The sequence below is a fragment of the Azospirillum formosense genome, assembly GCF_013340925.1.
Lineage (GTDB): Bacteria > Pseudomonadota > Alphaproteobacteria > Azospirillales > Azospirillaceae > Azospirillum > Azospirillum formosense.
The window spans coordinates 1-42492 of the sequence record NZ_WHOR01000013.1; the positions used below are offsets into that span (position 1 = coordinate 1).

The window sequence follows — 42492 nt, forward strand, 5'->3', positions numbered from 1 at the left end:
CCCACCCCCTGACACGGAGACTGAAATGAACATCTGGGACGCTTTCCCACTCGACGTCGACGGGCTGCGGCTCGCCGTTCAGTTGTCCGGAATGACCGACGAAGAGGCGGACGCCACTATCGACAGGCTTCTTGATCCCGTGGTGGACGAGATGGTGGCCAAGGGCCTCGGCCGGGAGCAGGCCTACGCCTGGGCGGGGGAGATAGCCGCCCATGCCGGTGCGATGCAGGCGGACATCCCGATCCTGGGAAGCGCGACATCGGAAGCGCGGCATTAGCCGGGCGGCAACCGGCCCACCACCGACATTGGAATCCCAATATCGCCCAATTCCGAGGCCCCAAATGACCCCGAACGACATCACCGCCGAACTCGTCCGCCGCTGCATCCCCGCCGACGCCAGCCCCGAGGACAAGGCCGTCCGATACCGCCAGATCCTCGCCGCGGTGAAGTCCGCCGGCCGCTATGCCGAACCGGCCTGGGTGCTGGTGCGGGACCGGGATGGCGACGTGCTGGCCGCCTTCAACGCGCAGGTCGTGGCGTTCCGTGCCACGGCGGCACAGCCCACCACCAGCACCGGGCCGCGTCGCGGCGGCGCCCGCCCGTCCTGGCTCCGCCCCTCCTACCGCTGAGGCCCGAAATGAACCGCACCGATGTTCTGACCATCCTGGCCGCCCCGCTGATCCGTGAACGCCGGCCTGTCCGCCTGTCTCGTCTCAACGCCGCCCTGGCCGCCGCCGGGATGGAGGAGACGACCGCCGAGGAGGTCGGCGCGCTGGTGATCGACGCGCCGGTCCACAGGGGCGAGGTTAGGCGGGCCGTTACGCCCCCGGCGGAAGCGCTGGCGTGACCGCTGGTGCGCGGGAGCGGGGCGGACGCACAACAGGCCCGCGTCGCCTCCCACGCACCAGCCCCCGCCGGACGGGCCGGGCGGGGCATGCACCGAGGCCATAACCCGCGGGTCCTTCCCCGGCCCAGGGAATACGGGTGGCAAAGGCGCGGCACCTCGCTAGGTGCGAACCCTCACAAGGGGTTCCGGTTCCTATCCGATGATGATATATTTCCTACATCGGAGGATTTGATCCCATGGCGACGCAAACCGACATCGCGACACATCTCGACCTGTCCGACCGCAGCGTGCGCGAACTGCTCGACAAGGGCGTGCTGCCCAACGCCCGGCGCGGCGCCCTGAACCTCGACCAGTGCCGCGTCGCCTACATCCGGCACCTCCGCGAGATGGCGGCGGGCCGCGGCACCGGTCCCTCCGCCGATGACCTCACCGCCGAGCGCGCCCGGCTGGCCCGCGAACAGGCCGACCACTACGCCCTGAAGAACGCCGCCCTGCGCCTGGACCTGCTGCCCCGCGCCGACATCACCCGCGCCGTCTCCGCCGCCTTCCAGATCGTCCGCGACCGCCTGACCTCCCTGCCGGCCCGGCTGGCGGGGCCGCTCGCCCGGCTGTCCGAACCCGCCGACGTGCGGGTCCGGCTGGCCGATGCCGTGAACGCTGTGCTGGTGGAGCTGTCGGAGGAGCGGGTTGTCAGCACCGCCGAGGAACACGCCGATGCCGCTTGATCTGCCGGTGTCCGAGCTGGTGGCCGAAACCGCGTCGGGATGGTTCGCCGCGCTGCGCCCGCCGCCGCGCCTCTCCCTGGCGGAATGGGCGGAGCAACACGCCCGGCTCTACGACGGGGCCGTGTTCAGGCCCTACGCCTATCAGCGGGAAATCCTCGACGCGATGACCGATCCGGCGGTCGAGCGGATCACCCTCATGAAGTCCGCCCGCGTCGGCTACACGCAGATGCTGTCCGCCGCGCTGGGCTACTTCATCGCCCAGCGCCCATCCAAGATCATGGTAGTGCAGCCCACGACCGAGGATGCCGAGGACTACAGCAAGGACACCATCGATCCGTTGCACGACTGGCCGGTGCTGGCCGGCCTGCTGTCCGAGGCCGGGGCGAAGAAGAAGGGCGACACCATCAAGCGCAAGGCGTTCCCCGGCGGCTCCCTGAAGATCACCGGGGCGAACTCGCCGCGCGCCTTCCGCCGCATCGACCTTGACGTGCTGCTATTCGATGAGATCGACGGTTACCCCGCGGTGGCCGGCAAGGAGGGCGACCAGATCGCCTTGGGCCTGAAGCGCCTGACGCAATCGCTCCAGCCGTTGGCGGTGCTGGGCAGCACGCCGCTCCTCGACGGGGAGTCCAAGATCGCCGACGCCTTCGCCGCCGGCACCATGGAGCGCTACCACGTCCCCTGTCCCCACTGCGGCGCCATGCAACCGCTCGTCTGGGGCGATGGCAACGGCGCCGGGATGCGCTGGCGGGATGGCGACCCAGGCACGGCGTTCTATGTCTGCGTCAACGGATGCCCGATCGATGAAAGCCACAAGCTGGAGATGTTGGAGGCAGGCCGCTGGGTGGCGGAACAACCCTTCAAGGGGCACCGCAGCTTTCACATTTGGTCCGCCTATTGCCCCTTGCCCGGCGCGGCGTGGCCCAAGCTGGTGGCGGAGTTCCTGGCCGCCAAGAAGGACCGGGAAAAGCTGCAGGTCTGGACGAACACCGTCCTGGGCGAAACCTGGGTGGACCGCGGCGAGGCGCCGGACTGGCGGCGGCTCTACGATCGGCGCGAGGCCTGGGAGCCGGGCACGGTCCCGGCCGGCGGGCTGTTCCTCACCGCCGGCGCGGACGTCCAGCGCGACCGCATCGAGGTGAGCGTGTGGGCCTGGGGCCGCGGCAAGGAATCGTGGCTGATCGAACACCGCGTCATCATGGGCGACCCGTTCACCGATGCGCCGTGGCGCGCCCTGTCGGCGATGCTGGGGGAGACCTGGCGCCACGAACACGGCGCCACCCTGCCGGTCACCATGACCGCCATCGATGCCGGCGACGGTGTGACCATGGAAGCGGTGAAGGCGTGGGTGCGCACCGCCGGTCCGCAGGTCATGGCGATCAAGGGTTCCTCGCTGGCCCTGGCGCCGATCCTGGGCCAGCCGTCCGCCGCCGACATCAGCCACCGCGGCAAGCGCATCAGCAACGGCGTCAAGCTCTGGCCGGTGGGGTCCGCCGCGGCCAAGGGGGAGTTCTACGGCTTCCTGCGCCTCGACCGGCCCACCGCCGAGAGCGGCGAGGCCTTCCCCGCCGGCTATGTCCACCTGCCCATGCACGCCGGGGAGGAGACCTGCAAGCAGCTCGTCGCCGAACACCGGGTGACCCGCGGTGGCAAGGGGCGCGGGCGCGTCACGGCGTGGGAGAAGCTGCGGGACCGGAACGAGGCCCTGGATTGCCGCACCTACGCCCGCGCCGCCGCGGCCCGTCAGGGCCTCGACCGCATGGGGGACGAGGCATGGGCGGACCTTGCGTGCTCCATCGGGGCGGCGCCGGTCATGGCCGAAAGCCCGCCCCCGGCACCAGCCCGGAAGGCGTCGCGATCCTCCTGGGTGTCCGGGTAGTTGCACCCGAGAGCGGAAGTGATCCGCTCTTGCAATATATGGCGATTAATCCTATCGTTAGGGATACTTCCCCTGACATGGGACATGATCCATGCTTTCCGGCCTTCGCCGCAGCCTCGGCGCCCTGTTGACCCGCAGCCTTGACGCTGCCGGTGCGGGCAAGCGCTGGGCCGGCAAGTCCCGCATGGTCAACCTGAACGCCGAGATGCTGGCCGGCGCCTCCATCGCGGCGCAGCGCGCGGCCTACTTCGCCCGCAACAACCCGAACGTCGCCGCCGCGGTCAACGCCATGGTGAGCAACGCCGTGGGCACCGGGATCAAGCCGCGGTCCAAGCACCCCGATCCAGCGGTGCGGGATGCCCTGCACGCCCTGTGGGAGCGCTGGGAGCGGGTGGCCGATGCGTCGGGCCGGGCCGGCGGCTTCTACGCCCAACAGGCGCTGGCCGTGCGCGCCATGATCGAAGGGGGCGAAGCGTTCATCCGTCTCCGCGCCCGGCTGCCCGAAGATGGGCTGCCGGTGCCGTTCCAGGTCGAGATGATTTCCCGCGATCAAGTGCCGGCGACGCAGTGGCAGGAAATCCGCCCCGGCAACCCGGTTCGGGCCGGGATCGAGTTCGACACGCTGGGCCGCCGGGTGGCCTATTGGGTGCTGCCCTTCAACCCGAACGATCCCACCATGCCGGTGTTGGTGCCGACCTGGGAGCCGAAGCGGGTTCCGGCGGAGGACATGCTGCACCTGTTCCGCGAGCTGGTGGAGAACCAGTTGCGCGGCCTGTCCTGGCTGGCGCCGGTCCTCCTCCGGGTGAAGGAGCTGGACGCCTACGAGGACGCCGCCTTGGTCCGTGCCAAGGTGGCCGCGATGCTGGCCGGCTTCATCGTCAACAAGGACGACGCCAACCCGGCCTGGAAGCCGCAGGGCAACGCCGAGACGCCGACGCTGGAGCCGGGAGCCCTGGTGCCGCTGAACCCCGGCGAATCCGTCGAGTTCACGAACCCGCCCGACGACAAGAACTATGACGCCTTCACCAAGAACCACATGCGGGCGATCGCTGTGGGGGTTGGGGCGACGTACTTCCAAGTCTCCGGCGACCTGAAGGACGCCAACTATTCGAGCCTGCGCGGCGGGCTGGTGGAGTTCCGCCGCAGCGTGGAACAGCTTCAGCACCTCACCATCATCCCGCAGCTCTGCGACCCGGTATGGCGCCGCTTCGTCACCCTGGCCGTGCTGTCCGGCGCCATTGACGCGCCCGACTTCTTCCGCGATCCGGAACCGTACCTTGCCGCCGAATGGCTGCCCCCGGCCTTCGATTGGGTGGACCCGCTGAAGGATGTCCGGGCCGAGGTGGAGGCCATCGAGGCGAAGCTCAAGAGCCGGGCGCAGTCCGTCGCGGAACGCGGCTACGACGTCGAAACCCTGGATGCGCAGATCGCCGCCGACGTGCAGCGGGAACAGCGGCTCGGGCTGCCCGCCACGGCGACGAAGGCCGCCACGCCGACCCAACCGGACGAAACCACGGAGACCGCCGCCAATGGCTGAGGCACTGACCCGCGCCATGGGCGCGACCACGCCGACCACGCTCAACCGCGAGGCCCGTACCGTCGAGGTGGTGGCGCTGTCCGGCCCGGCTCCCGCCGTGCGCCCGGCGCCCGCCCCGGACGGCTCCCGCTCCGCCTGGGTGGAGGAGCTGGATGCCGCGGGCGCCGACCTCTCCCGGTTCCGCGGCGGCCCGGCGCTGAAGGATCACCGCAACGTGACCGATGCCGCCGTGGGGACAGTGGCGGATGCCCGAGTCGACGGCGACCGGATCACCGGCACCATCCGCTTCGACGGCAGCGCCACCGCCTCCGACCTCATGGCGAAGGTCGAGGCCGGGTCCGTGCGCGGCGTGTCGCTGGGCTACAGCGTGCAGCGGTGGCAGCGGGCCGGCAAGCGAGACGGGCTGCCCGTCTTCCGCGCCATCGCCTGGGCGCCCCACGAGCTTTCCTTCACCCCCGTGCCGGTGGATGCCGGCGCAACCGTTCGCAGCAAAGAGGGCAACATGACCACCAAGACGACGGGGGCGCCGACCGACGATCCGGCGCAGAATGACCGGAATGAGTTCAAGCCCTGCGCCAACTGCGCCACGCCCGGTGGTTGCCAGAAGCTGGGCGGATGCGTGAAGGAAGCGGACGGCGGTTCCGGCGACAACACCGACAAGGCTGTGAACGATGGCGGCACCCGCGCCGCAGCCAACGGCCAAATCCGCACCATGGTCCGCGCCGCCGGCCTGGACGTTGCCACCGCCGACCGGCTGATTGACGACGGCGCCGATCTGGACCGCGCCCGCGCCGCGGTGTTCGACGCCATGCTGGCCCGCTCCGGCACGCGCCCGCTGGCCGCCGTCCAGGTTCTCCACGATCATGACGATCCGGGGAATGTGGTGGACCGCATGGCAACGGCTTTCGCCGCCCGCGCCACGGCGCACCTGCCGGAAGCGCACCGGGTACAGATGCCGGAACAGGCCCGCTCCTACGCCGGCCGGTCCCTCCTCGATCTGGCCGCCGAGCTGGCCGACCGCCGCGGGAACCCGATCGGTACCCGGCACCTGTCGCCCGCCGACCTCTACCAGCGCGCCATGACCACCGGGGATTTCCCCGTCCTGCTGGCGAACGCGGCCAACAAGACGCTGCTTCCGGCCTATCAGGCGGCGGCCCCGACCTACCGCCGGTTCTTCGCGCGCCGCGACTTCCGCGACTTCAAGCCGGCCTCCTTCGCCCGTGTCGGCGACTTCCCGGTGCCCCTGGCCGTGGGCGAGAACGGCGAGTACAAGCACGGCGCCATCAGCGAGAGCGGCGAATCGGTCACGCTGGGCGAGTACGGCCGCGTCGTCATGTTCAGCCGCAAGGCGCTGATCAACGATGATCTCGGCGCCTTCGCCGACCTGCCGACCAAGGCCGCGCTGCGCTGCGCCGATTGGGAAAACTCGGTGGCCTGGGCGCTGGTGGTGTCCAACCCGGTCCTGTCGGACGGCAAGGCGCTGTTCCACGCCAGCCACGGCAACCTTGCGGCCAGCGGCGCCGCGATCGACCTGGGCACGGTCTCCGCCGGCGAAGCGGCGATGATGAAACAGACCAGTCTCGACGGGCTGAAGCTGAACCTGAAGCCCTCCGTCCTGGCGACCGGCCCGGACCAGTTCACGGCGGCCCGGCAGTTCGTCAGCACCGCCGTGGCACCGACCACCGCCGCCGCGGTCAACCCGCTGGCCGGCAAGCTGGAGCCGGTGGGCGACGCGAACCTGCCGGGGCCGGGCTGGTATCTCATGGCCGAGCCGTCGGCGCTGGAAACCTTCATCTACGGCTATCTGCAGGGCCAGTCCGGGCCGGTCATCACGCCGGAACCCGGCTTCGATGTCGCGGGTGTGAAGGTCAAGCTCACCATCGACTTCGCCGTGGGCGCGGTGGACTACCGCGGTGCCTACTTCAACCCCGGCGCGGCCTGACCATGGCGACGCTGGCCGACCTGATCAAGATGCGGGACGCCCTGGAGGACGCCCGCTTCTCCGGCACCCGCTCCGTCACCTACGGTGACAAGGAAGTCACCTACAAGTCGGATGCCGAGATGAAGGCGGCGCTTCTCGACCTGGAGCGCAAGATCGCCGCGGCGAGCGGCACGACCGGCGCCCCCTTCGTCACCTTCGCGACCTCGAAAGGACTTTGACCCATGCGGAACTTCGTCCAAGCCGGCTGCAACCTCGACCTGACCGCCCCGCGCGCCCTGGCGTCGGGTGAAGGCTTCATCGTCGGCGCCCTGTTCGCCGTCGCCAGCACCACCGCGGCCAGCGGCGCCGTCGTGGTGGGCGTCACCGAGGGTGTCTTCACGCTGCCCAAAAAGACCACCGCCGCGATCGCCGCGGGCGGCCGGGTGAGCTGGGACAACACCAACCACCAGTGCGACGCGCCCGGCACCGGGTTCTATCCGGTGGGCGTGGCGGTGGCCGCTGCGGGCAACGGTGCGGCCACGGTGACGGTGCGGCTCGATGGTGTCAGCACGGCTGCCGCCGCGTAACGATCTTTCGCCGGGGCCGTCCATGGCGGCGCGCGGTCCGTCGTTTAACCCCTTCCGGTGCCCCGGATCGCCTGCCAGCGGGATGCGGCATGCGGTATGAAGAGCCGGAAGGGGGAGGCCGCACCCTATTCCCACAGGTGACCGATGCTCGACTTCGACCGCTTCGCCCTCGCGCCGGGCACTGGTCGAGGCGGTCGCCGGGGCTGTGCAGACCGGATGAGAGCGGAAGGGTGTTCGCATTATGGGAACCCCCGGTAAATTTCTACCGCAGTCGCGATGGGGCTGCTTTCGCTCAGGAATGAGCGGAAGCCCTTCCGTCGCTTCCCGATTTTGGGAAGCGTGGAGGCGGCGGGCATCTGGACCGCGGCAAACGTGAGGGCGGATGTCAGGACCGGGTGACGGTGCAGCTTACGGCGCTTCAGGTCGGTCGGAATTCCGGCTGACCTGCCGTTGAGGGTCACCACCGGCAAAAACGGGAATTCCCGCCATTGAACAAAATCAAGGCTCCCCGATTGGGGAGGGTACCCCCCCGAACGGGGGTTTGCCCCAGGGTGGGGCGCCGGCGGAAGGTATGGTGATTTCCTCCACACCTTCCGCCGGCCTTCACCCAGCCTTCCGCAGCCGGGCGCCTGGTGCGTCACTGTTCAGCAGCTCAACGCCGGCCGCTTCGAGCACCTTCACGACGGCATCGAGCTTGGTATTGATGCCGCGGATCGGCCCGTCTGTGGCTTCCCACTTGCGAATGGCGTCCACTGACACGGGCTCAAGCTGGCTGGCCTTTTCGGCAAGCTCCTTATGTGTCCATCTCAACAGCGCCCGTGCTGCCCGAAGCTGCTCACCCTGCAGCATGTATGCCTCCGTTACAGCTTTCGGTAAACGCATACCACTTCCTAATTGACTGCGATACCGGAAAGAGATACCACTTCCTGTAACGCGTGCCATGTTACAGGAAGCAAGCTGCACGCGGATGCGAACGAAAAGCCGGGGAAGTGCCTGCAACACCCCGCCCGGCCCCTGACCACCACCCCAACACGGAGAACTCGGAATGACCGATTCCGACAACGCCACCCCTTTGCCTGAAACGCCCCGCGCAACTACGCTGTCGGCCCTCTCCGTCCAGCTCGCCGCCGCCCTCAGCGACCCCGACGCATCGGATGCCCGCTGGGACCTCGCCGAGATGATCGCGACCAGCATCCCCACCACGCCCGCCGAGGCCGTCGTCGTCGTCGGCCTCCTGACCAACGCCGACATCGGCCTGGAGGCCGGGCAGACGGAAGTCCACCTCACCGCCGCCCGCAGCCTGGAGGCCGGTTTGCGGGCCATGGCAACCGCACCGGAAGCGGACGCCTTCGGCGCAGCGATCTCCGCATTCGACCAAGCCGCGGAACGGGCGCTTGCCCTGCCGCTGGAGCCGACGCCCGCCATGGTCGACGCGGCGGTTGCGGCGACCGGATGCACCGCCGCGAAGGCCCGCGCCGGGTTCGCCGCGATGGTCGAGGCATTCCGCCGGGAGGCCGCGTAATGGGTGCCATCCACTTCCTCTCTAACGGTCGGGGCGTTCAGCGCCCCGCCGAAGGGCTCGACCTCCAGCGCCTTCCGCTGGGTGCCGCGGCGGACTGGCAAGCGGCTGTCGTCGGCGAATGCCGGCGGCACGGCACCCTGTCGCCCGGACTGTTCGCCTTCCTGGAGCGCACCGGCCTGTTGGACCGCTGCACCTTCCTGGCATCCGACGGCGCCGACGATCCGCTGCGGTTCCGCTACCTGGGCGCCCCGACGCGGGCGTTCTTCGGGCGCGGCTGGGCGCGGCAGATGGTCGGGCGGCCGGATCAAGACGATCCGCACCGGGCGATCGCCGAGGAGCTGGGCGCAGAATACCGGGAGGCGATGGAGGGTGGAGAGCCGATCTTCAACCGAGTCGTCATCACCGGCCTGTCGGCCGCGCCGCTGCGGTACGCCCACATGCTCGTCGGCTGGCGGGACAGCTCGGGCCGGCGCGCGGTGCTGTCGGCGATCGATTTGCTCCCGGCAGAAGGATGAGGCGCATAGGCGCCTCGGCCAGGAAGGGAGGAACCGCGCCTTATCCTGCGGCGCGGTCGGGGTGGAGTTGCACTACATTCGCTGGGGGCGGGTTGACGATCCCCGCCACCTTAGCCGCCCACCGCTCCAGTGCATCCCGCTTCTCGTCGAAGTAGGCGTGCCGGTCATAAACACCCTGCACGCCTCCGATAACGTGCCCAACTACACGCTCCGCGATGTCCGAGTTGACCCGCAACTCGGACAGGCCGGTGCGCAGCGTCCGCCGTAGGTCATGCAAGGTCCAGCTGTCGATATTGGGTAGCCCGGCCTTCGCCCGCTGCGCGGCCACCTTGGCATCGAGTCGCGCCTTGCATTTGCTGTAGCCGCTGAAGTGACTATCCTTCTTGGTGGCGAATACGAAGTCGTCCGACAACCGGTGCAGGCCGGTGATGATCTCTTTCACCGGTTCGGTGAGCGGGACCACCTGGACGATCCCTGTCTTGTAACGATCCGATGGGATGGTCCAAAGACCGTTCTCCAGGTCGAGTTCCGCCCAGCGCATGGCGCCGACCTCCTCCCGGCGCTGTCCGGTCAGGATGAGCGTCTTGACGATGGCGGGGAAGGGGCCGGTAAGTTCCTCGCACCCAACCCACACCGCGGCCAACTCCTCCGCGGTCAGCACCCGCTCCCGCTTCTCCCGCCGAAGGATGCCGCTCCGTTTCCGGCCACGGCTCGGGCTCACCAGGAGGTTCGCTTCCAGGTCGCCGCGGTCCACAGCCCAGTTGACGATCCGGACCACGATCTCACGGACCTTGTGCGCCTTTTGGATTTGGCCGGCGGTGATGAACGGATCGAGGAGGGCGGTCAGGTCGCGGCGGCGCAGGTCCGCCGCAGGGCGGTCCTTCCAAGCCGGCTGGATCTCCCGATCGATAATGCGCTCCAGCTCGGAACCGCGCCGCAAGCCCGGGCACTCTTGCCTTATATATATGGATGCCAGCGAGCCGAAGCTCTCCGGCAGGAAGCCGGTGGCCGCCTTCTGCTCCAACGCCGCATGGGCGCGAGCCTTCGCCGCGTCTTTCTCCGCCGCAGGGTCCTCGCCGAGCTCCACCTTCTCCAGCGCCTTTCCGGCAGCGTCCCGCGCAGCGGAAAGCGGCAGGGCAGGGAAGTGACCGAGGGTGAATCGCTTCTGTTTCCCGCCGAACCGGTAGATCACGAACCATGTCTTCCGCCTTCCGCCGACGCGGAGGCCGAAGGCGGGCAGGGAGGCGTCGAAAAGATCAATCTGGACGCCGGGGGCGGGAGTGGTTGCATTCTCCACCACCTTGGTGGTGAGCTTCACCTTGGGCATCGAGAACCCTCCCGGAACGGTTTTAGGTAACAAATAAGGTAACAAGCGCCATGATAGCCAGCGAGGAACGCTGTTACCTAATGTTGCGTCAGTGGAGAAAAAACGCAAGCATATCAACGCACATAGGTTCTTCGACTTTCTCGTAGGTTACAGGAAGGGGCATCGTTTACACCGAGAGGGTCGGGGGTTCGAAACCCTCATCGCCCACCATCGCGCCCGATCCTTTCGGCACGTCCTTTTCAAATTCGTGATTGACAGGTCGTGCGTCGGGCAGCTAGAAACCGCCCATCGGCGACGGGGCGTGGTCCCGGAAACTGCGCTGCGATCCTATGACACGGACGCTTGCCTTTGCGCATTTCACATCGCCGCGTTGCGCGGGTGTAGCTCAGTTGGTTAGAGCGCCGGCCTGTCACGCCGGAGGCCGCGGGTTCAAGTCCCGTCACTCGCGCCATTCCCTCCCTTTCCGCTCTCTTTTTTGCAAAGAAAACGAAGCCCTCACGGCTTTACCGGAAGGCTCGCGGTCCCCATATCCGATTAGCTCGACCCGCATATCCGATAAGCCGGATAGAGAGAAGGGTCATTTAAAAAGTTTGGTAATACCAAGGACATCCGCTCATTTCCGCAGAGTGGATTCGTTGGCCGAAAGCGATTCAAAGCGCTTTCCTTGATCACGCTCTCGTCATATATTCCGCCCCGTCTGATGGGCTAATCCAAGGCATTCCAGCCACGACACCGCGCGTCGGCCGATTACCGGCCGCACCGGCGATCGTGGCGTGGGCTTATGGGAGGACCGCGGTGACCAACCCGCTGATCATTGAGTACCTTCCGATCCTGGTGTTCCTGTTGATCGGTATCGCGCTGGCCGTGGTGATGGTTGGCGCGTCTTACGTCATCAGCCCGAAGAATCCGGATTCGGAGAAGCTCTCCCCCTACGAGTGCGGCTTCGAGCCGTTCGAGGATGCCCGCACGAAGTTCGACGTGCGGTTCTACCTGGTCTCCATCCTGTTCATCATCTTCGACCTCGAGGTCGCCTTCCTGTTCCCGTGGGCCGTGGCGCTCGGGGACATCGGCCTCTTCGGCTTCTGGTCGATGATCGTGTTCCTTGGGATTCTGACCATCGGCTTCATCTATGAGTGGAAGAAAGGAGCTCTGGAATGGGAGTAGAGGCTGCCAAGCTGGCGCCGATTCCGCCCGGACCGGAACAGGACGCCTATCTCCGCGCGGTCACCGAGGAGATCCAGGAAAAGGGTTTCATCACGGCGAAGTACGAGGACGTGCTCGCCTGGGCCCGCACCGGTTCCCTGTGGCCGATGACCTTCGGTCTGGCCTGCTGCGCGGTGGAGATGATCCACGCCTACATGAGCCGGTACGACCTTGACCGTTTCGGCGTCATTCCGCGCCCCAGCCCGCGCCAGTCCGACTGCATGATCGTGGCCGGCACGCTGACCAACAAGATGGCCCCCGCGCTGCGCAAGGTCTATGACCAGATGCCGGAACCGCGCTGGGTCATCTCGATGGGCTCCTGCGCCAACGGCGGCGGCTACTATCACTATTCCTACTCGGTGGTGCGCGGCTGCGACCGGATCGTTCCGGTCGATATTTACGTGCCGGGCTGTCCTCCGACCGCGGAAGCGCTGGTCTACGGCATTCTGCAACTCCAGAAGAAGATCCGGCGCGGCAACCGCATCGCTCGCTGAATAAGAAAAAGGCAGGTCCTGGCCATGTCCGAACAGGCGTTGAAGGAACTTGGGGACCATATCGCCGCGACGCTCGGCGATGACGTCCTGAAGGTCGAGCTGAAGCTTGGCGAGCTGATGGTGACCGTCCGCCGGCCCTCGCTCATCAAGTCGCTCACCTTCCTGCGTGACGATCCGACCTGCTCGTTCGAGCAGCTGCTCGACGTCACCGCTGTGGATTGGCCGGAGCGGGAGGAACGCTTCGAGGTCGTCTACATCCTTTTGAGCTACAAGCACAATCGGCGCCTCCGCGTGAAGGTCACCACCGACGAGGACACCCCGGTGGCCTCGGCCGTGCCGGTGTACAACGCGGCCGGCTGGTTCGAGCGTGAAACCTGGGACATGTTCGGGATCTTCTTCTCCGACCATCCGGACCTGCGCCGCATCCTGACCGATTACGGTTTCGAAGGTCACCCGTTGCGCAAAGACTTCCCGATGACGGGCTATGTCGAGTGCCGCTACGACGAGGACCAGAAGCGCGTCGTCTACGAACCCGTCCGCCTGACGCAGGATTTCCGCAGCTTCGACTTCCTGTCGCCCTGGGAAGGCATGACGAACGTGATGCTGCCCGGCGACGAGAAGGCCCAGGCCCCTGACACCGGGAGCAAGCCGTGACCATCGCCACGTCCGCACACCCCTCCGCCGGCCAGTCCGGCGGCAAGACCCAGATCAAGCCCTACACCATGAACTTCGGGCCGCAGCATCCTGCGGCCCACGGCGTGTTGCGTCTGGTGATGGAGCTGAACGGCGAGGTCGTCGAGCGCTGCGACCCGCACATCGGCCTGCTGCACCGCGGCACCGAGAAGCTGATCGAGTACAAGACCTACCTGCAGGCCGTTCCGTATTTCGACCGCCTGGACTACGTCAGCCCGATGTGCATGGAGCACGCCTATGTGCTCGGCATCGAGAACCTGCTGCAGATCAAGGCGCCGCTGCGCGCCCAGTACATCCGCGTCCTCTTCTCCGAGATCACGCGCATCCTGAACCACATCCTGTCGATCACTACCGGCGCGCTCGACGTCGGCGCGATCACGCCGGCGCTGTGGGGCTTCGAGGAACGCGAGATCCTCATGGAGTTCTACGAGCGTGTGTGCGGCGCGCGCCTGCATGCGAACTACTTCCGTCCCGGCGGCGTCGCCTGGGACCTGCCGGCCGGCCTGACCGACGACATCTGGGAGTTCACGGAGCGCTTCCCGAGGTTTGTTGACGACATTGACAATCTGCTGACGAACAATCGCATTTTCAAGCAGCGGACCGTCGACATCGGCGTCGTCACCAAGGAAGAGGCGTTCAACTGGGGCTTCACCGGCCCGATGCTGCGCGGTTCGGGCGTCGCCTGGGACCTGCGCAAGTCGCAGCCCTACGAAGTCTACGACCGCATGGACTTCGACGTGCCGGTCGGCCTGACCGGCGACTGCTGGGCGCGCTACCTCGTCCGCATGGAGGAGATGCGCCAGTCGAACCGCATGATCCGCCAGTGCCTGAAGGAGCTTCCCGACGGGCCGGTGCGCGCGGAGGAGCGCAAGGTCTCCCCGCCGCCGCGCGGCGAGATGAAGCGGTCGATGGAAGCGCTGATCCACCACTTCAAGCTCTTCACCGAGGGCTTCCACGTCCCGGCGGGCGAAACCTACACCGCCATCGAGGCGCCGAAGGGCGAGTTCGGCGTGTATCTGGTCTCGGACGGCACGAACAAGCCGTACCGCTGCAAGATCCGCGCGCCGGGCTTCGCCCACCTGCAGGGCCTCGACTTCATGTCGAAGGGCCACATGCTGGCCGACGCGGTGGCCAACATCGCGTCCATGGACATCGTGTTCGGAGAAATTGACCGATGAGCGCCCCGGCTCACGACCCGGCCAAGGAGCCGGCCTCCTTCGCCTTCACTCCGGAAAATCTGGAACGGGCAAAGGCCATCATCGCGAAGTACCCGGCGGGCAAGCAGGCCAGCGCCTGCATGCCGCTGCTCGACCTGGCCCAGCGCCAGAGCGACGGCTGGCTGCCGCGCGTCGCCATGGATGCTGTCGCCGACCTGCTCGGCATGCCGCGCATCCGCGTGTACGAGGTTGCGACCTTCTACACGATGTACAACAAGACCCCGGTCGGTAAGCACGTCATCCAGGTCTGCACGACCACGCCGTGCTGGCTGCGCGGGTCGGACGATATCGTGCACACCTGCGAGCGCAAGCTGGGCATCGGGGTCGGCGAGACCACCGCGGACGGCCAGTTCACGCTGCGCGAGGTCGAGTGCTCGGGCGCCTGCGTCAACGCGCCGGTGGTCCAGATCGGCGACGACTACTATGAAGACGTCAGCCCGGAACACATGGAAAAGATCATCGACGCCCTCAAGGGCGGCGAGATCCCCAAGCACGGCTCGCAGATCGGCCGGCAGTCCTCCGAACCGGTGGGCGGCCCGACGACTCTGAAGGCCTTCACCACCACGGCCGATTGAGGGGGATGCGATGCTTCGCGACGAGGACCGCATTTTCACCAACCTGTACGGCTACCAGAGCTTTGGCCTGGACGCCGCCCGTAAGCGTGGTGACTGGGACAACACCAAGGCCCTGATCGCCCAGGGCAAGGAATGGATCATCGAGCAGGTCAAGGAATCCGGCCTGCGCGGGCGCGGCGGCGCCGGCTTCTCGACGGGCATGAAGTGGTCCTTCATGCCGAAGAACGTCACGGACAAGCCGGTCTACCTCGTCATCAACGCCGACGAGGGCGAGCCGGGCACCTGCAAGGACCGCGACATCCTGCGCCACGATCCGCACAAGCTGATCGAAGGCTGCCTGCTCGCCGGTTTCGCCATCGGCGCGTCGGCCTGCTACATCTACATCCGCGGCGAGTTCTACAACGAGGGCTCCAACGTCCAGCGCGCCATCGACGAGGCGTACGAGGCGGGGCTGATCGGCAAGAACGCCTGCGGCACCGGCTACGACTACGACATCTACATCCACCGCGGCGCGGGTGCGTACATCTGCGGCGAGGAGACCGCGCTCATCGAGTCCATCGAGGGCAAGAAGGGCCAGCCGCGCAACAAGCCGCCGTTCCCCGCCCAGGCCGGTCTGTATTCCTGCCCGACCACGGTGAACAACGTCGAATCCATCGCGGTGGTTCCGACCATCCTGCGCCGGGGCGCCGCCTGGTTCGCCGGTCTCGGCCGTCCGAAGAACACCGGCACCAAGCTCTTCTGCATCTCCGGGCACGTCAACAAGCCGTGCAACGTGGAAGAGGAGATGGGCATCCCGCTGAAGGAGCTGATCGAGAAGCACGCCGGCGGCGTGCGCGGCGGGTGGGACAACCTGCTGGCGATCATCCCCGGCGGCTCGTCGGTGCCGCTGCTGCCGAAGTCGATCTGCGACACGGTCCTGATGGACTTCGACAGCCTGCGCGACGTGCGCTCGGGCCTGGGCACCGCGGCGGTGATCGTGATGGACAAGTCTACCGACGTGGTGAAGGCCATCGCCCGCTTGTCCCAGTTCTACGCCCATGAGAGCTGCGGCCAGTGCACGCCGTGCCGCGAGGGCACCGGCTGGATGAACCGCATCATGCAGCGCATGGTGACCGGCAACGCGCGCGTCGAGGAAATCGACATGCTGCTGGAGGTCACCAAGCAGATCGAGGGGCACACCATCTGCGCGCTCGGCGATGCCGCGGCCTGGCCGATCCAGGGCCTGTTCCGGCATTTCCGGCCGGAGGTCGAGCGCCGCATCCTCGACTACCGCAACGCCGCCAAGTCCTTGGCGGCCGAGTAAGGAGCCCGGTTTCCAATGCCGAAACTCACCATCGACGGGATCGAGATCGAAGTCGAGCCGGGCACCTCGATCCTGCAGGCCTGCGAACAGCTGGGCATCGAGATCCCGCGCTTCTGCTACCACGAGCGTCTGAGCGTGCCGGCGAACTGCCGCATGTGCCTCGTGGAGATGGAGCGCGCACCGAAGCCGGTGGCCGCCTGCGCCATGCCCTGCGGCGACGGGATGGTCGTCAAGACCAACACCGAGCTTGTGCACAAGGCCCGCAAGGGCGTCATGGAGTTCCTGCTGATCAACCACCCGCTGGACTGTCCGATCTGCGACCAGGGCGGCGAGTGCGATCTCCAGGACCAGGCGATGGCCTATGGCTTCGACCGTGGCCGCTACGGCGAGAACAAGCGCGCCGTCCAGGACAAGTACATGGGGCCGCTGATCCGGACCGAGATGACGCGCTGCATCCACTGCACGCGCTGCATCCGCTTCGTGAACGAGATCGCCGGCGTTCCCGACCTCGGCGCGGTGAACCGCGGCGAGCATATGGAGATCACCACCTTCGTCGAGAAGGCCATCGGTTCGGAGCTGTCGGGCAACCTCGCCGACGTCTGTCCGGTGGGCGCTCTGCTCTCCAAGCCCTACGCCTTCACGGCCCGTCCGTGGGAGCTGCGCAAGACCGAGACGGTCGACGTGCTGGACGCGGTCGGCTCGAACATCCGCGTCGACACCCGCGGCCCCGAGGTGATGCGCGTCCTGCCGCGCGTCAACGAGGACGTCAACGAGGAGTGGATCGCCGACAAGACCCGCTTCGCCTATGACGGGCTGAAGCGCCAGCGTCTCGACCGCCCCTATGTCCGCAAGGACGGCAAGCTCCAGCCGGCGACCTGGGCCGAGGCTTTCCAGGCCATTGCCGCCAAGGTCAAAGGCGTCCCAGGCAACCGCATCGCCGCCATCGCGGGCGATCTGGCCGACACCGAGTCCATGCTGGCGCTCAAGGAGCTGATGGCCGGCCTCGGCTCGACCAACATCGATTGCCGCCAGGACGGCGCCCTGTTCGACACGTCGGCCCGCGCGGGCTACCTGTTCAACAGCGGCATCGCCGGGATTGAGCGGGCGGACGTCATCCTGCTGGTCGGCACCAACCCGCGTTGGGAAGCCACCATCGTCAACGCCCGCATCCGCAAGCGCTACCTGATGGGTGGCCTTAAGGTCGCGGTGATCGGCGAGGCCCGCGAGCTGACCTACCCGTACAGCCATCTCGGCACGGGCACCGGCGCCCTGCGGCAGCTCGTCGACGGCACGCACGCCTTCGCCGACGTTCTGCGCGGCGCCAAGAACCCGATGGTCATCCTCGGCGCCGGCGCCTTCCGCCGCAAGGACGGCGCCGCCGTCCAGGCCGCGGTGCGCAAGCTGGCCGAGACCTTCAACGTGGTCCAGGACGGCTGGAACGGCTTCAACGTGCTGCACACGGCGGCGTCCCGCGTCGGCGGTCTCGACATCGGCTTCCTGCCGGGCGAGGGCGGTCGCGGCACCGCCGGCATCGTCGAGGGGGCAGGGAAGGGCGAGATCGACGTTGTGTACCTGCTGGGTGCCGACGAGATCGACACCGCCGCGCTCGGCAACGCCTTCGTGGTCTACCAGGGCCACCACGGCGACAAGGGCGCCCACCGCGCCGACGTCATCCTGCCGGGCGCCGCCTACACCGAGAAGAACGCCCTCTACGTCAACACCGAGGGCCGTCCGCAGCAGGCGCGTCTCGCCACCTTCCCGCCCGGCGAGGCGCGGGAGGACTGGAAGATCCTGCGCGCCCTCTCGGAACAGCTCGGCCACAAGCTGCCCTACGACAGCCTGACGCAGATCCGTCGCCGTCTGGCCGAGGTCAACCCGGTCTTCGCGGCGGTCGGCTCCGTCACGCCGGCTCCCTGGGCGCCGTTCGGCGTGGAAGGGCTGGTCGATGACTCGCCCTTCTTCTCGTCGGTCGCGAACTCCTACATGCCCGACCCGATCAGCCGCGCCTCGGTGACCATGGCTCGTTGCGCCGAGACGTTCGTGAAGCCCGCCGTGAAGCCCGCCGAGAGCGCTCAGGAGAGGACCGGTACCCATGGCTGAGTTCTGGAGCGGCTTCCTGCTGCCGCTGATCATCATCGTCCTCAAGATCCTGGCGATCGTCGTGCCGCTCCTGGTGGCCGTGGCCTTCATGACCTACGCCGAGCGTAAGATCATGGGCGCCATGCAGCTCCGCCAGGGCCCGAACATCGTCGGCCCGTTCGGGCTTCTGCAGCCTTTCGCGGACGGCCTGAAGCTGTTCGCGAAGGAGCAGATCCTGCCGGTCGGCGCGAACCGCTTCGTGTTCTATCTGGCGCCGATGCTGACCTTCTTCCTGGCGCTGGTCGCCTGGGCGGTCATTCCCTTCGACTACGGCATGGTGCTGGCCGACATCAACGTCGGCATCCTGTACCTGTTCGCGATCTCGTCGCTGGGCGTGTACGGCATCGTGATGGCCGGCTGGGCGTCGAACTCGCGCTACGCCTTCCTCGGCGCGCTGCGCTCGGCGGCGCAGATGGTGTCCTACGAGGTCTCGATGGGCCTCGTCATCATCTCCGTCCTGCTCTGCGTCGGCTCGCTGAACCTGACGAAGATCGTCGAGGCGCAGGAGACGATCTGGTTCGCCATCCCGCTGCTGCCGATGTTCGTCATCTTCTTCATCTCGGCGCTGGCGGAAACCAACCGGTCCCCCTTCGACCTGCCGGAAGGCGAGTCGGAGCTGGTCGCCGGCTTCATGGTCGAATACAGCTCGGCTCCCTTCGCGCTCTTCTTCCTTGGCGAATACGCCAACATGATCCTGATGAGCGCGATGACCAGCATCCTGTTCCTGGGAGGCTGGCTGCCGCCGCTGCCGTTCGCGCCCTTCACCTGGATCCCCGGCCCGATCTGGTTCGCCCTGAAGATCGCCTTCTGCCTGTTCGTCTATGTGTGGGTCCGCGCGACCATGCCGCGCTACCGCTACGACCAGCTGATGCGTCTGGGGTGGAAGGTGTTCCTGCCGTTCTCGCTGCTGTGGGTCGTGCTGACGGCCGGCGTGCTGGTGACGTTCGGCTGGCTGCCGAAGTGACCGGCGCCTGAACGGACCATCGGATCGAGTTTCAAAGAGAAAGCGCGGGCGTCACCCGGAACGGGGCGCCCGCTAGGAAGGAGACGAAGAGGCCATGGCGTTCCTCGATCGTGCGGCGCGCAGCCTGTTCCTGACCGAACTGTTGGGCGGCCTCGGGCTCACCCTGCGCTATATGTTCAAGCCCAAGGTGACCCTGAACTACCCGTTCGAAAAGGGCCCCATCAGCCCCCGCTTTCGCGGCGAGCACGTCCTGCGCCGGTATCCCGGCGGCGAGGAGCGCTGCATCGCCTGCAAGCTGTGCGAGGCGGTGTGTCCGGCCCTGGCCATCACCATCGAGGCCGAACCGCGTGAGGACGGCAGCCGCCGCACCACGCGCTACGACATCGACATGACGAAGTGTATCTACTGCGGCTATTGCCAGGAGGCTTGCCCGGTGGACGCCATCGTCATGGGTCCGAACTTCGAGTTCTCCACCGAGAACCGTGAAGAGCTTTTCTACAACAAGCAGAAGCTGCTGGCGAACGGCGACCGCTGGGAAGCGGAAATCGCCCAGAACCTCGCGGCCGAGGCGCCGTACCGGTAAGTCGTTGCAGTGCGGTAAGCGGAAACGGGGATAACGATGATTGTTCAAGGCATCGCCTTCTACGTCTTTGCCGCGCTGCTGGTGGCCTCCGGTGTGATGGTCATCTCGGCGCGGAATCCGGTTCATTCGGTCCTTTATCTGGTCCTGGCCTTTTTCCAGGCCGCTGGCCTGTGCGTGCTGCTCGGGGCCGAGTTCATCGCGATGATCCTGGTGATCGTCTATGTGGGCGCGGTCGCGGTCCTGTTCCTGTTCGTGGTGATGATGCTCGACATCAACTTCCGCGAGCTTCGGGCGGGCGCGCTCCAGTACCTGCCGATCGGCGGGCTGATCGGTCTCATCCTGCTGGCCGAGCTGGCCGCCGTCCTCGGCGGCTGGATCATCGCGCCGGCCGCGGAGAAGGCCGCCTCGGCTCCGGTCGCGGCGATGAGCGGAGCGACCAACACCGAGCAGCTCGGCCAGCTGATCTACACCCACTACGTCTATCTGTTCCAGGCGTCGGGCCTCGTGCTGCTGATCGCCATGATCGGCGCCATCGTCCTGACCCTGCGTCAGCGCGAGGGTGTCCGGAAGCAGAACATCGGCTCCCAGCTCGCCCGTCGGCGCGAGGACGTGGTCGCCATCCGCAAGGTGCCGACCGGGGAGGGCGTGTGATCATGGAAATCGGTCTCGGGCATTATCTGACGGTCTCGGCCATCATCTTCACGCTCGGCGTCCTCGGCATCTTCCTCAACCGGAAGAACGTCATCATCATCCTGATGTCGATCGAGATGATGCTGCTCGCCGTGAACCTGAATCTGGTGTCGTTCTCGGTCTTCCTGAACGATCTGGTCGGGCAGGTCTTCTCCATGATCATCCTGACCGTCGCCGCCGCCGAGGCGGCCATCGGTCTCGCCATCCTGGTGGTGTACTTCCGCAACCGCGGATCCATCCGGGTCGAAGACATCAATCTGATGAGGGGCTAAGGCAGCGCCATGGAAGTCCTTGTCGTATTCCTCCCGCTCCTGGCGTTCCTCGTCGCGGGTTCCATCGCCCTGTTCGGCGGGCCGAAGGCGGAGCCGGCGCACGCCGGCGGCCACGATCACCATGGGCATGACCACGGTCATGGCCATGGCCACGACGCCCATGCGCACGACGCGCACGCTCACGACGAACACCACGACGACGGCCACGACGACGGCCACGACGACCATCACGTCGTCGCCGGGCCGCCCACCGTGGGCGACCGCGCCGCGCAGTTCGTCACCACCGGTGCCGTCCTGCTTTCCGCGATCCTGTCCTGGGTGCTGTTCTTCGACGTCGCCGTCGGCGGGCATCCCCGCACCATCGAGCTGATGAGCTGGATGCGCAGCGGCGGCCTGGACGTGACCTGGGCGCTGCGCGTCGACCAGCTCACCGCGGTCATGCTGGTGGTGGTCAACACCGTGTCGTCGATGGTGCACCTCTATTCCATCGGCTACATGGCCGAGGACCCGCAGAAGCCGCGCTTCATGGGCTATCTGTCGCTGTTCACCTTCGCCATGCTGATGCTGGTGACGGCCGACAACCTCGTGCAGCTCTTCTTCGGCTGGGAAGGCGTGGGTCTCGCCTCCTACCTGCTCATCAACTTCTGGTACGAGAAGCCCTCGGCCAACAACGCGGCGATCAAGGCCTTCCTGGTCAACCGCGTCGGCGACTTCGGCTTCGTGCTCGGCATCTTCGCGATCTTCGTGCTGACGGGCTCCGTCCAGTTCGACGCGATCTTCGCCAAGGCGCCGGAGCTGGCCGGCCAGACGCTGCATTTCCTCAGCTGGAACTTCGATGCGCTGACCGTCACCTGCCTGCTGCTCTTCATCGGCGCCATGGGCAAGTCGGCCCAGCTCGGCCTGCACACCTGGCTGCCGGACGCCATGGAAGGCCCGACCCCGGTGTCGGCGCTCATCCACGCGGCCACCATGGTGACCGCCGGTGTCTTCATGGTCTGCCGCCTGTCCCCGGTCTTCGAATACGCCCCGACGGCGCTGGAGATCGTGGCCGTGGTCGGCGCCCTGACGGCGTTCGTCGCGGCGACCATCGGTTTCACCCAGTTCGACATCAAGCGCGTCATCGCCTATTCGACCATGAGCCAGCTCGGCTACATGTTCTTCGCCGCGGGCGTCTCCGCCTACGGCGCGGCGATGTTCCACCTGTTCACGCACGCCTTCTTCAAGGCCCTGCTGTTCCTCGGCGCCGGCTCGGTGATCCACGCCCTGCATCACGAGCAGGACATGCGCAACATGGGCGGCGTCTGGCGGAAGATCCCCTTCACCTACGCGGTGATGTGGATCGGCAACCTCGCGCTGGCCGGTCTGCCCTTCTTCGCCGGCTACTATTCCAAGGACATGATCCTGGAGGCGGCTTTCGCCTCGGCCAGCCCGGTCGGCAAGTTCGCCTTCGCGCTCGGCATCGCCGCGGCCCTGCTGACCGCCTTCTACTCCTGGCGCCTGCTGTTCATGACCTTCCACGGCAAGCCGCGGATGGAGAAGTCGGTCTTCGACCACGCCCATGAATCGCCGATCGTCATGCTGATCCCGCTGGCCGTCCTGGCGGTGGGCGCGCTGTTCGCCGGCTTCGGCTTCCACGAGCTGTTCATCGGCCACAGCATGGAGCATTTCTGGGGCAAGACCATCCTGGTGCTGGCGGACAACAACAGCATCGAGGCGGCCCACCACCACACCCCGGGCTGGGTCAAGCTGGCTCCGCTGGTCGTCGGCCTGATCGGCATCGCGCTCGCCTACATCATGTACATGGCGATCCCGGGCCTGCCGGAGAAGGTCGCCACCACGTTCCGTGGCGTGCACCAGTTCCTGTACAACAAGTGGTACTTCGACGAGCTGTACGACCGTCTGTTCGTGCGTACGGCCAAGTATCTGGGCTACGGCCTGTGGAAATCCGGCGACGGCGCCGTGATCGACGGTGTCGGTCCGGACGGAATCGCCGCCGTCACCCGCGACGTCGCGGCGCGCGCCAGCCGCCTCCAGTCCGGCTACGTCTATCACTACGCCTTCGCGATGGTGATCGGCGTGGTGCTGCTGGTCGCCTGGCTGTCTGTGTTCGGTTGAGCGGTTTGAAGGGGAACAAGAACAATGGCTAGCTGGCCGCTCCTGTCGTTCACGACCTTCCTGCCGCTGGCCGGTGTGGCGCTGATCCTGCTCTTCTGCAGGGGCAACACGCCGGATGTGGTTCGGAACGTCCGTTACGTCGCGCTTTGGACGACGGTCATCACCTTCGTCCTGTCGCTGTTCATCTGGTTCAACTTCGACCCGCGCAACCCGGGCTACCAGCTCGTGGAGAAGGCGGAGTGGATTCCTGAATTCGGGATCTCCTACCACATGGGTGTGGACGGCATTTCGATGCTGTTCGTCATCCTCTCCACCTTCCTGATGCCGCTCTGCATCCTCTCCTCCTGGGAGGCGGTGCAGACCCGGGTGAAGGAATACATGATCGCCTTCCTCGTGCTGGAAACCCTCATGGTGGGGATGTTCTGCGCGCTGGACTTCGTCCTCTTCTACATGTTCTTCGAGGGCGTGCTGATCCCGATGTTCCTGATCATCGGTGTGTGGGGCGGTGCCCGGCGCGTCTACGCGGCGTTCAAGTTCTTCCTCTACACGCTGCTCGGCTCGGTCCTGATGCTGCTGGCCATCCTGGCCATGTACTTCGCGGCCGGCACGACGGACATTCCGACGATCACGGCGACCCACTTCCCGCGCAACATGCAGCTCTGGCTGTGGCTGGCCTTCTTCGCGTCCTTCGCGGTGAAGGTGCCGATGTGGCCGGTGCACACCTGGCTCCCCGACGCCCACGTCGAGGCGCCGACCGCCGGGTCGGTCATCCTGGCCGGCGTCCTGCTGAAGATGGGCGGCTACGGCTTCCTGCGCTTCAACATCCCGATGCTGCCCGAGGCGACCGAGTATTTCGCCCCGATGGTCTACGCCCTGTCGATCGTCGCGGTGATCTACACCTCCCTCGTCGCCCTGGCGCAGGAGGACATGAAGAAGCTGATCGCCTACTCCTCCGTCGCCCACATGGGCTTCGTCACCATCGGCATGTTCGCGCTGAACCAGCAGGGTATCGAGGGCTCGATCTTCACGATGCTGTCGCACGGCATCGTGTCGGGCGCGCTCTTCCTCTGCGTCGGCGTCGTCTATGACCGGCTGCACACCCGCGAGATCGCCCGCTACGGCGGTCTGGTGAAGAACATGCCGAAATACGCGGTGGTCTTCCTGTTCATGACCATGGCCTCGGTCGGCCTGCCGGGCACCTCCGGTTTCGTCGGCGAGTTCCTGGTTCTGCTCGGCGCCTTCCGCGACAACACCTGGGTCGCCTTCTTGGCCGCCACCGGCCTGATCCTGGGCCCGGCCTACGCGCTGTGGCTGTTCCGCCGCGTCGTGTACGGCAAGCTGGTCAAGGCGGACGTCCGTGCGATGTTCGACCTGAACACCCGCGAGGTTGCCATCTTCCTGCCGCTGATCGTCGTGGTGCTGTGGATGGGCGTCTATCCGAACAGCTTCCTGAACGTCACCTCGGCGTCGGTCGGGCAGCTGATCCAGACCTACCAGACCAAGCTGGCCGCCGCTCAGGGCGGGGCCGACGTCTCCGTCGCCGCGCGCTAGAGGTTCCGACATGACCGCTGTGTTTCCCGACATCTGGCCGGCCCTGCCGGAAATCTTCCTCGCCTGCGCCGGCATGGCCCTGCTGCTGATCGGCGTGTTCCGCGGCGACGGCTTCACGCGCCCCATCGGCTACATGACGATGGTGGCGCTGCTGCTGGCCGCCATATTGACCATGGGCTACGGCACCGGCCGGGTCGTCACCTTCAACGGCCTCTTCGTGATGGACGCCTTCGGCGTCTTCATGAAGGTGCTGATCCTCGTCGCCGCCTCGCTGTCGGTCCTTCTCGCGCTCGGCTTCAACGAGCGCGAGAAGATGGCCCGGTTCGAGTTCCCGGTGCTGATGCTCTTCGCCACGCTCGGCATGCTGATGATGGTGTCGGCCAACGACCTCATCTCGCTCTATGTCGGGCTGGAGACGCAGAGCCTCGCGCTCTACGTCATCGCCGCCTTCCGCCGCGACAGCGCCAAGTCGTCGGAAGCGGGCCTGAAGTACTTCGTGCTCGGCTCGCTCTCCTCGGGCATGCTGCTGTACGGCGCCTCGATGGTCTACGGCTTCGCCGGCACGACCTCCTTCGACAAGATCGCCGCCCTGTTCGCCGGTGGCGCGCATCCGTCGGTGGGCGTCATCATCGGCCTGGTCTTCGTGGCCGCCGGTCTGGCCTTCAAGATCTCCGCCGTGCCGTTCCACATGTGGACGCCGGACGTCTACGAGGGCGCCCCGACCCCGGTCACGGCCTTCTTCGCCGCCGCCCCGAAGGTCGCCGCCATCGCGCTGTTCACCCGTTTGCTGATCGAGCCGTTCGGTCATCTGGCGCACCAGTGGCAGCAGATCATCATCGTCAGCTCAATCCTCTCGATGTCGCTCGGCGCCTTCGCGGCGATCACCCAGAGCAACATCAAGAGGCTGATGGCCTACAGCTCCATCGGCCACGTCGGTTACGCCCTGGTCGGCCTTGCGTCTGGCACCCAGGAAGGCGTGCGCGGCGTGCTGATCTACATGGCGGTCTACATCGTCATGAACATCGGCACCTTCGCGGTCATCCTGTGCATGAAGCAGCAGGGCCGCATGGTCGAGGAGATCAAGGACCTCGCCGGCCTGTCGCGCACCAACCCGCTGCTGGCGGGCGCGATGGCGGTGTTCATGTTCTCCATGGCGGGCATCCCGCCGATGGCTGGCTTCTTCAGCAAGCTCTACGTCTTCCTCGCCGCCATCGAGGCGCAGCTCTACACGCTGGCGGTGATCGGCGTGCTGACCAGCGTCGTGGGCGCCTTCTACTATCTGCGCATCATCAAGATCATGTACTTCGATGAGCCGGTGGAGGCGTTCGACAAGATCGGCGACGACGGGATGACCGGCATCCTGATCGCCACCGGCCTGTTCACGCTGCTGTTCTTCGTGGTTCCGGCCCCGATCCTGAACTACGCGGCGGCGGCGGCGGCCTCGCTGTTCGCCGGATGACGGCAGGCAACGAAGCGGAGGCGGCGCGCTTGCGCCTGCCTCCGGGCTTCCGGGTGATGGCCTTCGACTCCGTCGGCAGCACGAACGACGAGGCGAAGGCCTTCGCGCGTTCGGGGGCTGCCGAAGGCACCATCGTCTGGGCGAAGCGGCAGGAGTCGGGCCGCGGCCGCCGCGGACGGGCCTGGACCTCGCCGGAAGGCAATCTCTACAGTTCGACCATTCTGCGCCCCTCGCGCCCGCCGGCCGAGGCGGCGCAGATTTCGTTCGTGGCGGCGCTTGCCATCGCCGACACCGCCGCCGCCGTCCTCCCCGATCCCGACGGCGTGCGCTGCAAATGGCCGAACGACGTGCTGGTGCATGGTCGCAAGCTGTCCGGCATCCTGCTCGAGTCGGAGGCCACGGCCGGGGGAGGGATCTCCTGGCTGGTGCTCGGCGTCGGCATCAACCTGCGGCATTTTCCCGAGGGCACCGATTACGCGGCCACATCGCTGGCGGCGGAGGGCGCCCCGGCTCTCCAGCCTTCGGCGCTCCTGGAAATCTACGCGGAACAGTTGGCGCGCTGGTACGGTGTCTGGGCCGAGCATGGCTTCGGCCCCGTGCGGGACGCCTGGATCAAGCGGGCGCGGGGTTTGGGCGAGCCGATCGTCGTCCGTCTGCCGGACCGCACGCTGACCGGCACCTTCGCCGATCTGGACAGCGACGGCGTTCTGTTGCTTGATCGGGATGACGGGGCGGGGCGCCAGCGCATCGCCGCCGGAGACGTGTTTTTCCCACCCGCGGTGGAGACCTGAGAGATGCTGCTCGCCATCGACGCCGGAAACACCAACGTGGTGTTCGCGATCTATGAGGGCGACGAACAGCGCGGCCTGTGGCGCACGGCGACCGACAAGAAGCGCACCGCCGACGAATACATGGTGTGGCTGACCCACCTGATGGCGCTGAAGGGCATGGGCCCGGCGGACATCGACAGCACCATCATCGCCAGCGTCGTGCCGGGCGCCACCTTCAACCTGAAGCGGCTGTGCAAGGACCATTTCGGCTGCGAGCCCTTGGTGGTCGGCCAGCCGGACGTTGATCTCGGCACCCGGGCGCTGGTGGACCGGCCCGAGGAGGTCGGCGCCGACCGGCTGGTCAACACGGTGGCGGCTGCGGCCACCTACCAGACGCCGCTGATCGTCATCGACTTCGGCACCGCGACGACCTTCGACGTGGTCGACCGCGACGGCAACTACCGCGGCGGCGTCATCGCGCCGGGCCTGAACCTGTCGCTGGAGGCGCTGCAGATGGCGGCGAGCAAGCTGCCCCGCGTCGAGATCCAGCAGCCGGGCCACGTCATCGGCACCAACACCGTCGAGTGCATGCAGTCCGGCGTCTTCTGGGGTTATGTCGGCCTGATCGAAGGGCTGGTCAACCGCATCCGGGCGGAGTACGGCGAGCCGATGACGGTCGTCGCGACCGGAGGGCTGGGTGTGCTTTTCGCCAAGGCAACCCATGTAATCGAACACACCGACGGCGAACTCACGCTGCGCGGCCTCCTCCTGATCCACAAGCGCAACACGGCCCAATGACCCATTCCGACTCCGCTCCCTCCGTCCACCCGGTCGAGGGAGACGGCGACCTGTTCGCTCCCGAGGACGACGCGCTCTACTTCCTGCCGCTGGGCGGTTCGGGCGAGATCGGCATGAACCTCAACCTCTACGGCCATCGCGGCAAGTGGTTGATGGTGGATCTCGGCATCTCCTTCGCGGACGACACGATGCCGGGGCTGGACGTCATCATGCCGGACCCCGCCTTCATCGCGGAGCGCCGGCACGACCTCGTGGGCATCGTGGTCACGCACGCGCACGAGGATCACCTGGGGGCCATCCAGTATCTGTGGCCGCAGCTCCGCGTGCCCGTCTACTGCACGCCCTTCACCGCGGCCGTCCTGCGCGCCAAGCTGCACGAGCGCGGGCTGGCCGGGGTGGTGCCGGTGCACGAGGTCGCGCTGGGCAGCACCATCGAGGTCGGCCCCTTCTCCGTCGAGTATGTGACGGTCACCCATTCCATTCCCGAGCCGAACGCCCTGGCGATCCGCACCGCCGCCGGCACCGTGCTGCACACCGGCGATTGGAAGCTCGACCCCGAGCCCCTGGTAGGGGAGGCCGCCGACGAGGAGCGGCTGCGCGCCATCGGCGACGAGGGCGTGCTGGCGCTGGTCGGCGACAGCACCAACGCCATGGTGCCCGGCAGTTCCGGGTCGGAAGGGAGCGTGCGCAAGACGCTGACCGAGCTGATCGGGCAGTTCCCCGACGTGCGCGTCGCGGTGAGCTGCTTCGCCACCAACGTCGCGCGGTTGGAGAGCATCGCCCACGCCGCGGCGGCGCACGGGCGCCATGTCGCCCTGGTCGGGCGGTCGATGTGGCGGATCAACGAGGCCGCGCGCTCCAACGGCTACCTCGCCGACCTGCCGGCCTTCCTGACCGAGCATGACGCTAACTACGTGCCGCGCGACAAGCTGGTGCTGGTCTGCACCGGCAGCCAGGGGGAGCCGCGCTCCGCGCTCGCCCGCATCGCCTCGGACGACCATCCCCAGGTGTCGCTGCAGCGCGGCGACGTGGTGGTCTTTTCCTCCCGCGAAATCCCGGGCAACGAACGGGCCATCGGCCGCATGCAGAACCTGCTGGTCAGTCAGGGCATCCGCATCGTCACCGCCGACGAGGCGCCGGTCCACGTTTCCGGCCACCCGGCGCAGGACGAGCTGGTCCGCATGTACCAGTGGGTTCGCCCGCGCATCGCCATGCCGGTCCACGGCGAGCAGCGCCACCAGCTGGAGCACGCCAAGCTGGCCCGCGCCTGCCAGGTGCCGGAGACCCTGGTCCCCGGCAACGGCGACCTGATCCGGCTGGCGCCCGACGCGCCGCCGCGGGTGGTGGCGCAGGTCCGGGCCGGCCGCATGGCGCTGGACGGCAAGCGGCTGATCCCGCTCGACACCGGGCTGATGCGGGCGCGTCATCGTATGGTCCACAACGGCGCTGCCGTCGTCACGCTGGTGATGAACGGCAAGGGCGAATTGGTGACCGCACCGCAGATCGCGGTGATGGGACTGCTCGACGACTCGGCGGACCGCGACATGCTGCTCGACGTGGTGGATGCGGTGCGCGAGGCCGTCGCCGAGATGCCGAAATCGGCCCGCTCCGACGACGAGCAGGTGCGCGCCGCCGCCCGGATCGCCGTCCGGCGCTGCTTCAACGCGACGCACGGCAAGAAGCCGATGACGGACGTGCATCTCGTCCGTGTATAAGCGTTTCCGACTTTATGTCTTTCGGGAGGTTCCATGATCGGGAAGCTGAATCACGTCGCCATCGTCGTGCCGGATCTGACGGCGGCGACCGCGCTTTACCGCGACACGCTGGGCGCTGCGGTGTCCCAGCCGGTGGACCTGCCGCCGCACGGCGTCACCGTCGTTTTCGTGACCCTGCCCAACACGAAGATCGAACTGCTGCATCCCTTCGGCGAGACATCGCCGATCGCCGGTTTCCTGGAGAAGAACCCGTCGGGCGGAATCCACCACATCTGCTACGAGGTGGACGACATCCTGGCCGCCCGCGACCGGCTGAAGGCGCAGGGCGCCCGCGTTCTGGGCGACGGCGAGCCGAAGATCGGCGCCCATGACAAGCCGGTCCTGTTCCTGCACCCCAAGGACTTCTGCGGGACCCTGGTCGAGCTGGAGCAGGCCTGAGGCGAAGGGAGGCTGCGATGGGCTGGGTGACGGGCATCAGCGTCTATGTGGTCGTCTGGTGGGTGGTGCTGTTCGCGGTGCTGCCCTGGGGCGTGCGCACCCCGGCCCAGCCCGAGCCCGGCATGGCGAGCAGCGCGCCCGAACGCCCGCGTATCCTCCTGAAATTCGCGGCAACGACCCTGGTCGCGGCAGTGGTGTGGCTGGTCATCTTCGGCATCGTCCAGTCGGACCTGATTTCCTTCCGCGAGATGGCCAAGCCGCACTGATCCCCTTCCGGATGGAGCCTTCGCGTGAGCCTGACCTACTGCGACGCGGCGCCCGGCCACGCGCATCACGGACCTTACCACGACACCGAATACGGCTTTCCCAGCGCCGACGACCGGGTGCTGTTCGAGCGGCTGGTGCTGGAGATCAATCAGGCCGGCCTGTCCTGGCTGACCATCCTGAAGAAGCGCGCGGCCTTCCGCGCTGCCTTCGACGGCTTCGACATCGACCGCGTCGCCGGCTATGGCGAGGCGGAGCGGGAACGCCTGCTCGCCGATCCGGGGATCATCCGCAACCGGCTGAAGATCGACGCCGCCATCGAGAACGCGCGGCGGATCATAGCCCTGCGCGCTTCGCACGGGTCGTTCGACGGCTGGCTGCGCGCTCATCACCCTCTGGGCAAGGCGGACTGGGTCCGGCTGTTCAAGCGCACCTTCCGCTTCACCGGCGGCGAAATCACCGGCGAGTTCCTGATGAGTCTCGGCTATCTGCCGGGCGCGCATCAGCCCCTGTGCCCGGTCTGGTCCGAGGTCGCCACACTCGATCCCCCCTGGATGTCCGCCGTTCGGCAGGGGTTCTCAGGATACGACGCTCACAAAACGGGCATGTCGCAGCCTATGGCGTAATCATCCGCCTATGTCTTGGGCGAAGTTTGCGAATTCTTTGGTAACGACTTGGTTTAGTCCAACTTTCGTCTTGTCATTGGGTGGGGTCGGGTTCAATGTACTTCGTGTGACGAGAGGGGATTCTTCCCTCTTTTCCGACGCCTGGTGGCGATTCCTCCCTAAACCTCGGGCCGCGCCGCGATCGCCGCGCGGTCCTTTTTTCGTCCCGGTTAGCTCACGATGCCCGCGCCGCTGTTCGTCCGTGGGTGGACGGAGCGTTGTGCTTCGGTACAGAATGAATTAACCCTTTATCGGCTATAGCTGATCCACTGTGCGGGAAGCGGGCAAGCGCCCGTTCCGGCTTTGGAATCAAGTGCGGCGGCGTTCGCAGCCGGAATTTGCGGCCGTCAGCGGGGAGAACGATGCCGAGGCGCCGATGACCGCGGGTGATAACGAGAAATTCGAGCAGTTCGCGGCCATTCTGACCACCGAACTGCTCGACCGCACCCGCAAAAGTCTTGAACTGCTGACCCCCGAAGAGCAGCCGGCGGCCAAGCTCCCCTTTGCCTTGACCCCATCCTTTCAGGAAATCTACGCCGAGTTGGTGCGCGTCGGGATATTCCCGGTGCTGCTCAGCCGCCGCCCGGTGCGGGCCATCGTCGGCGACGTGGATTGGCCGAGGGACGGGCGCGACTATCTGCTGACCGTGCTCGACGACCGCTCCAACGCCGTCTTCACCGCCTGGGACTACGCCTGGGACGCGCTGTGGGATGAGCGGAAGGTGGGGGCGGACAGCGGCTCGTCGGCGCCGGCCAAGAAGAAGGGCTTCTTCGCCTCGCTGTTCGGGCGGAAGCCGGACAAGCAGGAAAGGAGGACCAGCGAGCAGGGCGCGGAGGGCGACGTCATGGCGGGCCTCTACACCATGCTGAACGAGCAGGCGGAGCGGCGCGGCTACCTGCCGCTGTTCCACGACGACATCAAGGTGCTGAAGGGGCTGGTCCGCGTGAAGCCGGCGCGCATCTTCCAGGCCTGGAAGGAGATCAACCAGTACCATCACCAGGAATTCTACCTGTCTGGCCAGGATCAGGCCAAGCCGGGGGTGACCTCGGATTGCCTGCAGAAATGGCACTACAACCTGCCGGACCGGATCGGCGAGTTCCTGGTGCTGAAGGCGGCCGTCGACATGGAGTTCGTGAACAAGCCCTTCCTCGGCAAGTACATCCGGCAGTCGGCCCGCACCCAGGAGGAGGCCGAGAAGGGCATGCCCTATCTCGCCACCTACTGGAAATCCATGAAGCAATCCGCCGCCGCCCAAGGCTGAGGTCGTCGATGATCCACCGCTCCATCCTGCTCCTTGCCGCCCCCCTGCTGGCGCTGTCCGGCGGGGCGGCGGCGCAGCCGATCGATCTCTCCGCCTGCCGGTTCCTGACCGCCCACCGGCCGGCGGCCGGGATGGATTACACGCCGGGCGTGGACGTGAACGGCAAGGCGGTGGCCCCCGCCGACCTGCCGGGCTCGACCGGCGCCACGCCGCCGCTGGAGCGGTTCGACATCCCGGTGACCGTGGATTTCGCCCGCCGCATGGGCTTTCCTGTGCCGCAGGGTGCGGCGGCACCGGGTGTCGAGGTCGGTTATCTGACCTGGTACGCCAACCGGCTCTACTTCAACGGCCAGCCCATCGGCGCGCCGAGCGAGGCCGAGGTCTACGCCTATTGCCGCACCGCCCGATAGGCCGATCCGTCCTTCGTTGCACGCCGTGACGATGGACAAGCGCGCGGTGGCTTCCTAAAGTCCCTGTCCCTGTTGCGGACCGGCGCACCGCCGGACGAATCCCCTCGAAACCGAGAGCAGAGCCATGCGGCTGTCCACCTTCTTCCTGCCGACCCTCAAGGAGACCCCGACCGAGGCGCAGATCGTCTCGCACCGCCTGATGCTGCGGGCCGGGATGATCCGCCAGACCAGCGCCGGCATCTACGCCTGGCTGCCGCTGGGCCACCGGGTCCTGAAGAAGATCGAGCAGATCGTCCGTGAGGAGCAGGACGCCGCCGGCGCCCAGGAGCTGCTGATGCCGACCATCCAGTCGGCGGAGCTGTGGAAGGAAAGCGGCCGCTACGACGATTACGGCAAGGAGATGCTGCGCATCACCGACCGTCACGACCGCGAGATGCTGTTCGGACCCACGAACGAGGAGATGATCACCGACATCTTCCGCGCCTTCGTGAAGAGCTACCGCCAGCTTCCGCTGAACCTCTACCACATCCAGTGGAAGTTCCGGGACGAGATCCGCCCCCGCTTCGGCGTGATGCGCGGGCGCGAGTTCCTGATGAAGGACGCCTACAGCTTCGACATCGACGCGGCCAGCGCCCGCCGCTCGTACCAGAAGATGTTCCTGGCCTATCTGCGCACCTTCGCCCGCATGGGGTTGAAGGCCATCCCGATGCGCGCCGACACCGGCCCCATCGGCGGCGACCTGAGCCATGAGTTCATCATCCTGGCCGAGACCGGCGAGAGCGGCGTCTTCTGCCACAAGGATTGGCTGACCCTGGACGTGCTGCAGAACGCCCCGGGCTTCGACGAGGACCTGCAGCCCTTCTTCGACACCTACACCTCGATCTACGCGGCGACCGACGAGAAGCACGAGCCCGGCAACTGCCCGGTCGCGGAGTCGGAACTGGTGTCGGCCCGCGGCATCGAGGTCGGCCACATCTTCAACTTCGGCACCAAATACTCCAAGCCGATGAACGCCGTCGTCGCCGGTCCGGGCGGCGAGCCGGTTCCGGTGGAGATGGGCTCCTACGGCATCGGCGTGTCGCGCCTGATGGGCGCCATCATCGAGGCCAGCCACGACGACAACGGCATCATCTGGCCGGACGCCGTGGCGCCCTTCAACGTCGGGCTGGTCAACCTCAAGGTCGGCGACGCCGAGACCGACCGCGTCTGCCAGGAGCTGTACTACAAGCTCCGCGCCAACGGGATGGACGTGCTGTACGACGACCGCGACGAGCGTCCGGGCGTGAAGTTCGCCGACATGGACCTGATCGGCCTGCCGTGGCAGCTCGTCGTCGGGCCGCGCGGCCTGAAGAACGGCGTGGTCGAGCTGAAGCGCCGCGCCACCGGCGAGAAGCAGGAGCTGTCGGTGGAGAGCGCGCTGGAGAAGCTCTCGGCGTAACACCGTGGGACGGGGGAGCGGGCGCCTTGGAAGGTCGCCCTTTTCCTGCCACGGTTAAGCACTTATGTTGCGGGGCGGCGGGCTGGTTGCGGTCCGCCGCCTTTGCTTTTGCCGGACCTTCGTCGCCGGCCTTTCGCTCATCGGGAGCCGCATGATCTTCTCCGCCTTCGAACGCATGGTCGCGATGCGCTATCTGCGGGCGCGCCGCCAGGAAGGGTTCATCTCGGTCATCGCGGGATTCTCGCTGCTGGGCATCGCGCTCGGCGTGGCGACTCTGATCATCGTGATGTCGGTGATGAACGGCTTCCGGGCGGAGCTTCTGGGCCGCGTGCTCGGCCTGAACGGCCATCTCAACGTCTACAGCAGCCGCGGCGGTCCGCTGCCCGACTACGACCCGCTGGTGCAGCGCCTCCAGGGTGTGCCCGGCGTTGTCGGGGTGACCCCGACGGTCGAGGGGCAGGCGCTGGTGTCGGTGCGCGGCGTCGCCTCCGGCGCGGTGGTGCGCGGCGTGCGGCCGGAGGATTTCCGGGTGAGGCCGACCCTGTCGCGCAACATCGTGCGCGGCACGGCTGACGCCTTTGGAGAGGACAACATCGCCATCGGCATCCGCATGGCGCAGCGGCTGGGTCTGGCGGTCGGCGACCAGCTCACCCTGATCGCGCCGCAGGGCAACGTCACCGCCTTCGGCACCGTGCCGCGGATGCGCAGCTTCACCATCGGCGCCGTGTTCGACGTCGGCATGTTCGAATACGACAACAGCTTCATCTTCCTGCCCCTGCCGGAGGCCCAGGCCTTCTTCCGCACGGGCGAGGCGGTGACCTCGCTGGAGGTCTTCGTCAGCGACCCGACCCGGATACGGGAGGCGCGCGACGCCATCCAGTCGGCGGTGGCCGGGGTGGGGCGGGTGGTCGACTGGCAGCAGTCCAACGCCAGCTTCTTCACGGCGCTCCAGGTCGAGCGCAACGTGATGTTCCTGATCCTGTCGCTGATCATCACGGTGGCGGCCTTCAACATCATCTCCAGCCTGATCATGCTGGTGAAGGACAAGGGGCGGGACATCGCGATCCTGCGCACCATGGGCGCCACCCGCGGCATGATCATGCGCATCTTCTTCCTGTCCGGCGCATCGGTGGGGGTGGCGGGGACGCTGCTGGGCGTGGCGCTCGGCGTGTCCTTCGCGTTGAACATCGAGACGATCCGCCAGGGCATCCAGGCGCTGACCGGCACCAACCTGTTCAACGCCGAGATCTATTTCCTGTCGCAACTGCCGGCCAAGATCGACTGGTCGGAGGTGGTCCAGGTCACCCTGATGGCGCTGGGCCTGTCCTTCGCTGCGACCGTCTACCCGTCCTGGCGGGCGGCCCGCCTCGATCCGGTGGAGGCCCTGCGCTATGAGTGAGCCGATGCTGGAACTGTCGGGGATCGTCCGCACCTTCGAGCAGGCGGGGACGGAGCTTCAGGTGCTGCGCGGGGCGGAGCTGACCGTCCACGCCGGCGAGCTGGTCGCTCTGGTCGGCCCGTCGGGCGCCGGCAAATCGACCCTGCTGCACATCGCCGGCCTGCTGGAGCGGCCGACCGCCGGCACCGTGCGGATCGCCGGGACCGACGTGTCCGCCCTGGACGACGGGAAGCGGACGGAGGTGCGCCGCCGCTCGGTCGGCTTCGTCTACCAGTTCCATCACCTGCTGCCGGAATTCTCCGCTCTGGAGAACATCGTGCTGCCGCAGATGATCAACGGCGTTCCGAAGCGCACCGCCCGCGAGCGGGCCCTGGAACTGCTGCGCATGGTCGGGCTGGAGCCGCGCGCCGGACACCGTCCGGCCCGGCTGTCGGGCGGCGAGCAGCAGCGGGTCGCCATCGCCCGCGCGCTGGCCAACGGGCCGGGCCTGCTGATCGCCGACGAGCCGACGGGCAACCTCGACCCGCACACGGCCGAGGGGGTCTTCGCCATGCTGACGACCATCGTCCGGCAGGCGCGGGTCGGCGCCCTGATCGCCACCCACAACCTGGAGCTTGCGAACCGCATGGACCGGGTGTTCGAGATGAGCGACGGCCTTCTCGTGGAGCACGCCAGGGTTTGATCGCCGTCGTGGCGCGGTCGGGAAGCCGGCCAAACCGCGTAAGAGTGGCATCGCCGTTCGGCGGATTGGTGATCGGTGCGTCCTGGGGCAGACTTCGCGCAACCCAACAAGGAGGGACCGGAGTTCATGGATCAGAAGATCATCGATCTGTACGACGAGTACACCCACCGACCGCTCTCGCGCCGCGTCTTCCTGGAGCGGCTGGCCGTGCTGGCGGGCAGCGCGGCGGCCATTCCGGCGATCCTCTCCCAGATCGAGCCGAACTATGCCTTGGCCGCCGAGGTTCCGGAGGACGACAGCCGAATCGCCACGGAGCGCGTCAGCTTCCAGGGCGCGACCGGTGATGTCCACGCCTACCGCGCGCGCCCGAAGCTGGCCGAACAGTCGCCGGCCGTGGTGGTCATCCACGAGAATCGCGGCCTCAATCCCTACATCGAGGACGTGACGCGGCGGCTCGCGGTGGCCGGCTTCGTCGCTACGGCGCCGGACCTGCTGTCGCCGCTGGGCGGCACGCCGCAGGACCCCGACCGCGCCCGCGAGATGATCGGCCAACTCGATCCCGACAAGACGGTGAACGACCTGATCGCCGCGATGAGCGACCTCATGGCCTATCGCTATTCGAACGCCAAGGTCGGGGCCATCGGCTTCTGCTGGGGCGGCGGCATGACCAACCGGCTGGCCATCAAGGCGCCCGACCTCAAGGCCGGCGTCGTCTTCTACGGCCCAGCGCCCGACCCGGCGTTGGTCACCACGATCAAGTCGCCGCTCCAACTTCACTACGCCGGGCTGGACCAGAATGTGAACGCGAAGGTTCCGGCCTACGAGGAGGCCCTGAAGAGGGGCGGCAAGTCCTACGAACTCTACATGTATGAGAACGTGAACCACGCCTTCCACAACGACACGTCGGCGGAGCGCTACAACAAGGAAGCGGCGGACCTCGCCTGGGGCCGGTCCGTGGAGTTCCTGAAGAAGAACCTGACCTGATCGATCAGGCCCAAATCAGGGCCGATGGGTGGCGGGCCGTGCGGAGGGCAGCTTCAGCACGGCCACCGCCAGCCCGGCGAGGACGAGAAGCGCGCCGGCCATCTTCAGCGGCGTGAAGCTCTCTCCCAGGAAAAGCGCGCTGGAGCTCATGCCGAAGACCGGCACCAGCAGCGAGAAGGGGGCCACCAGACTCGCCGGGTAATGGCGCAGCAGGAAGCCCCAGGCGGCGAAGCCGAACAGCGTCGCCCCAAAGGCGATGTAGGCCACCGCCCCGACGCCCAGCGGAGTCAGATGGGTCAGGGCCTGCCACGCCCGGTCCGGCCCCTCCATCCCCAGCGACAGCAGCAGCAGCGGAATCGGCGGCACCACGCTGACCCACAGCATCATGCGGAACAGGTCCGGCGCCCTGGCCTGCTTCATCAGCAGGTTCGCCACGCCCCAGGTGGCCGCGGCGGCCATGACCAGCCCGAGCCCGAGCAGGGAATCGCCCGCCGGCATCTCCAGCGCGATCAGGCCGATCCCGGCGAAGGCCACCGCCATGCCCAGCACCTGCTTCGGCCCGGGCCGCTCTCCCAGCACCAGCGCGGCAAAGAGGGCGGTGAAGAAGGCCTGCGACTGCAGCACCAGCGACGACAGCCCCGCCGGCATGCCGATGTCCATCCCGACGAACAGCAGCGAGAATTTCACCACCCCCAGCACCATCCCGATGCTGAGGATGAAGCGCCAGGGCACTGGCGGACCGCCGCGGACGCCCAGAACGACAAGCGGCAGCGCCGCCAGCGCGAAGCGCAGGGCGCAGAACAGGATCGGCGGGAAATCCTCGAGGCCGACCTTGATGGCGACGAAGTTGAAGCCCCAGATCGCCGCGACGGCGAGGGCCAGAGCGATGTGGGCGGTGCGCATGGAGGAGAGGCTAAGGCCGGTCCCGCTGCCGGTCAATGCGATGCCCGATGCACCCACTGCGGGTCAGACCCTCGAATCTCTTCACTTATCCGTATGCAGGATGCGGCACTCGTCCAGCGCGGCCAGCGCCCAGGAGGAGCCGCCCAGATTGACGTCGCCGATCTCCGTCCCGCCGCCGTCCCGCTGCAGCGTCACCGCGCGCGACCGCATGAAGGGCTCGAACAGGTCCTCGTATTTGGGCAACTCGACCGGGACCACCACGCCGCCGTCGGGCAGGGGGCTGGCCTCCAGCGCCATGGTCTCGCCGTCGGGGAAGATGGCGGTCAGGCGGCTTTCCGTATCCCTGTCGGCCTGGGCGTGCTGGTCGGCGTTGACCAGCATGGCCGCCCCCTTCGCCGTCGCCCGGAAGGAGAGGGGGGAGGAATCGTCGGTCCGCGTGGCGTAGCAATAGGCCGAGCCGGTCTTGGTCGCCGGATGCGCCCGCACGACCCAGCCCTTGTTCTGCGCGACGACGCGCCCCGGCGCGTCGGACAGGGGGGAGGCGGGCGTTTCGGCTGGCGGCGGCGGCCGGTGGGCCTGCTCCGCGGACGGTGCGGGGGCGCCGGTGGTCTGGCAAGCCGTGAGGAGCGTGGCCGCCAGCACCGCCAGAACGGCGCTGGAGCGGATGCGGCGCATGGAACGGGTCATTCTCGGATCGTGGCTCTGCCTCTTTCGATAGCACGAACACGCATGATCGGGGAATCTTCCCTCGCCCTCGATCGGGTTGGCGCATCGCCGCATGGCCGGGCCCGCGCTTGGTCCCTTGCAGTGCGGGGCGGGATGCGCGACGACTAGGGGAGACGTCCCCCCTTCGCTGGAACCGGTGCCCATTTCCGCCATGCCCCACGCCGACTTCATCCACCTGCGCGTCCACTCCGCCTATTCCCTGTCCGAGGGCGCCATCAAGGTGAAGGAGCTGGTCAAGCTCTGCCAGAAGAAGGAGATGCCGGCGGTCGCCGTGACCGACACCGGCAACCTGTTCGGCGCGCTGGAGTTCGCTCTGGCCGCCGCGGATTCGGGCGTGCAGCCGATCATCGGCACGGTCCTTGGCATCACCCGAGTCGGCCCCGCCAACGGCAAGCCGGGCCTGCCGGGCAAGGCGGCGTCGGTCCCCGACCAGCTCGTCCTGCTCTGCCAGACCGACGAGGGCTACCGCAACCTGATGAAGCTGGTCTCCAAGGCCTTCCTGGAATCGGACCCGATGGCCGGGCCGCAGATTCCGCTGGACGCGCTGGAGGGCCATTCCGCCGGACTGATCGCGCTGACCGGCGGTCCTGCCGGCTCGGTCGGGCGGCTGCTGGGCGAGGGGCAGAAGGATCTGGCGCTCGACGTGCTGGAGCGGCTGAAGCGGCTGTTTCCCGGCCGCCTCTACGTCGAGCTTCAGCGCCACCGCGACCATTTCGCGGTGATCGAGGACGCCATCGAGCCGGCGCTGATCGACCTCGCCTACGCCCACGACCTGCCGCTGGTCGCCACCAACGACTGCTACTTCGCGACCGAGGACATGTACGAGGCGCACGACGCGCTGCTCTGCATCGCCGAGGGCGCCTACATCAGCCAGACTGAGCGCCGCCGCCTCACGCCCGACCACCGCTTCAAGTCGGCGGAAGAGATGCGGGACCTGTTCAAGGACTTGCCGGAGGCGGTGGACAACACGGTCGCCATCGCCCGGCGCTGCTCCTTCCTGCTGAAGCCGATCAAGCCCATCCTTCCGCCCTTCCCCTGCGAGGGCGGACGCGACGAGGGGGAGGAACTGCGCGCCCAGTCCCGCGAGGGTCTGGAGATGCGGCTGGACAGCGTCGTCTACACCCCGGACATGACGCCGGAGCAGCGCGCGGAAACCCGCAAGACCTATTTCGAGCGTCTGGAGTTCGAGCTGGACGTCATCGTGTCGATGAAGTTCCCCGGCTACTTCCTGATCGTGTCGGACTTCATCAAGTGGGCCAAGTCGCACGACATCCCGGTGGGGCCGGGCCGCGGGTCGGGCGCCGGCTCGGTCGTCGCCTGGGCATTGACCATCACCGACCTGGACCCGCTGCGCTTCGGCCTGCTGTTCGAGCGCTTCCTGAATCCCGAACGCGTGTCGATGCCCGACTTCGACGTGGACTTCTGCCAGGACCGCCGCGAAGAGGTGATCCGCTACGTCCAGGACAAGTACGGCTACGACCGCGTCGCCCAGATCATCACCTTCGGTAAGCTGCAGGCCCGCGCCGTTCTGCGCGACGTTGGGCGCGTGCTGCAGATGCCCTACGGGCAGGTGGACAAGATCTGCAAGCTGGTGCCGAACAACCCGGCCAACCCGGTGACGCTCCAGCAGGCGCTCGACAGCGAGGAGATGCTGCGCCAGGCCCGCGACGGCGACGAGACGGTGGCGCGCCTCGTCAACATCGCGCTGAAGCTGGAGGGCCTCTACCGCCACGCCTCGACCCACGCGGCGGGCGTGGTGATCGGCGACCGGCCGCTGCACGATCTGGTGCCGCTGTACCGGGACCCGCGGTCCGACATGCCGGTCACCCAGTTCAACATGAAGTTCGTCGAGCAGGCCGGGCTGGTGAAGTTCGACTTCCTCGGCCTGAAGACGCTGACCGTGCTGAAGACGGCGGTGGACCTGATCCCCGAGAAGCCGGACCTGACCACCGTCACGCTGGACGACCCCCGAAGCTACGAGATCCTGGGGCGCGCCGAATCGACGGGCGTGTTCCAGCTGGAAAGCTCGGGCATGCGCGACGTGCTGCGCCGGCTGAAGCCGAACCGGCTGGAGGACATCATCGCGCTGGTGTCGCTCTACCGTCCGGGCCCGATGGACAACATCCCCAAATACATCAAGGTGAAGAACGGGGAGGAGCTGCCCGACTACATGAATCCGGCCCTGGAGCCGATCCTGAAGGAGACCTTCGGGATCATGATCTACCAGGAGCAGGTCATGCAGATCGCCCAGGTGCTGTCCGGCTATTCGCTGGGCGGCGCCGATCTTCTGCGCCGCGCCATGGGCAAGAAGATCAAGGAGGAGATGGACAAGGAGCGCGACAAGTTCGTCATCGGCGCCAAGGACAAGGGCGTGGACCCCGATCAGGCCAGCATGATCTTCGATCAGGTGGCCAAGTTCGCCGGCTACGGCTTCAACAAGAGCCACGCCGCCGCCTACGCCCTTGTCGCCTACCACACCGCCTATCTGAAGGCGAACCACCCGGTGGAGTTCATGGCGGCGTCGATGACGCTCGACCTCGGCAACACCGACAAGCTGAACGTTTTCCGGCAGGAGCTGGTGCGGCTGAAGATCAAGCTGCTGACTCCGGACATCAACAAGTCCGACAGCATCTTCGGGGTGGAGGCGCTGCCCGACGGCACCAAGGCGGTGCGCTACGCGCTGGCCGCGGTGAAGGGCGTCGGCCTGCCGGCCATGAAGGCGGTGGTGGAGGAGCGGCGCAGGAACGGCCCCTACAAGAGCCTGTTCGACTTCGCCCGCCGCCTCGACCTGAAGACCATCAACAAGCGCCAGCTCGAAAACCTGACCTGCGCCGGCGCCTTCGACGGCATCAACCCGAACCGCGCCCAGGTGCACGCGGCGCTGGAGACGCTGATCCGCTACGCCCAGGCCGAGGCGGCGGAGCGCGACAGCGGCATCGGCAACCTGTTCGGCGGCGCCGGGGGCGGGCTCAAGGAGCCGGACCTGCCCAAGGTCAAGGAGTGGGAGCCGCTGGAGAAACTGAAGCACGAGTTCGGCGCCATCGGCTTCTACCTGTCCGCCCACCCGCTGGACGCCTTCGCCGGGCCGCTGGGCCGCATGAGGGTGGTGCGGTCGGCGGACCTCGCCTCGGCGGTGACCGGCGGCGGCTCGACCCGGCGCAGCGTTGCCGGCATCGTGGTCAGCCGCAAGGAGAAGACCGCGAAGTCGGGCAACCGCTTCGCCTTCGTGGAACTGTCCGACTCCAGCGGCGGCTACGAGGTGACGGTCTTCTCCGAGGTGCTGGCGACCAACCGTGACCTGCTGGAGGCCGGGCGCCCGGTGCTGATGACCGTGGACGTCCAGATGAACGGCGAGGACATGCGCCTGACCTGCCAGGAGGTGAAGCCGCTGGAGGACGCCGTCGCCCAGGTGTCGGACGGCTTGAAGGTGGTGGTGCGCGACGGCGGGCCCGTGGAGAGCATCCGCGGCATGTTGGAGCGGCTGGCCCGCGGCAAGGGCAAGGTCCATCTGCTGGTCGAGATCGACCCGTTGAAGGAGGTGGAGATCCAGCTTCCCGGCTCCTTCAACATCACCAACCAGAGCCGCGCCGCGTTGAAGGCGGTGCCGGGGGTGGTCGAGGTGGTGGAACTGTAGAGAATGCGCTTCCCATGACGAAGCGGTGCGCGATGCACCGCATTCGGCGCCAAGCAATTGGCAAACCGGTGTTGCCAAAGCGGTTGCGGCGGGCTATGTAAGCGCCGTCGTCAAAACCTCACGCGGGCTGGCGGTCCCTCGGCTTTACCCCGATGGCCCGATCCGGTGTCCTGTCAAACGGACAGTGCCCGCGGCGGAGCAACCGGAAAAGGACTTTTCCAAATGGCCCTGTCCCCTTTTACCCTGCGTCCGCCGCTCGCCAGCCGAGTGCACCTCCCGCCCCACCC

The 42492-nt window shown here is 67.2% G+C and carries 42 protein-coding genes and 1 tRNA gene; 39 read left to right on the forward strand and 4 right to left on the reverse strand.

The annotated features are described in order from the left end of the window. From GBZ26_RS03250 to GBZ26_RS03290, 9 genes are all read left to right on the forward strand, one after another. Positions 1 to 277, forward strand: a 277-nt coding sequence (locus GBZ26_RS03250) for a hypothetical protein (RefSeq protein WP_211104562.1), incomplete at its 5' end; no start/stop codon positions are given. A gap of 64 nt (positions 278 to 341) precedes the next feature. Continuing rightward, positions 342 to 629, forward strand: coding sequence for a hypothetical protein (locus GBZ26_RS03255; RefSeq protein ID WP_174437575.1), 288 nt, complete (start codon positions 342 to 344; stop codon positions 627 to 629). Positions 630 to 637: 8 nt separating this feature from the next. Beyond that, positions 638 to 847: a hypothetical protein gene (locus tag GBZ26_RS03260; RefSeq protein ID WP_174437576.1), complete on the forward strand. Its 210-nt coding sequence runs from the start codon at positions 638 to 640 to the stop codon at positions 845 to 847. Positions 848 to 1083: 236 nt separating this feature from the next. Next, entirely contained in the window at positions 1084 to 1572 is a 489-nt protein-coding gene (locus GBZ26_RS03265) for a hypothetical protein (RefSeq protein WP_174437577.1), read from the forward strand. Then, positions 1562 to 3451, forward strand: a complete 1890-nt coding sequence (locus GBZ26_RS03270; protein WP_174437578.1) for a phage terminase large subunit family protein — start codon at positions 1562 to 1564, stop codon at positions 3449 to 3451. The genes GBZ26_RS03265 and GBZ26_RS03270 overlap by 11 nt, the downstream gene beginning before the upstream one ends. A 91-nt stretch (positions 3452 to 3542) precedes the next feature. Continuing rightward, positions 3543 to 4988, forward strand: a complete 1446-nt coding sequence (locus tag GBZ26_RS03275) for a phage portal protein (protein ID WP_246653581.1) — start codon at positions 3543 to 3545, stop codon at positions 4986 to 4988. Then, positions 4981 to 6930, forward strand: coding sequence for a prohead protease/major capsid protein fusion protein (locus GBZ26_RS03280; protein ID WP_174437579.1), 1950 nt, complete (start codon positions 4981 to 4983; stop codon positions 6928 to 6930). The genes GBZ26_RS03275 and GBZ26_RS03280 overlap by 8 nt, the downstream gene beginning before the upstream one ends. Positions 6931 to 6932: 2 nt before the next feature. Beyond that, a complete protein-coding gene (locus tag GBZ26_RS03285) occupies positions 6933 to 7148 on the forward strand; it encodes a phage head-tail joining protein (protein ID WP_174437580.1) in 216 nt (71 codons plus the stop codon). Positions 7149 to 7151: 3 nt separating this feature from the next. Further along, on the forward strand, positions 7152 to 7496 hold the full coding sequence (locus GBZ26_RS03290) for a DUF2190 family protein (RefSeq protein ID WP_174437581.1): 345 nt from the start codon (positions 7152 to 7154) through the stop codon (positions 7494 to 7496). Positions 7497 to 8099: 603 nt separating this feature from the next. Here the strand turns inward: GBZ26_RS03290 and GBZ26_RS03295 are convergent. Further along, positions 8100 to 8345, reverse strand: coding sequence for a helix-turn-helix domain-containing protein (locus GBZ26_RS03295; protein WP_174437582.1), 246 nt, complete (start codon positions 8343 to 8345; stop codon positions 8100 to 8102). A gap of 196 nt (positions 8346 to 8541) precedes the next feature. On the opposite strand from GBZ26_RS03295, the gene GBZ26_RS03300 reads away from it, so the two are divergent. Then, positions 8542 to 9018: a hypothetical protein gene (locus tag GBZ26_RS03300; RefSeq protein WP_174437583.1), complete on the forward strand. Its 477-nt coding sequence runs from the start codon at positions 8542 to 8544 to the stop codon at positions 9016 to 9018. Further along, positions 9018 to 9533 (forward strand): hypothetical protein, encoded by a 516-nt coding sequence (locus tag GBZ26_RS03305; protein WP_174437584.1) that lies wholly within the window; start codon positions 9018 to 9020, stop codon positions 9531 to 9533. The genes GBZ26_RS03300 and GBZ26_RS03305 overlap by 1 nt, the downstream gene beginning before the upstream one ends. A 40-nt stretch (positions 9534 to 9573) precedes the next feature. Here GBZ26_RS03305 and GBZ26_RS03310 read toward each other — a convergent pair whose 3' ends face one another. Continuing rightward, on the reverse strand, positions 9574 to 10860 hold the full coding sequence (locus GBZ26_RS03310) for a tyrosine-type recombinase/integrase (RefSeq protein WP_174437585.1): 1287 nt from the start codon (positions 10858 to 10860) through the stop codon (positions 9574 to 9576). 374 nt (positions 10861 to 11234) lie between these two features. On the opposite strand from GBZ26_RS03310, the gene GBZ26_RS03315 reads away from it, so the two are divergent. From GBZ26_RS03315 to GBZ26_RS03445, 27 genes are all read left to right on the forward strand, one after another. Then, positions 11235 to 11311, forward strand: a tRNA-Asp gene (locus tag GBZ26_RS03315). A gap of 344 nt (positions 11312 to 11655) precedes the next feature. Next, on the forward strand, positions 11656 to 12024 hold the full coding sequence (locus GBZ26_RS03320; protein WP_014240120.1) for an NADH-quinone oxidoreductase subunit A: 369 nt from the start codon (positions 11656 to 11658) through the stop codon (positions 12022 to 12024). Next, on the forward strand, positions 12015 to 12557 hold the full coding sequence (locus GBZ26_RS03325) for a NuoB/complex I 20 kDa subunit family protein (RefSeq protein WP_014240121.1): 543 nt from the start codon (positions 12015 to 12017) through the stop codon (positions 12555 to 12557). Before GBZ26_RS03320 ends, GBZ26_RS03325 begins: the two co-directional genes overlap by 10 nt. Before the next feature lie 24 nt (positions 12558 to 12581). Then, positions 12582 to 13211, forward strand: coding sequence for an NADH-quinone oxidoreductase subunit C (locus tag GBZ26_RS03330; RefSeq protein ID WP_014240122.1), 630 nt, complete (start codon positions 12582 to 12584; stop codon positions 13209 to 13211). Between the two features lie 68 nt (positions 13212 to 13279). Next, positions 13280 to 14428 (forward strand): NADH-quinone oxidoreductase subunit D, encoded by a 1149-nt coding sequence (locus GBZ26_RS03335; RefSeq protein WP_211104563.1) that lies wholly within the window; start codon positions 13280 to 13282, stop codon positions 14426 to 14428. After that, entirely contained in the window at positions 14425 to 15042 is a 618-nt protein-coding gene (gene nuoE, locus GBZ26_RS03340) for an NADH-quinone oxidoreductase subunit NuoE (RefSeq protein ID WP_094306023.1), read from the forward strand. The genes GBZ26_RS03335 and nuoE overlap by 4 nt, the downstream gene beginning before the upstream one ends. 10 nt (positions 15043 to 15052) lie before the next feature. Continuing rightward, on the forward strand, positions 15053 to 16345 hold the full coding sequence (nuoF, locus tag GBZ26_RS03345) for an NADH-quinone oxidoreductase subunit NuoF (protein ID WP_137140375.1): 1293 nt from the start codon (positions 15053 to 15055) through the stop codon (positions 16343 to 16345). 15 nt (positions 16346 to 16360) lie between these two features. Continuing rightward, a complete protein-coding gene (gene nuoG / locus GBZ26_RS03350; RefSeq protein ID WP_174437587.1) occupies positions 16361 to 18445 on the forward strand; it encodes an NADH-quinone oxidoreductase subunit NuoG in 2085 nt (694 codons plus the stop codon). Next, positions 18438 to 19448, forward strand: a complete 1011-nt coding sequence (gene nuoH, locus GBZ26_RS03355; RefSeq protein WP_014240127.1) for an NADH-quinone oxidoreductase subunit NuoH — start codon at positions 18438 to 18440, stop codon at positions 19446 to 19448. Before nuoG ends, nuoH begins: the two co-directional genes overlap by 8 nt. A 94-nt stretch (positions 19449 to 19542) precedes the next feature. Further along, positions 19543 to 20031 (forward strand): NADH-quinone oxidoreductase subunit NuoI, encoded by a 489-nt coding sequence (nuoI, locus tag GBZ26_RS03360; RefSeq protein ID WP_014240128.1) that lies wholly within the window; start codon positions 19543 to 19545, stop codon positions 20029 to 20031. A gap of 36 nt (positions 20032 to 20067) precedes the next feature. Continuing rightward, the gene (locus GBZ26_RS03365) at positions 20068 to 20682 is read left to right on the forward strand and encodes an NADH-quinone oxidoreductase subunit J (protein WP_094306020.1); all 615 of its coding nucleotides are present in this window, start codon (positions 20068 to 20070) and stop codon (positions 20680 to 20682) included. Positions 20683 to 20684: 2 nt separating this feature from the next. Beyond that, entirely contained in the window at positions 20685 to 20993 is a 309-nt protein-coding gene (gene nuoK, locus GBZ26_RS03370) for an NADH-quinone oxidoreductase subunit NuoK (protein WP_014240130.1), read from the forward strand. Positions 20994 to 21002: 9 nt separating this feature from the next. Further along, a complete protein-coding gene (gene nuoL, locus GBZ26_RS03375; protein WP_174437588.1) occupies positions 21003 to 23108 on the forward strand; it encodes an NADH-quinone oxidoreductase subunit L in 2106 nt (701 codons plus the stop codon). Positions 23109 to 23132: 24 nt separating this feature from the next. Then, positions 23133 to 24659: an NADH-quinone oxidoreductase subunit M gene (locus GBZ26_RS03380; protein WP_174437589.1), complete on the forward strand. Its 1527-nt coding sequence runs from the start codon at positions 23133 to 23135 to the stop codon at positions 24657 to 24659. Between the two features lie 10 nt (positions 24660 to 24669). Beyond that, positions 24670 to 26118 (forward strand): NADH-quinone oxidoreductase subunit NuoN, encoded by a 1449-nt coding sequence (gene nuoN, locus GBZ26_RS03385; RefSeq protein WP_035673025.1) that lies wholly within the window; start codon positions 24670 to 24672, stop codon positions 26116 to 26118. After that, positions 26115 to 26909 (forward strand): biotin--[acetyl-CoA-carboxylase] ligase, encoded by a 795-nt coding sequence (locus tag GBZ26_RS03390; RefSeq protein WP_174437590.1) that lies wholly within the window; start codon positions 26115 to 26117, stop codon positions 26907 to 26909. Before nuoN ends, GBZ26_RS03390 begins: the two co-directional genes overlap by 4 nt. A 3-nt stretch (positions 26910 to 26912) precedes the next feature. Next, entirely contained in the window at positions 26913 to 27686 is a 774-nt protein-coding gene (locus GBZ26_RS03395) for a type III pantothenate kinase (RefSeq protein ID WP_145684855.1), read from the forward strand. Continuing rightward, positions 27683 to 29401: a ribonuclease J gene (locus GBZ26_RS03400; RefSeq protein WP_174437591.1), complete on the forward strand. Its 1719-nt coding sequence runs from the start codon at positions 27683 to 27685 to the stop codon at positions 29399 to 29401. Before GBZ26_RS03395 ends, GBZ26_RS03400 begins: the two co-directional genes overlap by 4 nt. Positions 29402 to 29434: 33 nt before the next feature. Beyond that, positions 29435 to 29839 (forward strand): methylmalonyl-CoA epimerase, encoded by a 405-nt coding sequence (mce, locus tag GBZ26_RS03405; RefSeq protein ID WP_149166413.1) that lies wholly within the window; start codon positions 29435 to 29437, stop codon positions 29837 to 29839. Positions 29840 to 29856: 17 nt separating this feature from the next. Beyond that, positions 29857 to 30105: a DUF1467 family protein gene (locus tag GBZ26_RS03410; RefSeq protein WP_014240138.1), complete on the forward strand. Its 249-nt coding sequence runs from the start codon at positions 29857 to 29859 to the stop codon at positions 30103 to 30105. Positions 30106 to 30129: 24 nt separating this feature from the next. After that, entirely contained in the window at positions 30130 to 30729 is a 600-nt protein-coding gene (locus GBZ26_RS03415) for a DNA-3-methyladenine glycosylase I (protein ID WP_174437592.1), read from the forward strand. A 415-nt stretch (positions 30730 to 31144) separates the two neighbouring features. Beyond that, positions 31145 to 32029: a hypothetical protein gene (locus tag GBZ26_RS03420; RefSeq protein ID WP_174437593.1), complete on the forward strand. Its 885-nt coding sequence runs from the start codon at positions 31145 to 31147 to the stop codon at positions 32027 to 32029. An 8-nt stretch (positions 32030 to 32037) separates the two neighbouring features. Then, a complete protein-coding gene (locus tag GBZ26_RS03425; protein ID WP_174437594.1) occupies positions 32038 to 32439 on the forward strand; it encodes a hypothetical protein in 402 nt (133 codons plus the stop codon). A gap of 124 nt (positions 32440 to 32563) precedes the next feature. Further along, complete coding sequence (gene proS, locus GBZ26_RS03430) at positions 32564 to 33877, forward strand: proline--tRNA ligase (RefSeq protein ID WP_174437595.1); 1314 nt, start codon at positions 32564 to 32566, stop codon at positions 33875 to 33877. A 151-nt stretch (positions 33878 to 34028) separates the two neighbouring features. Continuing rightward, positions 34029 to 35276 carry a lipoprotein-releasing ABC transporter permease subunit gene (locus GBZ26_RS03435; protein WP_174437596.1) on the forward strand — a complete coding sequence of 416 codons (1248 nt, stop codon included), beginning with the start codon at positions 34029 to 34031 and terminating at the stop codon, positions 35274 to 35276. Then, positions 35269 to 35958, forward strand: a complete 690-nt coding sequence (locus GBZ26_RS03440; protein ID WP_174437597.1) for an ABC transporter ATP-binding protein — start codon at positions 35269 to 35271, stop codon at positions 35956 to 35958. The genes GBZ26_RS03435 and GBZ26_RS03440 overlap by 8 nt, the downstream gene beginning before the upstream one ends. A gap of 126 nt (positions 35959 to 36084) precedes the next feature. After that, entirely contained in the window at positions 36085 to 36942 is an 858-nt protein-coding gene (locus GBZ26_RS03445; RefSeq protein ID WP_174437598.1) for a dienelactone hydrolase family protein, read from the forward strand. A 15-nt stretch (positions 36943 to 36957) separates the two neighbouring features. Here the strand turns inward: GBZ26_RS03445 and GBZ26_RS03450 are convergent, their stop codons facing one another. Next, a complete protein-coding gene (locus GBZ26_RS03450; protein WP_174437599.1) occupies positions 36958 to 37845 on the reverse strand; it encodes an EamA family transporter in 888 nt (295 codons plus the stop codon). 81 nt (positions 37846 to 37926) lie between these two features. After that, a complete protein-coding gene (locus tag GBZ26_RS03455) occupies positions 37927 to 38532 on the reverse strand; it encodes a hypothetical protein (protein WP_174437600.1) in 606 nt (201 codons plus the stop codon). A 190-nt stretch (positions 38533 to 38722) separates the two neighbouring features. On the opposite strand from GBZ26_RS03455, the gene dnaE reads away from it, so the two are divergent. Next, positions 38723 to 42205 carry a DNA polymerase III subunit alpha gene (dnaE, locus tag GBZ26_RS03460; RefSeq protein WP_174437602.1) on the forward strand — a complete coding sequence of 1161 codons (3483 nt, stop codon included), beginning with the start codon at positions 38723 to 38725 and terminating at the stop codon, positions 42203 to 42205. Positions 42206 to 42492: the final 287 nt, after the last annotated feature.

Bases quoted from the DNA above. Each gene is read 5' to 3' on its own strand.
- GBZ26_RS03255 (WP_174437575.1), top strand. From the start codon at position 342: ATGACCCCGAACGACATCACCGCCGAACTCGTCCGCCGCTGCATCCCC.
- GBZ26_RS03260 (WP_174437576.1), top strand. From the start codon at position 638: ATGAACCGCACCGATGTTCTGACCATCCTGGCCGCCCCGCTGATCCGT.
- GBZ26_RS03265 (WP_174437577.1), top strand. From the start codon at position 1,084: ATGGCGACGCAAACCGACATCGCGACACATCTCGACCTGTCCGACCGC.
- GBZ26_RS03270 (WP_174437578.1), top strand. From the start codon at position 1,562: ATGCCGCTTGATCTGCCGGTGTCCGAGCTGGTGGCCGAAACCGCGTCG.
- GBZ26_RS03275 (WP_246653581.1), top strand. From the start codon at position 3,543: ATGCTTTCCGGCCTTCGCCGCAGCCTCGGCGCCCTGTTGACCCGCAGC.
- GBZ26_RS03280 (WP_174437579.1), top strand. From the start codon at position 4,981: ATGGCTGAGGCACTGACCCGCGCCATGGGCGCGACCACGCCGACCACG.
- GBZ26_RS03285 (WP_174437580.1), top strand. From the start codon at position 6,933: ATGGCGACGCTGGCCGACCTGATCAAGATGCGGGACGCCCTGGAGGAC.
- GBZ26_RS03290 (WP_174437581.1), top strand. From the start codon at position 7,152: ATGCGGAACTTCGTCCAAGCCGGCTGCAACCTCGACCTGACCGCCCCG.
- GBZ26_RS03295 (WP_174437582.1), bottom strand. From the start codon at position 8,345: ATGCTGCAGGGTGAGCAGCTTCGGGCAGCACGGGCGCTGTTGAGATGG.
- GBZ26_RS03300 (WP_174437583.1), top strand. From the start codon at position 8,542: ATGACCGATTCCGACAACGCCACCCCTTTGCCTGAAACGCCCCGCGCA.
- GBZ26_RS03305 (WP_174437584.1), top strand. From the start codon at position 9,018: ATGGGTGCCATCCACTTCCTCTCTAACGGTCGGGGCGTTCAGCGCCCC.
- GBZ26_RS03310 (WP_174437585.1), bottom strand. From the start codon at position 10,860: ATGCCCAAGGTGAAGCTCACCACCAAGGTGGTGGAGAATGCAACCACT.
- GBZ26_RS03325 (WP_014240121.1), top strand. From the start codon at position 12,015: ATGGGAGTAGAGGCTGCCAAGCTGGCGCCGATTCCGCCCGGACCGGAA.
- GBZ26_RS03330 (WP_014240122.1), top strand. From the start codon at position 12,582: ATGTCCGAACAGGCGTTGAAGGAACTTGGGGACCATATCGCCGCGACG.
- GBZ26_RS03335 (WP_211104563.1), top strand. From the start codon at position 13,280: ATGAACTTCGGGCCGCAGCATCCTGCGGCCCACGGCGTGTTGCGTCTG.
- nuoE (WP_094306023.1), top strand. From the start codon at position 14,425: ATGAGCGCCCCGGCTCACGACCCGGCCAAGGAGCCGGCCTCCTTCGCC.
- nuoF (WP_137140375.1), top strand. From the start codon at position 15,053: ATGCTTCGCGACGAGGACCGCATTTTCACCAACCTGTACGGCTACCAG.
- nuoG (WP_174437587.1), top strand. From the start codon at position 16,361: ATGCCGAAACTCACCATCGACGGGATCGAGATCGAAGTCGAGCCGGGC.
- nuoH (WP_014240127.1), top strand. From the start codon at position 18,438: ATGGCTGAGTTCTGGAGCGGCTTCCTGCTGCCGCTGATCATCATCGTC.
- nuoI (WP_014240128.1), top strand. From the start codon at position 19,543: ATGGCGTTCCTCGATCGTGCGGCGCGCAGCCTGTTCCTGACCGAACTG.
- GBZ26_RS03365 (WP_094306020.1), top strand. From the start codon at position 20,068: ATGATTGTTCAAGGCATCGCCTTCTACGTCTTTGCCGCGCTGCTGGTG.
- nuoK (WP_014240130.1), top strand. From the start codon at position 20,685: ATGGAAATCGGTCTCGGGCATTATCTGACGGTCTCGGCCATCATCTTC.
- nuoL (WP_174437588.1), top strand. From the start codon at position 21,003: ATGGAAGTCCTTGTCGTATTCCTCCCGCTCCTGGCGTTCCTCGTCGCG.
- GBZ26_RS03380 (WP_174437589.1), top strand. From the start codon at position 23,133: ATGGCTAGCTGGCCGCTCCTGTCGTTCACGACCTTCCTGCCGCTGGCC.
- nuoN (WP_035673025.1), top strand. From the start codon at position 24,670: ATGACCGCTGTGTTTCCCGACATCTGGCCGGCCCTGCCGGAAATCTTC.
- GBZ26_RS03390 (WP_174437590.1), top strand. From the start codon at position 26,115: ATGACGGCAGGCAACGAAGCGGAGGCGGCGCGCTTGCGCCTGCCTCCG.
- GBZ26_RS03395 (WP_145684855.1), top strand. From the start codon at position 26,913: ATGCTGCTCGCCATCGACGCCGGAAACACCAACGTGGTGTTCGCGATC.
- GBZ26_RS03400 (WP_174437591.1), top strand. From the start codon at position 27,683: ATGACCCATTCCGACTCCGCTCCCTCCGTCCACCCGGTCGAGGGAGAC.
- mce (WP_149166413.1), top strand. From the start codon at position 29,435: ATGATCGGGAAGCTGAATCACGTCGCCATCGTCGTGCCGGATCTGACG.
- GBZ26_RS03410 (WP_014240138.1), top strand. From the start codon at position 29,857: ATGGGCTGGGTGACGGGCATCAGCGTCTATGTGGTCGTCTGGTGGGTG.
- GBZ26_RS03420 (WP_174437593.1), top strand. From the start codon at position 31,145: ATGACCGCGGGTGATAACGAGAAATTCGAGCAGTTCGCGGCCATTCTG.
- GBZ26_RS03425 (WP_174437594.1), top strand. From the start codon at position 32,038: ATGATCCACCGCTCCATCCTGCTCCTTGCCGCCCCCCTGCTGGCGCTG.
- proS (WP_174437595.1), top strand. From the start codon at position 32,564: ATGCGGCTGTCCACCTTCTTCCTGCCGACCCTCAAGGAGACCCCGACC.
- GBZ26_RS03435 (WP_174437596.1), top strand. From the start codon at position 34,029: ATGATCTTCTCCGCCTTCGAACGCATGGTCGCGATGCGCTATCTGCGG.
- GBZ26_RS03440 (WP_174437597.1), top strand. From the start codon at position 35,269: ATGAGTGAGCCGATGCTGGAACTGTCGGGGATCGTCCGCACCTTCGAG.
- GBZ26_RS03445 (WP_174437598.1), top strand. From the start codon at position 36,085: ATGGATCAGAAGATCATCGATCTGTACGACGAGTACACCCACCGACCG.
- GBZ26_RS03450 (WP_174437599.1), bottom strand. From the start codon at position 37,845: ATGCGCACCGCCCACATCGCTCTGGCCCTCGCCGTCGCGGCGATCTGG.
- GBZ26_RS03455 (WP_174437600.1), bottom strand. From the start codon at position 38,532: ATGACCCGTTCCATGCGCCGCATCCGCTCCAGCGCCGTTCTGGCGGTG.
- dnaE (WP_174437602.1), top strand. From the start codon at position 38,723: ATGCCCCACGCCGACTTCATCCACCTGCGCGTCCACTCCGCCTATTCC.